Source organism: Desulfocicer niacini (assembly GCF_054657595.1).
This window is the reverse complement of record NZ_BAAHYK010000047.1, coordinates 1-42,158: the sequence shown is the minus strand read 5'-3', so window position 1 is coordinate 42,158 and position 42,158 is coordinate 1. Positions and strand designations below refer to the sequence as shown.

The 42,158-nt window shown below is 46.6% G+C and carries 37 protein-coding genes; 18 read left to right on the top strand and 19 right to left on the bottom strand.

Annotation, left to right across the window (positions count from 1 at the left end):
• Positions 1-134 precede the first annotated feature (134 nt).
• Both ACYQ2M_RS20415 and ACYQ2M_RS20410 read left to right on the top strand, forming a co-directional pair.
• The gene (locus ACYQ2M_RS20415; protein WP_459918231.1) at positions 135-1,460 is read left to right on the top strand and encodes an MFS transporter; all 1,326 of its coding nucleotides are present in this window, start codon (positions 135-137) and stop codon (positions 1,458-1,460) included.
• A gap of 183 nt (positions 1,461-1,643) precedes the next feature.
• Positions 1,644-2,108, top strand: coding sequence for a pyridoxamine 5'-phosphate oxidase family protein (locus ACYQ2M_RS20410; protein ID WP_459918230.1), 465 nt, complete (start codon positions 1,644-1,646; stop codon positions 2,106-2,108).
• A gap of 40 nt (positions 2,109-2,148) precedes the next feature.
• Here ACYQ2M_RS20410 and ACYQ2M_RS20405 read toward each other — a convergent pair whose 3' ends face one another.
• The 3 genes from ACYQ2M_RS20405 to ACYQ2M_RS20395 are packed head-to-tail and all read right to left on the bottom strand — an operon-like array spanning position 2,149 to position 5,325.
• A complete protein-coding gene (locus ACYQ2M_RS20405) occupies positions 2,149-3,393 on the bottom strand; it encodes an acyl-CoA dehydrogenase family protein (protein ID WP_459918229.1) in 1,245 nt (414 codons plus the stop codon).
• Entirely contained in the window at positions 3,386-4,897 is a 1,512-nt protein-coding gene (locus tag ACYQ2M_RS20400) for a class I adenylate-forming enzyme family protein (protein ID WP_459918228.1), read from the bottom strand. Before ACYQ2M_RS20400 ends, ACYQ2M_RS20405 begins: the two co-directional genes overlap by 8 nt.
• 2 nt (positions 4,898-4,899) lie before the next feature.
• A complete protein-coding gene (locus tag ACYQ2M_RS20395; RefSeq protein ID WP_459918227.1) occupies positions 4,900-5,325 on the bottom strand; it encodes a MerR family transcriptional regulator in 426 nt (141 codons plus the stop codon).
• Between the two features lie 542 nt (positions 5,326-5,867).
• Between ACYQ2M_RS20395 and ACYQ2M_RS20390 the strand changes: the two genes are divergently transcribed.
• Genes ACYQ2M_RS20390 through ACYQ2M_RS20380 form a run of 3 tightly spaced genes read left to right on the top strand, consistent with a single transcriptional unit; the run spans position 5,868 to position 6,740 of the window.
• Positions 5,868-6,059: an amidase family protein gene (locus ACYQ2M_RS20390; protein ID WP_459918232.1), complete on the top strand. Its 192-nt coding sequence runs from the start codon at positions 5,868-5,870 to the stop codon at positions 6,057-6,059.
• Positions 6,060-6,079: 20 nt separating this feature from the next.
• Positions 6,080-6,379 carry a hypothetical protein gene (locus ACYQ2M_RS20385; protein WP_459918226.1) on the top strand — a complete coding sequence of 100 codons (300 nt, stop codon included), beginning with the start codon at positions 6,080-6,082 and terminating at the stop codon, positions 6,377-6,379.
• Positions 6,351-6,740 carry an amidase family protein gene (locus ACYQ2M_RS20380; protein WP_459918225.1) on the top strand — a complete coding sequence of 130 codons (390 nt, stop codon included), beginning with the start codon at positions 6,351-6,353 and terminating at the stop codon, positions 6,738-6,740. Before ACYQ2M_RS20385 ends, ACYQ2M_RS20380 begins: the two co-directional genes overlap by 29 nt.
• Before the next feature lie 93 nt (positions 6,741-6,833).
• Here ACYQ2M_RS20380 and fabG read toward each other — a convergent pair whose 3' ends face one another.
• The 9 genes from fabG to ACYQ2M_RS20335 form a co-directional block, all read right to left on the bottom strand.
• On the bottom strand, positions 6,834-7,592 hold the full coding sequence (fabG, locus tag ACYQ2M_RS20375; RefSeq protein WP_459918224.1) for a 3-oxoacyl-ACP reductase FabG: 759 nt from the start codon (positions 7,590-7,592) through the stop codon (positions 6,834-6,836).
• 221 nt (positions 7,593-7,813) lie between these two features.
• Positions 7,814-8,458, bottom strand: coding sequence for a PAQR family membrane homeostasis protein TrhA (trhA, locus tag ACYQ2M_RS20370; RefSeq protein ID WP_459918223.1), 645 nt, complete (start codon positions 8,456-8,458; stop codon positions 7,814-7,816).
• Positions 8,459-8,740: 282 nt separating this feature from the next.
• A complete protein-coding gene (locus ACYQ2M_RS20365; protein ID WP_459918222.1) occupies positions 8,741-8,944 on the bottom strand; it encodes a hypothetical protein in 204 nt (67 codons plus the stop codon).
• A 35-nt stretch (positions 8,945-8,979) separates the two neighbouring features.
• Positions 8,980-9,432 carry a YaiI/YqxD family protein gene (locus tag ACYQ2M_RS20360; RefSeq protein ID WP_459918221.1) on the bottom strand — a complete coding sequence of 151 codons (453 nt, stop codon included), beginning with the start codon at positions 9,430-9,432 and terminating at the stop codon, positions 8,980-8,982.
• A 26-nt stretch (positions 9,433-9,458) separates the two neighbouring features.
• A complete protein-coding gene (locus ACYQ2M_RS20355; RefSeq protein WP_459918220.1) occupies positions 9,459-9,788 on the bottom strand; it encodes a hypothetical protein in 330 nt (109 codons plus the stop codon).
• A gap of 49 nt (positions 9,789-9,837) precedes the next feature.
• Positions 9,838-10,785 (bottom strand): 5-oxoprolinase subunit C family protein, encoded by a 948-nt coding sequence (locus tag ACYQ2M_RS20350; protein WP_459918219.1) that lies wholly within the window; start codon positions 10,783-10,785, stop codon positions 9,838-9,840.
• Positions 10,785-11,492, bottom strand: a complete 708-nt coding sequence (gene pxpB / locus ACYQ2M_RS20345) for a 5-oxoprolinase subunit PxpB (protein WP_459918218.1) — start codon at positions 11,490-11,492, stop codon at positions 10,785-10,787. Before pxpB ends, ACYQ2M_RS20350 begins: the two co-directional genes overlap by 1 nt.
• Positions 11,493-11,494: 2 nt before the next feature.
• Positions 11,495-12,268 (bottom strand): LamB/YcsF family protein, encoded by a 774-nt coding sequence (locus ACYQ2M_RS20340; RefSeq protein WP_459918217.1) that lies wholly within the window; start codon positions 12,266-12,268, stop codon positions 11,495-11,497.
• 100 nt (positions 12,269-12,368) lie between these two features.
• Positions 12,369-13,052, bottom strand: coding sequence for a GntR family transcriptional regulator (locus ACYQ2M_RS20335; RefSeq protein WP_459918216.1), 684 nt, complete (start codon positions 13,050-13,052; stop codon positions 12,369-12,371).
• A 122-nt stretch (positions 13,053-13,174) separates the two neighbouring features.
• Here ACYQ2M_RS20335 and ACYQ2M_RS20330 point away from each other — a divergent pair, with 122 nt between their 5' ends.
• Both ACYQ2M_RS20330 and accC read left to right on the top strand, forming a co-directional pair.
• Complete coding sequence (locus tag ACYQ2M_RS20330; RefSeq protein WP_459918215.1) at positions 13,175-13,429, top strand: acetyl-CoA carboxylase biotin carboxyl carrier protein; 255 nt, start codon at positions 13,175-13,177, stop codon at positions 13,427-13,429.
• A 32-nt stretch (positions 13,430-13,461) separates the two neighbouring features.
• Positions 13,462-14,814, top strand: coding sequence for an acetyl-CoA carboxylase biotin carboxylase subunit (gene accC / locus ACYQ2M_RS20325; RefSeq protein WP_459918214.1), 1,353 nt, complete (start codon positions 13,462-13,464; stop codon positions 14,812-14,814).
• 93 nt (positions 14,815-14,907) lie between these two features.
• On the opposite strand, the gene ACYQ2M_RS20320 is transcribed toward accC, so the two are convergent.
• Entirely contained in the window at positions 14,908-15,807 is a 900-nt protein-coding gene (locus ACYQ2M_RS20320; RefSeq protein ID WP_459918213.1) for a LuxR C-terminal-related transcriptional regulator, read from the bottom strand.
• A 220-nt stretch (positions 15,808-16,027) separates the two neighbouring features.
• On the opposite strand from ACYQ2M_RS20320, the gene ACYQ2M_RS20315 reads away from it, so the two are divergent.
• The 8 genes from ACYQ2M_RS20315 to ACYQ2M_RS20280 all read left to right on the top strand — a co-directional run bounded on the left by ACYQ2M_RS20315 (position 16,028) and on the right by ACYQ2M_RS20280 (position 28,633).
• Positions 16,028-16,831: a DUF3786 domain-containing protein gene (locus ACYQ2M_RS20315; RefSeq protein ID WP_459918212.1), complete on the top strand. Its 804-nt coding sequence runs from the start codon at positions 16,028-16,030 to the stop codon at positions 16,829-16,831.
• A gap of 391 nt (positions 16,832-17,222) precedes the next feature.
• Positions 17,223-17,396, top strand: coding sequence for an ATP-binding cassette domain-containing protein (locus ACYQ2M_RS20310; RefSeq protein ID WP_459918211.1), 174 nt, complete (start codon positions 17,223-17,225; stop codon positions 17,394-17,396).
• A gap of 131 nt (positions 17,397-17,527) precedes the next feature.
• Positions 17,528-17,731: a hypothetical protein gene (locus tag ACYQ2M_RS20305; protein WP_459918210.1), complete on the top strand. Its 204-nt coding sequence runs from the start codon at positions 17,528-17,530 to the stop codon at positions 17,729-17,731.
• A gap of 744 nt (positions 17,732-18,475) precedes the next feature.
• Positions 18,476-20,023 carry an acetolactate synthase large subunit gene (locus tag ACYQ2M_RS20300; RefSeq protein WP_459918209.1) on the top strand — a complete coding sequence of 516 codons (1,548 nt, stop codon included), beginning with the start codon at positions 18,476-18,478 and terminating at the stop codon, positions 20,021-20,023.
• Between the two features lie 78 nt (positions 20,024-20,101).
• Positions 20,102-20,671 (top strand): lipid-binding SYLF domain-containing protein, encoded by a 570-nt coding sequence (locus ACYQ2M_RS20295; RefSeq protein ID WP_459918208.1) that lies wholly within the window; start codon positions 20,102-20,104, stop codon positions 20,669-20,671.
• 528 nt (positions 20,672-21,199) lie between these two features.
• On the top strand, positions 21,200-21,877 hold the full coding sequence (locus ACYQ2M_RS20290) for a transposase (RefSeq protein WP_459918207.1): 678 nt from the start codon (positions 21,200-21,202) through the stop codon (positions 21,875-21,877).
• 767 nt (positions 21,878-22,644) lie between these two features.
• The gene (locus tag ACYQ2M_RS20285; RefSeq protein ID WP_459918206.1) at positions 22,645-27,435 is read left to right on the top strand and encodes a response regulator; all 4,791 of its coding nucleotides are present in this window, start codon (positions 22,645-22,647) and stop codon (positions 27,433-27,435) included.
• An 82-nt stretch (positions 27,436-27,517) separates the two neighbouring features.
• A complete protein-coding gene (locus ACYQ2M_RS20280) occupies positions 27,518-28,633 on the top strand; it encodes a response regulator (protein WP_459918205.1) in 1,116 nt (371 codons plus the stop codon).
• Between the two features lie 273 nt (positions 28,634-28,906).
• On the opposite strand, the gene ACYQ2M_RS20275 is transcribed toward ACYQ2M_RS20280, so the two are convergent.
• The 4 genes from ACYQ2M_RS20275 to ACYQ2M_RS20260 all read right to left on the bottom strand — a co-directional run bounded on the left by ACYQ2M_RS20275 (position 28,907) and on the right by ACYQ2M_RS20260 (position 34,946).
• Positions 28,907-29,485 (bottom strand): DJ-1 family glyoxalase III, encoded by a 579-nt coding sequence (locus tag ACYQ2M_RS20275; RefSeq protein ID WP_459918204.1) that lies wholly within the window; start codon positions 29,483-29,485, stop codon positions 28,907-28,909.
• Positions 29,486-29,535: 50 nt separating this feature from the next.
• Complete coding sequence (locus ACYQ2M_RS20270; RefSeq protein ID WP_459918203.1) at positions 29,536-30,363, bottom strand: outer membrane protein; 828 nt, start codon at positions 30,361-30,363, stop codon at positions 29,536-29,538.
• Between the two features lie 97 nt (positions 30,364-30,460).
• The gene (gene dsrP / locus ACYQ2M_RS20265) at positions 30,461-31,618 is read right to left on the bottom strand and encodes a sulfate reduction electron transfer complex DsrMKJOP subunit DsrP (RefSeq protein ID WP_459918202.1); all 1,158 of its coding nucleotides are present in this window, start codon (positions 31,616-31,618) and stop codon (positions 30,461-30,463) included.
• A gap of 112 nt (positions 31,619-31,730) precedes the next feature.
• Complete coding sequence (locus ACYQ2M_RS20260) at positions 31,731-34,946, bottom strand: AfsR/SARP family transcriptional regulator (RefSeq protein ID WP_459918201.1); 3,216 nt, start codon at positions 34,944-34,946, stop codon at positions 31,731-31,733.
• A gap of 542 nt (positions 34,947-35,488) precedes the next feature.
• Here ACYQ2M_RS20260 and ACYQ2M_RS20255 point away from each other — a divergent pair.
• Positions 35,489-36,334, top strand: coding sequence for an MBL fold metallo-hydrolase (locus tag ACYQ2M_RS20255; RefSeq protein WP_459918200.1), 846 nt, complete (start codon positions 35,489-35,491; stop codon positions 36,332-36,334).
• 214 nt (positions 36,335-36,548) lie between these two features.
• On the opposite strand, the gene ACYQ2M_RS20250 is transcribed toward ACYQ2M_RS20255, so the two are convergent.
• Entirely contained in the window at positions 36,549-36,941 is a 393-nt protein-coding gene (locus tag ACYQ2M_RS20250) for a hypothetical protein (protein ID WP_459918199.1), read from the bottom strand.
• 206 nt (positions 36,942-37,147) lie between these two features.
• The gene (locus tag ACYQ2M_RS20245; RefSeq protein ID WP_459918198.1) at positions 37,148-39,004 is read right to left on the bottom strand and encodes a sigma-54 interaction domain-containing protein; all 1,857 of its coding nucleotides are present in this window, start codon (positions 39,002-39,004) and stop codon (positions 37,148-37,150) included.
• Between the two features lie 310 nt (positions 39,005-39,314).
• Between ACYQ2M_RS20245 and ACYQ2M_RS20240 the strand changes: the two genes are divergently transcribed.
• Together ACYQ2M_RS20240 and ACYQ2M_RS20235 are read left to right on the top strand one after the other, a co-directional pair.
• Complete coding sequence (locus tag ACYQ2M_RS20240) at positions 39,315-40,550, top strand: serine hydroxymethyltransferase (protein ID WP_459918197.1); 1,236 nt, start codon at positions 39,315-39,317, stop codon at positions 40,548-40,550.
• Positions 40,551-40,621: 71 nt separating this feature from the next.
• Positions 40,622-41,641, top strand: coding sequence for an amino acid ABC transporter substrate-binding protein (locus tag ACYQ2M_RS20235; protein WP_459918196.1), 1,020 nt, complete (start codon positions 40,622-40,624; stop codon positions 41,639-41,641).
• Positions 41,642-42,158: the final 517 nt, after the last annotated feature.

The window sequence follows — 42,158 nt, the reverse complement described above, 5'->3', positions numbered from 1 at the left end:
ACCAGCCACAACGAAAAATGAAACTCTAATGATAATGTCTGGTCGGAGTTTCATATAAAAAAAATTAAAAATTCTGCTGCCTTTTCCAGAATGGTAGGAGTTAAGTTCAATCTTAGATATAAAGGACGATTTAGATGAAAAACGAAATGACGGCATCCCCGGCCCATGCCCATGTCTCCTATGAAGTGGCAAAATGGTCCATCTTTGCCATTCTTATTTTGACCTATATCCTGGTCTATTTTCACCGCATGGCTCCGGGGGTGGTGTCTGAATTTCTCATGGCCGAATTTCACACCACCGGCACCCGTCTGGGCTCCCTTTCCGCCATCTATTTTTTTGTGTATGCCGTTATGCAGATCCCTTCGGGGGTCATCGCCGACAAACTGGGTGCCCGTACCTCCATTGTTTTCGGTAACCTCATTGCCGGGGTGGGTTCCATCTGTTTTGGCATGGCAGGTTCCTTTGAGATGGCCTGTGTGGGCCGATTTTTTGTGGGGTTGGGAGTATCTGTGGTGTTTATCAGCATCATGAAAAATAACTCCGTATGGTTCCATGAAAGGGTATTCGGTCTCATGAGCGGGCTGACCCTTTTGTTTGGCAACCTGGGATCGGTGCTGGCAGCGGGGCCGCTTTCGGCACTGTTGACTTTGTTTGCGTGGCGCACGGTGTTCATGGGCATTGGTGGGTTCTCTTTGTGCCTTGCCGTGGCCGGATTTCTGGTGGTGCGCAATCGACCGGAAGATATGGGGTTTACGGCTCCCAACACCTATGCGGATTCGGGGGATATCAAAAATCCATCGGGGAACTGGCTCCATCAATTGGGCAGCGTGGTCCGGATGCTGCGCCTGTGGCCGGGGTTCTGGGTGCAGCTGGGGATGATCGGGGGGCTTTATTCTTTCATGGGGTTGTGGGGGGTTCCCTATTTAAAGGATGTCCATGGCCTGTCAAGGAGTGCGGCGGCGGATTACATGACCGTAATGTTGATCAGTTTTGCCGTGGGGTCACTTTTATTCGGCTGGTTTTCAGACAAAATCGGCAGGCGAAAAGCGCCTCTGGTGGGCAGCGTGCTTGCCTATACCCTGTCATGGGGATTGCTCATGTATGCCCCATGGTCCCCGGGCATGGGGGGCTTTTTTCTTTTTGGCTTCATGGGATTTGCCGGATCAGGCTTTGTGCTTACCTTTGGCGCGGCCAAGGAGATCATTCACCCGGAGCTGTCAGGCATGGCCGTGAGTGTGGTCAATACCGGCTGTTTCATTGGCACCGCCGTGATGCAGCCTTTGTTCGGCACCATTGCCGATGCCACCTGGTCCGGCACCATGGTCAATGGGGCCCGGATATATTCGGCGGCCGATTATCACAACGGATTTATGGCCATGTTTATTTTTGCCCTGGTGTCGCTGGTGGCTTCTTTTCGTATCCGGGAAACCCGGTGCCGGAATATTTACACGTCCCATTGATTCGTGGGGGGCAGGCTTGTATTCTTGTGCTTTTCTCCCTTTGAAATAAGTCAGATTTCAAAAAGAGATATCTTATCCACTTCACCAACACATAAGTTTGAGAGTTGAGTTAATATTATGATCAGCACATGCTGTGCAGAGAATGAGAATTTACGATTCATGAATTTTTAAGGAAAATTTATTATGTTAAGAGAGTTGAGAAGAAAAGAGAAACAGATGTCGGAAGGGGAGACCCTTGAACTGTTGAAAAATGGCACAGAAGGGGTGCTGGCAACCCTGGGTGCCGACGGCTACCCCTACGCTGTTCCCCTCAATTACGCCTGCCATGATGGAGATATCTATTTCCATTGCGCCAAAACAGGACACAAAATAGATAACCTTACCCACCATGAAAAGGTCTCCTTTTGTGTGGTGACGGATGCTGAAATCATTCCTGAAAAATTCAGCACCCGATTTAAAAGCGTCATCGTGTTCGGAACCGCATCAGAAGTCTTTGAGGATGAAAAAGCAGCAGGACTTCTGGCTCTGGTTAAGCGCTATTCTAGTGAATACCTTGGGGAAGGTAAAAAATATATTGCCAGTGATATGCACAAAACCAGGGTGTTTAAAATTAAAATTGAAAAATTAACCGGTAAGGCGACCCGATAAGGTGCCATTGGGATAAAGGTCTGTTTTGGAAATTGGGCAATCATTCAAAGATTTTTTCGTCCTTTGCATTTGCTTCAGCAGCATCTAGTTCCATATCTCGAATATTGCCATTTTTCTTGTTTTTCCAGTATTCCTTATACCATTCATTGGCAATGATCATGGACATGACTTCGTTGGTGCCTGTCCAGATTGAGGCTAACCGAAGATCTCTGAAAATTCGTTCTACTGGATATATGTTGGTGTACCCAATACCGCCCATGACCTGCATAGCGTTATGGACAGCTTTCTGGCAAGATTCGGTAACAAATTTTTTGCTTTGGGAAACCAAGCGCCGGATTTGTTTTTCCTGAATCTTTTCATCCACAGCCCGGGCAGTGGTATAAATCATGGCCCGGGAAGCATCCAGAAGAGTGACAGCCTCGGCCACCTGGAAAGAAACGCCTTGGAAATTGGCGACAACCTGCCCAAATGCCTTGCGTTTTGAGGTGTAGCCTGTGGCAACGTCAATGGCAGGAACAGCCGCACCAATTGTCATGGCGGCTGTTCCCAGGCGTTCTGGAATCATCATGGTATTAAAAATCTTAACTCCCTGGTTGAGTTGCCCTAAAAGGTTCTCTTTTGGGACAGCTACATCCTTGAACACCATCCGAGCAGCACCGCCGCCGCGGCACCCCATAAGTCCGTACAGGTATTCGGTTTCAACGCCTTTGGTTTTGTCTACAATAAAACAGGAAATGGACTTGTGGGGCTCGGCATCGGGATTTGTCCGGGCATAGACCAGGTAATAATCTGCGCCTTCACCACCGACAATGAATCGTTTCTGACCGTTGAGAACAAAATGGTCTCCCTTATCTTCGGCTATGGTTGTGGTGCCGAAAAAATCTGATCCGCCACGGGGTTCGGTCAGGCATTCTGCTGCAAAGATTTCTCCTTTAAGAAGAGGTTTGACATATTTTTCTTTCTGAAAATCTGAACCATGAAGAATGATGGCGTCACAGACCAGTTCAGCCCCTACACCAAATGTGCAGGCAAAAATATATCCCAGCATACCGATCTCTTCCATGACCATACAGGTGGACACCCAATCCATATCTCGACCACCCCATTTTTGGGGATAGCGACATCCCATGAGGTTGAGGCGGCCAGCTTCCTGCAAAAATTCTTTAGGAAACTGAATTTTATCAGCATCCATTTCCAGGATCATTTTTCTGGGGATCGATTTTACAAAATCGCGGGCTTCTTGTTTTAGTTTTATTTGTTCGTCGTTTAAAAGGTAATCAAACATGTGTAAATTCCTCTCTAAGTTTAAATTTCATAACCTTGCCGGTCGGAGTGTGGGGAAGCTGATCTATAAAATTAATTTTTTTTGGAATTTTAAATTTAGCCAGGCGATTTGAAAGGAAGTTTGTCAGGTCATCTTCAGTCAGTTCCTTGTCCTTGGCAGTTACAACCATAGCATGGACGGTTTCACCCCAGTCCGGGTGAGGGGTGCCTATAACTGCTGTCTCAACAACATCCGGATGTTCCATGATCCGGTCTTCTACTTCCTTGGAATAAACGTTTTCACCGCCGGTGACGATCATGTCCTTGATCCGGTCAACAATAAAGAGGAATCCATCCTCATCAATCCGTGCCACATCGCCGGTCCTGTACCATCCTTTATAAAAAGCGCTGCGGGTGGCTTCCGGGTTATTTAAATATTCTTTCATCATGGAACCGGCCTTAAGCCAGATTTCCCCTGTTTCGCCAGGAGCTGCCTCTGTGACATCATTTTTCATGATTTTTATTTGTGCACCGGGCAAGGCCTTTTTTCCAATGGAACCTGCATGATTTTCATGATCTTCCGGAATTAATACCGTTCCTGTGGGGCCGGATTCAGTCATGCCATAAACTTGGAAAAACTGATCGGATTGATAGGTTTGCTTTAGTTTTTTAACGGTTTCAGGGTCAATGGGGCCACCACCGTATACCCAAGCTTTCATGGATGATAGATTAAAGTCTTGAAAATTGGAAATCATCTGCAGGGGCATCAGGTATGAGATGGGCGCACCAAAATAAGCAGTGCACGATTTTTTTTCTATAGCTTCAAGAAAATGCAGCGGATGATATTCCCTTAACAGAACACTTTTACCGGCAACGGTTGTAATGCCCATGAACCAGTTATTCAAAGGCGAGGAATGCCAGATGGGCATGGCGATTAGCATGACGTCGGTGTGATTAAGTCCCAGAACTTTTGCACCGGTGATTCCGGCGGAAACAACACTTGAATGGGTATGGACACACCCTTTGGGCTTACCGGTCGTACCACTGGTGTATAGGATTTCAGCCCTGTCCTCACCCTGCATGTCAACCGGGGAAAAGGCAGGCGCCTTATCCATAGCATCTTTTAAAAAATTTATCTTATCTACCCGGGTATCCATGGTCATTTTAGCGACATCCGTTTTAAGCTTTTGTGCCACTTTACTCAGGCTACCATCGAACAGAAAAATACCGGAGCCACTGTTTTCAAGAATATAATCCACTTCTGGTGCAGTCAGTTTATGATTGATCGGAACGGTAACCCCCCCAGCCTTTAATATGCCGAAGAATGAGAAGACAAAATCAAAGGTATTCTGGCTCATCAGGGCTACAGAATCTCCTTTCTTAACTCCCAAGGCCTGGAAACAGGCAGCAGCCTTCTCACTTTTTTCTTTTAGCTGTCTAAAGGTGACTTCTGTTTCCATATCGCATAGGGCTATATTGTCCGGGTATTGATCAGCATTCTCATCTATGAGTTTGATAAGATTCATTATTAATCCTCATTATGGGTTGGGTCAGTTGACAGTTTGAGTTCTGTGATTCGTTTGATCAGTTTTTTTTTTGTGGCAAGAATATCCTGCTCCAGAAGCGAAAGTTCTTTTTTTCTGTCCTGAATCTCCTTTAGTTTAGCATTTCCGAATTTTAAGCTTTTTTCAATTTGCTCAATTTCATTGGTATCAGTATCGGCCATACCAATCATTTCTGAGATTTCATTTAAAGAAAATCCAAAGCGTTTCCCTCTGAGGATCAATTTGAGTCTTGCCTTGTTTCTGGGAGTGTAGACTCGCTGGTTTCCAGCAGTCCTTTTGGGCATGATCAGGCCTTTTCCCTCGTAAAACCGGATGGTCCGTGTGCTGATATCCAGTTCGTCTGCCATCTGTGATATGGTATACTTTATCTCTTCTTTTTCATCATCCATCCTCCCCTCCTTTAAAAAATATCCATGTCATCCTGACGACACAACGAAGTATGAAAATGGTCGCCCCAAAGGGCAGACCGTATTCTGATCCGGGTCTGCCCGCAATAAAACTTGAAATACTCATCGGCTCAGAGGAGTATTGTATATAAAAAAATAGTAGACTGAAGAGTAGATTAAATACTTAACGTTAACGTAAACTATAACTATTGTTCTGTCAAATAAAAATAGTGTCTCTATGTTTATCAAAATTATCTTCAGATAAGTCCTGTATGCAATGTTATGAACATTTTGCATGGCAGAACCTCCTGATCTGTGTGATTCTTCTGATCAGTCTTCCTGTTATCAACATGATGATGATTCCGGACGCTGATGAAATTGTCGAAATAGACCCGTCATTACTGGATTTACCAAAAACAGGCTTCATGGCACGACCCGGAATCCGTGGAATCTGGAACGGACTCCGGGGGGGGCAGCGGAGGATCTGCCGCTGCCGTTGCAGGTGGCCTTGTGCCTCTCTGTACGGGTAACGATGCGGGAGGGCCATACGAATTCCCGCTTCCTATTCGGGTTGTTTTGGGCTGAAACCATCCTTTGGCCGAATTCCCTTGGGTCCCCAGCCGTTTTTAAGTTACAGCAATATGACAGTTGCTGGACCATTGACACGAACGGTTATTGACGCAGCCCTTTATCTGGATTGCACGGCCGGGTATCACCCTGCCGACTTCCCTGCATGACCCCCTATGAAAAGTCTTATGTGAAGCAGATTGATCAATTACCGGAGAAATTGACCATCGCCTTCAGTCCGGACCTTGGATATGCAAAGGTCCAACGGGATGTCATGGCCTGTGTGGAAGAGGCTGTAAAAGCATTTGAACAGATCGGGCACACCGTTGATTTATGGACAGTAAGCTTGCCTTATACCGGCGACACCTGGACGTCTCTGATCTGTACAGACATATACGCTCAGCTATGCGATGTGCTCAAAACAGATCGTCAGCATATGGGCAGAACGTTGATGACTGTGGTTGAAAATACCCGGGATTTTACTATATAAGGAATTCATCCGAATCCAGGCATTAAGGTGGGAATTGAACCAGAAATTTCAGGGATTTTTTGAAAAATTTGATCTGCTGCTCACCCCCACCATGCCCTCAGAAGCCTTTGCTGCAGGTGGGCCTCCCCCTGATAGCATTGATAGCCATCCCATTCCGCTTTTAGGGGCGGTGGCGTTTACTTATCCCTTTAATCTTTCTGGTCATCCAGCGGCATCGGTGCCTGCCTGCCGGCTGTCTGAAAACGGGTTGCCTGTGGGCCTCCAGATCGTCGGCCCCCGCCATGCCGATGCGCTGGTGCTTCAGGCGGCAAGGGCCTATGAAAAAATACGTCCGTGGAAAGATCACTGGCCGGTTGTTTAAGGCGCTTGTCTGCCGTTCCGGGGATTTAGACCGGCAGGATAAATGGTCCCCGACGGTCCGGAACTGGGTCAGAATAAGGTCCGCCCGTGACGGTTATATGATTCCCCCGTTTACCCCGAGTACCTGTCCTGTGATGTAAGACGCTTGGCTGGAACAAAGGAAAGTGACAGCAGCGGCCACCTCCTCGGGAGTACCTGGACGTTGCATTGGAATCATTTTAACAATTTCTTCCATGGGAAGTTTTTCCACCATCTCCGTTTCAATAAAACCTGGAGCAACGGCATTGACGGTTATATTTCTTGATGAGACCTCCCGGGCCAGGGCTTTTGTAGCACCAATGAGACCTGCCTTGGATGCGGCGTAATTAATCTGACCTGCCTGGCCCATCTGGCCTGAGGTGGATGCGATGTTTACAATCCTGCCGAATTGGTTCCGGATCATGTTTTTCACCACAAGTCGGGTAACATTGTAAAAACCTGTGAGGTTCGTATCCAGGACACGCTGCCATTTTTCAAGTTTCATCCGTACCATGAGCATGTCATCGGTGATTCCTGCATTGTTTACCAGAACTTCAATTTTATTATGTTTTTCCAGGATGGCATTTACACCGGCTTTGGTCTGGTTCTGATCTGCCACATCAAAGCAGATAATTTCGCCGCTTCCCCCTGCATCTTTAATGATGGCAAGGGTTTTAAGTGCCTCAGCCTCGTTTTTGAGATAATTGATAAAGACATGTCGGCCGCTGGCGGCAAGGCCAACGGCAATGCTGCGGCCTATCCCCCGGCTGGCCCCCGTTACCAGGGCTGTTTGATTTAAGTCGGTGGGGTTTGGTGGTGTGCTCGATGAAGTCATGGTTTTAATTTATTCCTTTCATGGATTTTTGCGCGTGGTATTTTTTTAAATAAAATTTATTTATGGCGGTTTTTTATATGAAAAGGCAGCCTCAAAGGCAACCTCAGCAGAGCCGCCCCCGATGGGCAATAGGAACCGGACAATTGAGCTGTCTACAGTTCCGGTCCGGGCCCATTGCCCGTCGGCATGATAGCATTTGTCCACCAGGACATGAGGGTTGTTTAAAAAAACAGAAAAACCGCCCAGAAATGGCAGAAACTGCCCGACAGAACAAACAGATGCCAGATGCCGTGGAAACCGAAAGTGTCGGGCCAGGGGTCAGGACGTTTCAAAGCATAGATCACAGCCCCGGAGCTGTAAAAAAGGCCCCCAAGAGCAAGCCAGATAAGGGATGAAAGGTTCAGCGCCATGACAAGTGGATACACCGCCACCACAAAAATCCAGCCCATGATAAGATAAATGGCCGTGGAAATCCACCGGGGAACGTTGGAGCAGAAGAGCTTTAAAAATGCGCCTGCCAGGGCAATGCTCCAGGCAATGACTAAAAGGGACCACCCCCAGGGTCCCCGAAGGGGCACAAGACAAAAGGGCGTATAGGTGCCGGCAATGAGCATGAAGATGGTGATATGGTCTAATTTTCGCATACCGGCAATGCCTTTTTCAGACAATCTCAGACCGTGATACAGGGTGCTTGAGGTGTACATCAAGACCAGGGTGGCCCCGAAGATGGAAAAGGATACCACATGCCACACATCGGCCTTTAGGGCAGCAAACACCACCAACAGGGTAAGCCCGACAAGGGATGCGATAGCTCCGGCCATGTGAGAAAGGGCATTGAACGGCTCTCTGAACGTTGGAAAACTCATGGATGACACCTCCTGTGTAAACAGATTGTAGGGCTTGATCATAAGATGGGCCACCCGTTATATTCGACGGCTCAATGGGGGGGCAGGCTTGCCAAGTCTTGCGGTTGACCGATCTAATTACAAAGCCCATTTAACGCTTTATTCAGCATACGCTCATTTGCCGGGATAAGAAAGGTGTGTTGCCTGTTTTACACATATTTTACGCAATTTTTGAGTATCAATGAATAGCACGAAAATCAAAAATAAGAATTTAATGTTCTTTTTTCCATTGCTGTTACCTCCTTAAACATTCAGTGCCCCGATGGGACCTCCGTCCGGGCCGGAATTACAGCCAAAAAGAGCTGGTGGATTGGTTGAGGCGCAGTCTTCGTCGTCAAAGGTGGTATCCCGTGAAAAAGCTGTACCCACCCCGAGTCGGGCGTAAATACCCTGCTTGGCAGAGACCATGGTGGCGGTAAGCAACAGCACTGCCACCGAGATGGTCACGATCTCGATTTTTTTCCTTGGGAACTACTGTCGTATTAACTTTTTGCATGTTGTGTAAGGAATCGGTCAAGACTGTTTGCAAAGGCGTTTCGGTGTTTCTGATTCATCGTCGGCGGGCCACCGGTATCTATGCCACTGGCCCGGAGAGCATCCATGAAATCTCTCATATTCAGGCGTTCTCTGATATTTTCCTCGGTATAGAGTTCTCCACGGGGATTTAGAGCATACCCTCCTTTTTCAATCACCTGGGCTGCCAGGGGAATATCTGCTGTGATAACAAGATCACCAGACCTGAGCCGATGAACGATTTCCTGGTCAGCTATATCAGAACCGGCTGAGACTTGAATTGTTTTGATCCAGGGAGACGGAGGAACCCACACGGGTTGATTGGCCACCAATGTCATCAATATCCTGGTGCGCTCGGCAGCTCTGAACAGAATTTCTTTGACCCCCACGGGACATGCGTCTGCGTCCACCCATATTTTCATTTTTGACTCCCTGGAATCCTGAGGCTTCACGGTAAGAGCACCTGGCATTTCCCACAGACATCCGTGGTATCCTCAAGATCTTTAAATTCATTCATTTCAGTGTGGTTGGACCTGAGCCTGTTCCAGCATCGGTGACGGTCAATACCGGCTTCCGACACTGCTCCCACGGGACATCGATCCACGCACATCAGGCATTTTTTACCGTTTTTGTGCAGGCACAGCTCTTTTTCGCTGACCAGGGGACTGTCCCCGAGATCGGCATCGGTGACAAAGCTGCCCAGCCGACCGGCACACCCTGCCGGGGGGATAGCTTCAAGCTGCTGCCTGAAATCCTTCGGGGTCACTGCTTGCGTCATATTTTTCCTTGATGTGTTTGTTTTAATTATTTCATTCCTGAATTTTGGATTATTCAGATCGGAAATATGTTTGTATTCTCTTTAATTTCTCTTTCTCTTCATGAATTAGTGAATGAGCCGTCTCCAAATCGATTTTTTCAAATCGGATCATATCCCCGGGCGTGGTTTGGGCAACCCGGCCAAGATCGGAGGAGATGATGGTTGCAATTTTGGCATACCCCCCAACGGTCTGCTCCACCAAAAGGATGATGGGCTGTTCATCTGCGGGGACCTGGATGCTTCCCGGTATGGAGGGTTCTGAAATAATGGATTTGGGCATGCCGTCCCTTATGGGAATTGTTTCTCCCATGAGTCGGTACCCCATGCGATCCGCCTTGGCCGTGACCATGTATTCGGAGGTAAAAAGGGTATGAAGACCCGCATCAAAATAGTCGTCCTGGGGGCCTGGTACTGCCCTTAACGTTACATGGGTCGGATAAATGGGAACCGCTTTTCGGGGTAAAACCCGCTCGGTTTTCAACAACGAGACATTTCCTATTTTCAGCATATCCTTGGCCCGGATGGGTCGGCCTTTAAATCCCCCGATGTTGGCCCCGGCATATGTGGAAAAACTGCCCATGACCTGGGGCACGTCAAATCCCCCGGAAACGGCAAGATATGCACGGCAACCCGCCTGAACCTGACCCATGGATACCATATCCCCGGGGTTTACCCTTATGGAACGCCATTGGTCCACAGGGATTTTGTTGACGGTTATCCCCATTTTTGCCCCGGTTAAGGCAATGTCCATTGTTTTTAGAATTTCCATGGAAGGTCCCATAATGGTCAGTTCCATGACAGGTGTATTGTCCGAATTCCCAACCAGAATATTGGCGGCATCAAATGCAAAATGATCCAGGACCCCCGATAAAGGAACCCCCATGTCCTGAAATCCAAACCGGCCTCTGTCCTGTATGGTTGAATACCCGCCGGGTGCGATAATTTTTATGGCATCCATCACATGTTTTCCCCTTGTTTGATCTGTTCAAATTGATCTTCAGAAATCGGAATAAATTTTATTTTGTCCCCGGCTTTGTATAAAAAGGGTTTTTTCTTTTTGGGAGCAAAGAGGGTTAAAGGGGTCCGGCCGATAATCTGCCAGCCCCCCGGGCTGTCAATGGGATACATGCCGGTCTGGTTGTTAGCAATTCCCACCGACCCTGCAGGAACCACAAGTCGCGGCGTTGTCAGGCGCGGGGTAAACAAGCGTTCATCCAGTCCCCCCAGAAATGGAAACCCCGGCGTAAAGCCCACCATATAAATGGGGTATTCGGGTCGACTGTGCAGTCGGATGACTTCCTCTGTGCTGAGATTGGATGAGGCCTTCACATTCTCCATGTCCGGACCTAAATCCCCGCCGTAACAGACAGGTATTTCAATGACCTGCACAGATTGTTCACCCACCGTATCAATGGTGGATTCCAGGTCCTCAATCAAGGCCATCAGCTGCCTGGGCTGAGTCTGGACAGGATCATAAATAAATAAAAGGGAGCGATAGGTGGGGATGATTTCAATGATGCCGTCAGGTTTTCTGTTTTTCACGGCTGCTGCCATGGTCCTGACCTTTTTATTGATATCCGGGTCAATCCCCTCCCCGAATTCAACAATCAGCCCGGTATCACCGGCCAGTCGACAGACGGGTCTTTTTTTCAGCTGGCTGTTCATGGTTACCCTTCTTTTCCCATGGGTTGAACCTTAAATCCATGGGATTCAAGTGTTATTTTGATGGTTTTAACCAGATTAACGGCATCCAGGTTATCCCCGTGAACACACAGCGTTTCGGTCTGTAAATCAATACGGGTTCCGTCAACGGCCACGACAAACCCATTGGCCATGTCCATGGCCCGGCTGGCCACCAGATTCGGATCTGAAATCACGGCCCCCTTTTCCTTTCTTGAAACCAGGGTTCCTTCAGGGGTATATGCCCTGTCCGGGAAGGCTTCATACACCACATTCAACCCCAATTCCTCTCCCACCTGGCGCATGGTTTCTCCTTTCTTGCCGGCCAGAGCAACAAATTTCAGGGTCGGGTCCAGGGCCAGGATTCCCCTGGCAATGGCCGTTGCCGTCTCCCTGCTTTCAACGGCATCCAGATACAGGGCCCCATGGGGTTTGACATGCTGAAGTGTTGCATTGTGAACCCGGCAGAAGGCCTGAAGGGCACCCACCTGATAAATCAGGTACTGACTAATTTCATGGGCGGAGACAGCCATTTTCCTTCGCCCGAACCCCAGCAGATCCGGATACCCGGGGTGGGCACCGATGCCGACTTTATGTTGCACGGCCATTTGAATGGTCGCATCCATAACAACGGGGTCTCCCGCATGCCAGCCGCAGGCGATATTGGCAGAACTGATGTACTGCATGACCTGGTCATCCATACCAATTTTATAAGCTCCGAAACTTTCTCCCATATCGCAGTTTAAATCAATGGTTTTCATCTTCATACACAATCGGCAAGGAAATTCCTGAGTTTTCATCCCAGGAGAAAGAATTGCCGCCTCCTTTTGCTAATTATAGTTGTGATCTAACCTCTTTATTTCAGGAAGTCATAAATAGGATGATGCGCTGTCTGAAAGTATCAATATGCTCCTTTAACAATGATTTGAGACTTTCTCCGTCTTTTTTCGTCAGGGCCTTAATCATAAGCTCGTGTTCTTTCACTACGGATTCAAAATGAATTTCCAGCGGACGTTGGGGATCAATGGCATTATTATAGGAGAGGTATGAGAGTCTTTTGGCCTCTTTTCTGACATCTTCAACCCCCCGGATCAGGAATTCATTCTGGGAGCTTTGTGCAAAATTTCTGTGAAATTCGTGGTTGGCTTCCACCAGCCGAAAGATCGAGTTGGAATATACTGCTTTTTTTACTGATTCGTTTGATTTTTTCATTAGATGTATCGCCGTTGTACAATCTTTTTGCATGGCGATATCCACCACACCGAATTCAAAGATATGCATGCTCTCAAACATGGCTTTGGTGTTTTGAAGAGTGATGGGTCGGACAATCACCCCCCGGTTGGGATGGGATTCCACCATTTTTTCGCTCTGCAGCCTGACCAGTGCCTCCCGGATAGGTGTTCTGCCAATCCCAAGTTCTTCCACCAGCAGGGTTTCTTCCAGATGCTGACTGGGCTGATATTCCAGGCATATAATCTTTTTGACAATGGTTTGGTATGCAGTGACGGCCAGGGGTTGTTTTGAGGGTTTTGGACCGGGTTTCATTACTAATAACCATCCTTATTTTTAAGAGATTTGCCATGGTTTAAAATATACTTGACATAGATGTAAAATATATGTCAAGTATATTTTGATTTTTTCATTCCATTCATAAACAGGAGGAGCACATGTCTGATACAATATATGAAGTCAAATCGCCATTGATGGGAACCTTTTACCGTTCATCGGCACCAGAAGAGGCCCCTTTGGTGGAAATTGGTCAAAAAGTGAATGCATCTGATGTTGTCTGCATAATTGAATCCATGAAAATATTCACGGAAATCCGTTGTGAACACGGCGGGGTGGTTAAAGAAATTTTGATAGAAAATGAAGATATGGCAATGAAAAACCAGACATTGATTGTAATAGAAAAAGATATTTAGACGTTTTTTTATCTGGGGGAGTATTGGAACGTATGGCTATCAATCGTATTTTAATTGCAAACCGGGGAGAAATCGCACTCCGTATCATCCGTGCTTGTAAAGAAATGGGAATAGAATCGGTTGCCGTGTATTCAGATGCTGACAAAGACAGCCTTCATGCAAAATCTGCAGATCACGCCATTCATATCGGTCCTGCTTTGAGCCATAAAAGCTACCTGAATATGGAGAAAATCCTGTCAGCTGCAAAAAAATCCGGGGCAGATGCCGTGCACCCTGGATACGGCTTTTTATCGGAAAATGCAAATTTTGCCCAGGCCTGTCAGGATACCGGATTGGTGTTTATCGGTCCTTCTGCTCAGTCCATAGCCAAAGCAGGTGACAAATCCGCTGCCAGGCAAACATTGATGAACAGTGGTATTCCCGTGATTCCCGGCAGTGACGATATCATAAAATCCAGCGACATGGCATGCGATATTGCTCAAAGAGTTGGATTTCCGGTTATTTTGAAAGCATCCGGCGGTGGCGGTGGGCGGGGGATGAGAATCGCCCATTCCACAGAAGAATTGATCCGGGCATTTAAGATCGCATCTGGTGAAGCCAAAGCAGCCTTTGGCAACCCGGATATCTATCTGGAAAAATATATTGAAAAACCGCGTCATATTGAAATCCAGATCCTGGGAGATCAATTGGGCAATTATATTCACCTGGGAGAACGAGAATGTTCAATACAGATGCGGTACCAAAAACTCATTGAGGAAGCCCCCTCTTCGTTTTTGGATGAAGATTTGCGGCAACTCCTGGGCGAAACCGCCATAAAAATTGCCCGGTCCATCAACTATCACAATGCTGGCACCATGGAATTCCTGCTGGACAAAGATAAAAACTTTTATTTCATGGAAGTCAATGCCAGGATACAGGTTGAACACCCTGTCACCGAATTGATAACAGGTATTGATATTGTCAGGGAACAGATTCGCATCGCTGACGGACAAAAGCTTTCCGTCTGTCAGGAAGATATTCGCCTGACCGGATGGTCCATGGAGTGTCGGATAAATGCCTCTGACCCCGATGACAATTTCATGCCCTCTCCCGGGGAGATTGAATCTGTTTTGTTTCCGGGTGGCCCGGGTATTCGGCTGGACACCCACATTCATGATAAGTATATGGTGACCCCGTATTATGATTCACTTATCGGTAAACTTGTTGTGTGGGACGAGAATCGATTGGCTGCTATCCAACGGATGAGAAGAGCCCTGGATGAATTTGAAATTACAGGCATTCACTCCACCATTCCGTTTTTTAAAATCATCTTTGATCACAAAAAATTCCAGGCTGGTGATATCGACACTCATTTTTTAGAGGAAAGTCAACTAGGGCTCCGTTAAAAAATTAATCATCTATATGCAGGACCTATTGCTCCACCGGGGTGTCTCTGTCAGAGACTTTTGCATAGTTTGTTTTCTAACAGTTCCTAAAAGTTAAACAAAATGATGCTGCGTGGCCCAGACCGAGGCCTGGGTTCGGCTGTTCACCCCGAGTTTATTAAAAATATGGTTGATATGACTTTTTACGGTATGAGGGCTGATATTCAGCGATTGGGCTATTTCCACATTTGTGGTGCCGCAGGCAAGCATTTGAAGTATCTGGATTTCCCTTTGGCTTAAGGGGGACGGCAATCGCTTGTTGGCTTCATCCCGCAGATCGCCGTTCATGCGGGATAAATCCCGAATCTTTTTTTCCAGGTTTTCAATATATTGATTGGCTGAATTCAAAGCCGATACATTCTCTGCGTTATCAATATCCAGGGTAATGGTGGACAGAAGTTTGCCGGCGTTGTCATGGATGGGAAAAATGGCTTTTTCCTGCACTGGCTGGCTGATATGCGGGCAGCGTCCCGGAATGGTCTGTTGTTTACTGAGCATGGCGGCAAAGGCCATGCAGGTTTTAAACCCGCACTCATTGCAATTGGTTTGGGGCAGCAATTTTAATATCTGTGTGACGTCAGTATTATTAAAGAATTTATATCGGGGAGGAATCTGATCTTTTTGAAGATAAATATCATTTAAAAACTTCATTAACCGAACCATGAAAGCCCTTGCATCCTCACTATCATTAACCGGGGAGGCAACGCCTCTGTCAGGATGAAGCACACACAGAGTATGATCAAAATTCAACCGGATATGCGGTGGATTTTCGTGCATTTGTGCTTTTTTTGCCACGGCATTGATATAAGGAAATAAAAACTCAATATCCATGGAAAAATTAAAAGCCATCATCATACATGCCTTGAGTTTGTCTGGAGGTAGGGTTGCAGGGCCCCGGCCCATGGAGCATACCTGTAAACCGTGAAACCCGATATTGGAATGTTTTGAAGTCATAAATGTTTGCTCAATGGTTTTTTTAAATCCCCGGGGTACATCCATTCAGCTGTCCCCCCGGGAAAACAGATGAAAACCTTTGCTGGCTTATATGTTTATTTATAAATATTTTAAAAATCACCCAAATGGGGGATGTGTTTATATTAAACTTATAGTTAATTAAATGCAACAATAGGATAAAAGATGATTTCAGTATGATGAAAATAAGTGAGGTTAAACAATGGCTAAATTTAAAACCACCATGGATATTTTTAAATTATTGGAAAAAACCAATTGTCGTAAATGTAATAAACCTACATGTTTGGCTTTTGCAGCGGCTGTATTCCAAGGCCAGATCGCTTTAAGCGAATGCCCGTTTATTGGTGAAGATACTCTTAAAGAATACGGCCCGCAGAAGTTAGAATATAAATCAAAACCTGAGCAAAGCTTTATCAAGATGATGGGCCAGTTAAAAGAGCAGATAAAACAGATCGATCTTGAATCCAGGGCTGAAAAGCTGGGTGAAAAATTTTCAAATGGCCGGTTAATCTTAAAGATTTTTGGCAAAGACTTTGGCATTGATAAAAATGGTGAAATTTCAACAGATATTCATGTCAATCACTGGATCGCTCCGCCAGTGTTAAATTATGTATTATCCAGCAAAGGGATACCGTTGACCGGATCATGGGTGCCTTTCAGGGAACTTGAAACGTCCAAAGATTGGGCCCGTTTTTTTGAACATCAATGTGTGGGGGCTTTTAAAAAGGTGGCCGATACAAATCCATCCTTTTTCAAAGATATCATAGAGTTGTTTAACGGCCAGCCCGTTCAAGATCATTATGATGCCGATATTGCCCTGGTTATTTACCCGCTGCCATTGCTGCCCATGTTGATTTGCTACAATCATCCAGAAGAAGGACTGGAATCGGATCTAAATCTGTTTTTTGACAGTACAGCAGATAAAAACCTGCCCATAGAAAACATCTATACCTTGTCCACCGGCCTTGGCAACATGTTTAAAAAATTGGCCAAAACCCATGGTTAAACGAGTGCCGCAATGAATTGAATTTTTGTATTTTATGATTGATCATAAGATCGGCCATTTATACGGATGTTGAATTTATATCATCGCCAACGGCCTGTAATTAAATCGTTTGTTTTTTAGTTGCAAAAGGATTGATTCAATGGGAGCATAGAGAACTACCCATTGGTGTAACCCAGGAGATGAAAGGCAAGCAAGATTGGCGTAATTATTTGTTGCCGAGGCCCTGAGTCTGTACAACATGACAAAGCCCAGGATTCAGGAGAGAGTAAATTGTCTTTCTCAATCAAAGCAACACTCAGCATAAGGATTAGCTATTTGACATACTAAAAGGGGAATGTAGAACATGCCCTATGTTGATTCAGGCGAATAAATTACCGGACACGGTTGCACCATGATAATTGCCGCCAATATTCATAAATCCTTTGGAGACTTAAAGGTACTGAACGGTGTTGATCTGCATATCCCCAAAGGATGCATTTTCGGCCTGACCGGACGCAGCGGGGCAGGGAAATCAACCTTTTTGCGAGGCATAAACGGACTTGAGCCCTATGACCGGGGAAATTGACCGTAGACAATGTGGATGTCAAAGGTCTTTAAAATAAAGAATTCCGGGGATTTCGAAGAAAAATCGGGCTGATCACCCAGACCGCCTGCTCCATACGCGATGTCGATGCCATCATCTCAACCGCATATTTTGTGGGAGAGGCCTCTAAAAAAGACCTCAAAGCATTTCTTTTTGAGGATCCCCAGAACAAGGATTATGCCCTGGGGCTTATCGTGTGCAGTGAGGATCTTGAATCAGAGTGGGCAAAAACAGCCATGACCATCCTTCGCACTGATAAATACCGCGAAAAATTCCAGGATCATTTTCAGTCCCCCCTGATGTCGTTCTGGTGGTAGGTATCCCTTAAAAAAGTTTCCGGACAAAGGGGACAGTCTTCATATGACCCCAAAGTAAACCCATCTCTCCCTGTAATCCGGCCGGACATTATCCGGGTTACAGGATCTCCCTCTGTTTTTCCCTGAAAAAGTCGTGTACCACCTCAGTGCTGCTTAATGTGAGCGCGGTTTTGGAAAGGTCCCTGGCCCAATTACTGTCCACGGCTCGGATTACCTGTTCCAATGGCCTTCCTATGGGGGTTGTCCACGCTGACTTTTCTAAAAGTTGATTCAGATGCAAAGTTAACCATTATATCCTCTTAATTCCAACAAGTGTTTTTTTGGGGGGAGTTCATCGTAAGTAATCTACCCAATGTTAATGAATTCCATATCCACTAATTTTTTCAAAAGAGAGAAAGGCCCTGTAATGTTGTCATACTGAGCTTGATTGCAAGACCGGCCAATTGGGGGATGAGCTGTGATTCTTCTTGTGCTGCTATTTCAGGTCGCAAAGGCCTATGAAAAGGTTCGCCCCTGGAACGATCAGCAGCCAGTCATTTGAAAAACTTATCCCCCCGTACAACTCCCATCTGGACGATGATGTCCCTCCGGGATATCATCATGGGATAAATTCAACCTTTGAGGGCCTCGTAAAAAACAGCAGTGGACAAACGAGAAGCCAAACGGGTTTACGGAACTGCATCCATTGGGTAAGATAGGGCTTGATCATAAAAGGAGTCATTTATCCACGTGAAAGGAGTTGGTATGAAAGGTTCAGAAATACTTGTCCAAACCGCAATAAATGCAGGTATTGAAATCTGTTTCAGTAATCCTGGAACCACTGAAATTCCACTGGTTGAGGCATTTGATGCGGTGCCGGGTATCCGTTTGATTTTGGGGTTGTTTGAAGGTGTGTGCACGGGAGCTGCCGACGGGTACAGTCGCATGAGCCAAAAACCCTCAATGACCCTGCTGCATCTTGGCCCGGGATTTGCCAATGGAGTGGCCAATCTGCACAATGCCAGGCGGGCGGGCTCTGCCGTGGTAAATATTATTGGGGACCATGCCTCCTGGCACCTGCCGGCGGACCCGCCCCTGGCCATGGATATCAAGTCCCTTGCCGGCACCGTTTCCGGATGGGTGAGCCAGGTCCGCCAGAGTTCCCAGATTTCAAAAGAGGTGGCCGGAGCAATTTCAGCGGCATTCACCGGATGCGTGGCAACCGTGTCTGTTCCCCACGATTTTCAAATGGAAACGGTTCCGGATGACATTGCCAGGGTAACCCTTCCTCCGGTGCCGAAGCTGGATATGGATACCATTGCCATGGCGGCCACGGCCCTTGAAAAGTCCCATAATCCTGTCCTGATTCTGGGGGGAGAAGCACTCTGCGAAGAGGGGCTTATGGCGGCGGCACAAATTCGTGCCGCCACCAATGCGGAACTCTATATGGAAACCTTTCCCAGCCGTGCTGAACGGGGTGAGGGGCTTCCGGTGGTTCATCGAATTCCCTATATGCCAAGCACGGCCATGGAGGCATTAAAAGCCTTTGATATGGCGCTGCTCATTGGTGCCAAAGATCCTGTGGCTTTTTTTGGGTACCCGGACAGTTCCAGTCGATTACTCCCCCCGGATCAGTCCCAGGTGAACCTGGGTGTGCCCAATGCCAGGGCAATCATCAAAGCCCTTGCAGCTCTTTTGCATAGGGACCAACCGCTGACAAAAATTCTGGCCAAGCATGTGCCCCCGAAGCTTCCCACCGGTATTCTTACCGCAGAGAAAGTAGGACCTGTTCTTGCCGCACTTCAACCCGAGCAGGCCATTATAGTGGACGAGGGGATTACCAGCGGATTTTCCTATATCCCCCTGGCAGCCACAGCGCCCCGGCATACCTATTTAACCCTCACCGGTGGCGCCATTGGACAGGGGATCCCCTGTGCCACCGGAGCCGCTCTGGCCTGTCCCCATCGGCCGGTGATTGGTCTCCAGGCCGACGGCAGCGGATTATATACTTTACAGGCCCTGTGGACCCAGGCACGTCATAATCTGAATGTCACCACCCTGATTTGCGCCAATAACAGCTACGATATATTAAAAGTTGAACTTGCCAATGCTGGAAACCATAATCCTGGAAAGCAAACCCAGGCCATGACAACCCTTAGCTCGCCCAATATGGATTGGGTAAAACTTTCGGAAGGATTTGGTGTTCCCGCGGTTTCTGTGTATTCTGCAGAAGGGTTGGTCCGGGCGTTGGAAAATGCACTGGCCAATAACGGCCCCAATCTCATTGAGATGAGGCTGGCGCAATGGAGATAAGTTGCCTCCGCCGCCCTGTTTGACAGTCATCTAAATAGAAGAACAAAAATGCGTAAACTATTTTAAAAGAGGTGTTTTATGAAAATTTTTAAATCGTTTTTGGCAATACTGACTTTGGTAGCCTGTTTTTCAGGCCTTGCAGTTGCAGATAGTTATTCAAAAGCTATCTCGGTATTTAAACAATCCGAGGCTGTACAGCCGTTTTTTAAAAATTGTTATGGCTATGCAATTTTCCCGACCGTTGGAAAGGGCGGTATCGGGATTGGGGGTGCCTATGGCAAGGGGAGAGTTTATAAAGGCGGCAAGTTTACGGGAACGACCTCACTTGCCAAAGTGAGCATTGGTTTTCAATTGGGTGGTCAGGCATTCAGCCAGATAATTTTTTTCCAGGACAAGCGATCATATATGGAATTCATCAGCGGTGAATTTGAATTTGATGCATCGGCATCTGCCGTGGCCATTACGGCCGGGGTTCAGGCAAAGGCAGGGACAGAAGGAACAACGGGTAGTGCAACTGCCGGTCCTGCAACAGGTGTCCAGGCAGAAACAAGATATTATAAGGGAATGGCTGTTTTTGTTCATTCAAAGGGCGGTCTGATGTATGAAGCTGCCATTGGCGGACAAAAATTTCAATTTAAAGCCAAATAGTGTTATGGGCTCCGGCCCGCCGGAGCTCGTCAATAATGGTAATGGCTTCCATCTCTTCTATTCCCTGGGCCACGGGTACCAATACTTTTTGGCTCATGTTGCGTTTCAGGGTCTTATCCTACGAGTAACATCAGAGGCTCGATGGTCTTTTGACGAACATTGGGGAGCATCTGGATTACTATTTCTCCACATCGTTGGATCATCCCCAATATGGGAGGCTTGTCTGTTGCCAGCGTTCCCCGGCCACGAGCGCCTTTCAGCCTATTTCTGCGTCCTTCTCGGCCTTTTTCGGCAACGGCAGCTGGATTCCCTTTATGGCCTGCTACTACGTAAACCTCATCAAATTTAACTGTGTCCTGAAGGATTACATTCGGTTTTTTTTACTACCTCAACTTTCGGGGAAAGTATGAGAAACAACAATGTTGATTTAACTTTCTGATTTTATATGTAAAAATATTGAAGAGCCCTAACATTTGATGTATAGTGAATTAGCGAAAAACACAATAATATCAAACAGAAAGGGTTCAGATGGTTAATATCAATAATCGCACCCAAAAGCAACCCGACATTTGCATTCTTGGAAAAATTGATGACTTCTTTAAGCAATTCAACATTGCAACGAATTTACACCGATGTGGTATTCGGAAACGCCAGGGGCACAGCGTGCGCTCTTTAATAATGACCATTTTTATGTTGCTTTTTATGGGCAAAAATTTCTTTAAGGGGATTGTTATTAATGATGAAGTACCATTCGGAAAAGATGCTGCTTATGAAATCCTCAAAGGCTCCCGTTCCAACTGGCGTCGCCTATTGCTCCTTTTAGGCGTTCAGCTTCACAGTTTTTTCGACCGGTTGGCGGATGAAGAACGAGAATCGGTGCTGATAGTGGATGACAGTACATACGATCGTTCTCGGTCCAAGTCAGTTGAACTCCTTTCCAAGGTTTGGGATCACAGCAATGGCCGTTACCTCAAAGGTTTTCGAATGCTGACGTTCTGCTGGTTTGATGGATCAAGCTGCCTACCACTGGATTTTGCACTCCTTTCATCTGTTGATGCCAAAAAACGGTTATGCGGGGCTCATAAAAAGGTGGTCAAGCGCTGCTGTGCCTGGCAAAGACGTAAAGAAGCTACGATGAAGTCCACCGAGCAGCTGGAATCCAGGCCAAGTATCTGCTCATGGACAGTTGGTTTACAAAGCCAGTAACGGTTACCGCACTGAGCAAACATATTGACGTCATCGGTATGGTAAATAGAACCCCCAAAGTCTTGTATGACCACAATGGAAAACGCCTTGCAGTATGTCGGTTTTTCAAAGAGCAATAAATTATTACTTAAGCCCAACCCCGAAAGTTGAATTATACTATATTTATTGGTATATTTTAAGTTTCTATTGAAATTTTTATATGCAATATTGCACTTTTTAGGTTCAATTATTACAGATGTGATTGATAGTAGTACCGAGTATTCATATCAAGGGTTATTTGAAAATGCACTTCTAAATTTGAATATTAGTTTTAATAAGGGGTAATGCAACCGATCCGAGACTGTTAGACAGCCCAATTGACCGGTTCCATTATCTCTCCCCGGGGCTCTGCTGAGGGGCACTTGAACATCGCCTTGATTGAAAACCACATCCCCATTGCCGGCGTTATCTATGCCCCGACCCTGGACCTCATGTACCTGACAGAGGTGGAGACCGGATGCTGGGAGATTGCCCGGGGGAAGTGGATCTTTATCCACGGGGCCCTACCTGGGAGTGGGACACAGGCGCGTGACAGGCCGTGCTCACCGCCGCCGGAGGTATTGTCACGGATATCCATGGCGATCCCTTCAACTACAACAAGCCCAACCTGCTTAATGGGTCCTTTTTTGCGGGGCCAGATCTGGATTTTATGAAAAAACTCTCTTTTTTTTAGATTCAGCTGTAGTCGTCTACCCCCAACCACTCACTATTTTATCTGGAGTATAATAATGATCATCCAGAAAATTAAGACCTCCATTATTTTTTTTATCTTATTGTTTCAGTGGGCTACCATCAGCGTTGCGACTCCCAATAATATACATATTGATTTGACTCAATCCGAGCGCGAATGGCTTGCAGCGCATCCGCATATCCGGCTGGGAGTGGACCCGGATTATCCGCCATATGAGTTTATGGATGAACATGGGGTTTACCAGGGAATTGCCGCTGACTACACTGCATTGATCACCAAACGACTTGGCATTGAAATGAAACCCGAACCCGGTCTCACCTGGAACCAGGCCATGGAAGCAGGCAAACACCGGAAACTTGATGTGCTGCCAAGTGTTGTCATTAACAAAAATCGTAAAAAGCACTTCTCATTCACAACTCCTTACATAGAATTCCCCCGTGTCATTATCACCCGCCAGAACAGCAGCGTAAAGTCACTCAATGACCTGAATGATATCAATGTGGCTATGCAGGCCAACAGCTCCCATTACGATTTTATCAAAGAGCAAAGCAATGTCCGGCCGGATATCACTTTTTATAATTCTTTCAGAGAGGTCCTGCTGGCGTTGTCACAAGGCAGTCACGAGGCAGTTATTGGAAACCTTGGTACGGCAACCAATCTTATCCAGAAATTGAGTTTAACCAATCTTAAAATTGCGGATTATGTTTCCCAGGACCCGGAAAAGCTTGCCTTTGCCGTGCGAAAGGACTGGCCAATATTCACTGATATTTTAAATAAAACACTCACCTCGATCACTGAAAAAGAAAAAAATGAAATTTTAAATCGCTGGCTTCCGGTTCAATTCACCCAGAAAGTGTCGGAAAACCTCATGTTATCGGAAGCAGAAAAGAACTGGATTGAGACCCACCCCGTCATTCGGGTGCTTGTCAATACGGATATGGCCCCAGTGGAGTTTGTTGACCATAAAAACGAATTGTCCGGAATTTTCATTGATTTCCTTGATTATATTTCAAGAAAAATTGGTGTCACCTTTAAATATCAGCGCGAAATTTCAAAAAATATAACATTAAACATGCTCCAGACGCACAAAGTTGACATGATGTCCGATGTATCATTGACACAGCAAAACGGGACAGCCGCCTTTACCAGGCCCTATCTATCGGCGCCAATATTTATCTACACCCATTCCAATGGGCCATATTTATACTCCCTGAAAGCGTTATCCGGTCGAAAAGTGTCCGTTTACCGACACTGCCCCATCATTGAAAAAATCAAAAATGAATTCCCGGATATTGATGTTGTGGTGACGGACAATGTCGCCGATGCCCTCATGCAGACAAGAACCAGAAAGGTTTACGCATTTATTGGATGCCCCATGATCACCAACCACTATATTCGTCAAACCGGCTTTACAGACATTAAAGTGACAGGGGATACCGGGGTCAAGGTCAATATGGTAATGGCCGTTCGGGACGACTGGAAAATACTGGCGGGCATCCTCCAAAAAAACCTTGATTCCATGGATGAAAAACAGCGCGATACGATCATGAAAAAATGGATGGAGATTAAAATTGAAACGATGATAAATCACACCCTCATCTTGAAAATTCTGATCGGTTCCGGACTGCTGCTGTCGCTTTTTATTTTCTGGAATCGATCTTTAAAGGCGCAGATAAACCGGCGCATTAAGGCAGAAACTCACCTCATAGACTCTGAACGTCAGCTGACCCAGATCATTGACTTTCTGCCGGATGCCACCTTGGTTATCGATCTTCAAGGCAGAGTTCAGGCGTGGAACAAGGCCATGGAATCGCTGACGGGAATAGCGGCGGACACCATCCTGGGGAAAGGAATTGATGAATATGCGGTACCGATTTTAGGCAGGCGACAACCCATGCTGTCAAACCTGGCCATACAGTGGGATGAAAACAAGGCAGAGACCCATGGCGACATAAAAAAAACCGGCAGTAAACTCACAGTTCAGAAATTTCTTCCCCATTTAGGGGAGAATGGGATGCATGTTCTGGATGCCGCCAGCCTGATCAAGGATGAACAAAATATCATCACCGGGGCCATCGAAAGCATTCGTGACATTACCGAATTAAAACAAATGGGAATCATTCAGGAAAGATATGCCTTTATGATTAATACCATCAACCATCCCATGAGCTTTATCAATAAGGATTCAATGGTTGAGGCTGTCAACGATGCCTGGTGTTATTCTTTTGGGATCAAAACCGAAGATTCCGTGGGAAAACCTTTCAAGAAAATCTGCGGGACAATCAATTTCAAAAAAGAAATTTTGAACAATTTCAATCAATCCCTTCAGGGTGCCTCGGTGTTCAATGAAATTTGGGTGGATTTCCCATCCAGAGGCAGACGGTTCTGCCGCTTATCCATGCATCCGTACATCAACGAAAATCAGGAAACGACCCATACCGTTGTGATCATTGAGGACAATACCGTGCAAAAAAAAGCGGAAGAGGGCTTAAAACAGCGCTTGAAAGATCTGTCCCAGGCACGCCAGGAAATGTCGAACATGATGCACGGCCTGGAACTGGCCCGGGCAAAAGCGGAGCGTACCACTCATGCGAAAAGTGCATTCCTGGCAAACATGAGCCATGAAATCAGAACCCCCATGAATGCCATCATAGGATTGAGCTACCTGGCTCTCAAAACAGCGCTGACTCCCAAGCAGTATGATTATATAACCAAAATCGAATCATCTGCCAAATCGCTGCTGGATATCATCAATGATATTCTTGATTTCTCCAAGATCGAGGCGGGTAAACTGAGTATTGAATTCACCCCATTCTACCTCGATGATATCATGCAGAACCTTGCCACATTGATATCACCCAAAGCCCATGACAAAGAGCTGGAAGTCAATTTAATCGTTTCACCCGAGATTCCGCAACTCGAGGGAGATCCCCATCGTATTCATCAAATTTTACTGAACCTGCTGGGTAATGCTGTGAAATTTACTCCTAAAGGGGGGCGCATCGCCATCACTGTCACACCTGTTAAAAGTGATGAGAACCACATCGAACTGTGTTTTGCTGTTTCCGATACCGGCATCGGGATCTCTCCTGACAAGCTCCCGTTGTTATTTCAGCCCTTTTCACAGGCAGACACCTCTACCACACGGCATTATGGCGGTACCGGTCTGGGGCTGGCCATCAGCCGCCAGCTTGCCGAGCTGATGGGAGGCAAAATAACCGTTGAAAGCAATGTGGATCAGGGCAGCATTTTTTCTTTACACTTGTCTTTTACAAAACTGACAGGCACGCAATCCCCTCGTTTTTTAACTGCCGATTACGTCAGAAAAATCCATGTGCTGGTTGTGGATGACGATTCAGAATACCGGCAGGCCATTATTAATCAGCTCAACTCCTATGGATTCAACATCACTTCCAGTGCTTCGACTGCCATGGAAGCACTCACTCGATTGGATAAGACCTCCTTTCATCTTGTTTTAATCGACTTCAACCTGCCTGACATGGATGGATTTGACCTTCTCCACCGAATCAAAACCCATTCAAAATTCCCCAATACTAAGGTGCTCATGATCTCAGCCTACCACAAATCCACCAAAAACAGATCCGCACTGCAGAAGGCCAAACAGGGGGGAATTCTGGACGGATATCTTGTAAAACCATTCAGTAATTCAGACCTTTTTGATACCATTGCCAATTTACTTGATCTTAAACCTCCCTCACAAGAGAACAACGGTTTTCTCCTGGCGGACTTTGATAGCCAGATACTGCAAAACATCCGTGGCGCCCGAATTTTGCTGGTGGAAGACAATGTGATCAACCAGCAGGTGGCCAGGGAATTACTTGAAGGGGAAGGGTTCAAGGTGTCTGTGGCTGAAAATGGTCAACTGGCGGTAACCCGTATTCAGAATGCCGCCATTGAAAATAAGTTTGATGTGGTCCTCATGGATCTTCAGATGCCCGTCATGGACGGATATACCGCAACCAGGAAAATTCGCAAAGACAGGCGTTTTAACGATCTGCCCATCATTGCCATGACGGCTGATGCCGTAAGCGGAGTCCGGGAGCAGAGCCGGGAAGCAGGTATGAACGACTATGTCAGTAAACCCATTGATCCGCCGGAGCTGTTCAATGCCCTTGCCACATGGATCAAACCCGGAAATCGGGAAATTCCTGAATCGTGGCAACCGGCGCAACAGAACAACGACACACGGCGGGAACATCCGACATCACTGATTTTGCCCGGATTTGACACAAAGGGGGCGCTGGCCCGTGTGGGGGGAAAAACCGACATCTACCAAAAAATATTAAAAAAAGTACTGGAATCAGAAAAAGATGTGGTGCAACGACTCCAGGAGAGCTTATCCCGGGAAGACCACGACACCGCCATACGGACGGCCCATACCCTGAAAGGGGTTGCGGGCAATATCGGAGCCCTCTCTTTACAAACAGCTGCAAAAAGCGTTGAATCGGCAATCAAAAAAAATGAACCTTCAGCCATTGAAACGGCCATCACCGAACTGCAGTTATGTCTCTCTGACGCTTTTGGTATCATTCAAACCGTCCTCTTGCCAAACAATCAAAAAAAAGATACTATTGGAATGGATCTTAAAAGTATCGTACCCACCTTAAATTTGCTCAAAAACCAAATCGAAAATTTTGACTCGTCTGCCACTGAAACATGCGACATTTTATTAAAGATGCTTCAAGAGCCACCGTTCAATGAACAGGTCACCTGCTTAGCCAAGACATTGGACGTCTATGATTTCGAATCGGCACACCAGTTGGCCGATGAATTGTTAACATTAATACAGAACCACCTCAAAACATAATTTAAATTACCGGAGAATCACGACAACTCAATTAAATATTGGGCCGACACCTCAAAAACAAATCTCATAAGGAAAAATATTTATGTTTCAGACCCAGTCAAAGGAAACCATTTTAGCGGTTGACGATACACCGACCAATATTGATACGGTCAAAGCTGTATTATCCGAAAAATATCTGATTCAGGCTGCGGTGGATGGCAAAACCGCCTTGAAAATTATTCAAAAAAAAAAGCCGGATTTAATTCTGCTTGATATCATGATGCCTGGTATGGACGGATACGAAGTCTGCCAAAGAATCAAGGCGGATCCAGCCAATGAAAATATTCCCATCATTTTTTTAACCGCCAGAGACGAGGTTGAAGATGAAACCAAAGGCCTCTCACTGGGCGCTGTAGACTACATTACCAAACCCATCAGCCCCTCCATTTTACAGGTACGGATCAAAAATCACCTGCTGTTGAAAGCTTCCCGGGATTTTCTGAAACGGCAAAATGAAATCCTGGAGAAGAAAGTCATTGAGCGGACTCAGCAGATGGAAGAGCTCCAGGATGTATCCATGGTTGCCATGGGTGCTCTGGCTGAATCCCGGGACCCTGAGACCGGCAACCACATCCGCCGAACCCAGCACTATGTGAAACTATTGGCAACACTTCTTCAAAACCATCCCCGTTTTAAGGCATTTTTGACTCCCACTGTCATCACCTCCCTGTTTAAATCAGCCCCGCTTCACGATATTGGAAAGGTGGGTATTCCTGACCATATCCTGCTCAAACCCGGTAAGCTGACAGAAGATGAGTTTCATATAATGAAGCGGCACGCCACCTACGGTGCGAATGCCATTTCAGCTGCTGAAACAAAAATATCCCGGGCTGAGCCCTTCCTGATTTTTGCCAAGGAAATTGCCTCCAGTCATCATGAAAAATGGGATGGGTCAGGCTATCCATTAAAACTCAAAGGAGATGAAATCCCGACATCGGCCCGGCTGATGGCTGTTGCGGATGTATATGACGCGCTGATCAGCCGCCGGGTTTACAAGCCTCCCTTTTCCCATGAAACGTCAGTGGCCATCATCAAAGAGGGGGAAGGCTCCCATTTTGATCCGGATATGGTAGATATTTTTCTGGAAAATTCGGATCAGTTCAATACCATTGCCCAGCAATATGCAGATTCTGAAGAAGATTTAAAAGCCAAACGGTGATCTGACCGCCTGGCTCCAGACAGTTGACAATGCATGATTTATTCGGTCTTTATATGCTGTTTCTGTTCGTCGGCTCATAGTTTTTCATCAATACACCCGGTTTTAGCTCAGTACGTTGCAAATTCTCCATACAAATGCGAATAGGCTTTTCCCTCAAATATTACACCTGCGAGCAGCCCTGATAAATAACGTTATGACCAAACCCTTTTTACAGAACTCCTGGATATGAATCCTGTACCACCAAGTCCGTTGGAAAATCAGTCCGGTTCCGTCTCAAACAGACTGGATGCCCGGTGACACAGGAAGTGCCAGCCCAGCCCTGACATTTGCCAGGGTATCACCGTCGGGAAAGAGAAGTTCCACCAGTTTCAGGGCAAAGTCCAGCGCCGTACCCGCCCCTTTGGAGGTGATGCAGTTGTCCGCCACCACCACACGCTCATTTTTTACATTCCCATTGTCGATGAGATGGGAGAATCCGGGATGGCAGGTCACCTCACCCGGTGTCACCAATCCCTGGGAGTGGAGCACCACTGCCGGAGATGCACAGATGGCCCCGTAAAACTTGTTTTTTGCGGCCTGTTTTTTCAGCAATTGGGCAAGTTCCCGGCAATTATTTAGGTTTTCAGCCCCGGGGATCCCCCCGGGCAGGACAATGAGATCGAATTCATCCGCCACGCAGGATGAGATCAGGCAGTCCGCCTGAAAACAGATTCCTCTTGCCGCCTTGATTTCGGGCTTATCCACGGATGCCACCACCACATGGGCCCCGGCCCGCCGGAGCACGTCAATAATGGTTATGGCTTCCATCTCTTCTATTCCCTGGGCCACGGGTACCAATACTTTTTTATCCATGACTTCCCCTTATTGAGTTGAAAAGTTGATGTTTTGATTGTTATTTTTTTCTAAAAAGCGTACCGCACGCTTGCATAGACATCGTGGGCTCGCAAAGAGGCTTCAGTGGGGGCAATGGTCAATTCCAGTGGCTGGGACAGCGTAGGCCGGACAATGGTTGCGGTTCCGGTATCGGTGCGCACGGTCCCCAGATCTTGATACCGATACCCGATGTCCAGCGTCAGGCTTTGGGGCAGGGAAATGGAAATTCCGGCCGTCACTGCCCAGGTAAATCCCGTCCAGCTCCCGGAAGGCGTCCATGTCACTGCATCCTGGGAAATGGTGGGGAAGAGATATTGCATGCTGTCCACGGAATTGCGGGTGATGCCCATGGCCGCGCCCAGGAAGGGATGGAAACGAGCGTCGATTTTTCCCGCCAGGGATGCCAAGTCAAGGTAAGCTCCCACCATGGCTGTCTTGCTGTCCACATCCCCACTCACTGGCTGGCTGTCCAGCGGCACATTAAGAAAATTTGCCTGGCCCGAGAAAGCAAACCCGGGGCGCCATCCCAGCGTCGCCTCTAAACGCAGCAGACCCAGATCATATCCCAGTCCCGCATCGATCAGCATCGAAGATCCAAAATCGCCTCGTGCCCCGATGGACCGTCCGTCCGGGCCGCTATTACAACCGAAAAGGGCTGGCGGATTGGTTGAAGTGCAGTTTTCGTCCGCAAATTTGGTATCCCGTGAAAAAGCCGCGCCCAGGCCGAGCCGGGCATAAACACCCTGCTTGGCAGATACCATGGTGGCGGCGAGCAACACCACTGCCACCGCGATGGTCACAATCTCGATTGTTTTCATATTTTTCTCCTGACAAGTTTTTTTAAGGGATTGTCCCATGGAGGCATGGTATCATTACTTTAATTATTTCAAAAGAGCATAACAATCAAAAAGCAACCCTTATTGTGAAAAGGCTCTGACCATCTTCTTGTGCATTTTACTGGTTATTATACACCTTGACGCTGATGGCAATTTTAAACAGAAGTGTTAAAATTAAGAGTCCGATGGCCGTCACACCTGCTGAAATAATCAATTCATGGATGGTGGGGACATACGCTGTGATATGATGCAGAGCAGAGGGTACAAACCCACCCACAATCATGCCAAGGCCTTTATCAATCCAGGTTCCCACAAAAACAAGGATGCAGGAAAAAAACAACACCCGGCTGTTTTTCCTTGTGGTGGGTATCACCAAAAGAGTGATGGCAAGCACCATGCACACAATGGAGGTCCACATCCAGGGCACCAGAGGCCCATGACCATGCAGTCCCGTATAAAGATATTTGATGTGATCCATATGGGATGGAATCCCCGAATAAAAGACCACAAACACCTCGCACATGAGAAAAAAAACATTGGCCATCAGGCTGTAACCCACAATTATGGCAAGGGTTTGGATGGCTTCTTTGCCGGGATCAAATGCCGTCATTTTTTTAATGAACATGCATAACAAAATTAAAATGGCAGGACCTGCTGCAAAGGCAGATGCCAGAAATCGCGGGGCCAGAACAGCCGTCAGCCAGAACCCTCTTCCCGGTAGCCCGCAATAGATAAAGGCTGTCACCGTATGAATGGAAAAAGCCATGGGAATGGATAGGTAGATTAACGGTTTGATCCAGGGGGGAGGAGAGATGTCGTTTCGTTCGGCATCAAGGACGTTCCATCCAATAATAATGTTCAAAACAAGGTACCCAAATAGCACATTGCCATCCCAAAAGAGCATGGACCACGGTGTTGGATGCAAAAATACGTTTAAGGCCCGCATGGGCTGACCCAGATGGATCAGAAGGTACAAAAGACACATGACAAGGGATGCCACTGCCAGAAACTCTCCCAAAATCGTAATTTTACCAAAGGCTTTATAATTGTGCAGATAATAGGGCAGTACAAGCATCACCCCGCCTGCAGCCACGCCCACAAGATAGGTCATCTGTGCCGTATAAAATCCCCAGGAGACGTCCCGGCTCTGTCCTGTGAGCATTAATCCGTATTTTAACTGCTCCGAATAGTAAAAGGCACCCGTTGCAATTACAGCCAATAGTCCGGCAATCCAGATCCAATAGGTTTTGTTTCCTTTCAGCGCAAATTCGAGCATGGTTTCATCCTCCCCTGTTTCTATTATTTTGGATAATTGATCAAAGCTCTGGAAATCTGACATGAGCCTGAATAAATTGGGGGAAGATATACGCCATGGCACTAAATTTTGACTAAATTGAATCGTTTTTTTCAATCAGCTTGCGATATAGATCTGTTATGTCGGAACGGACAGGGCAATCCATCTGCTCTGCCATTTTTTTATAGTTGAGGTAGGTTTTTTTTGTTTTGGACAGATGGCCTGATGTGGCATAAAAGGTCATCAATTGTTTATATGCGTTTTCATCAAAGGGTTCTGCGTCTAAAATTTTTCTGGTAAAAAGAATGGCATTTTCAATCTGGTTCTCCCCTTGGTACAAGGCAACAATCTCCCAGAGTATTTTCAAATACCCGGCCGTGAACCATTCCCTTTTTGCAATGCACCACTCTTCATAACGATCTTCTTCAAGAAAGGCCCCCCGGTATGACGACTGGGCCAACAGAAGGGTTTCAAGCCTTTGGGGAGAGCTGTTTTTTGGCGTATTAACAGACATGATGGACAGAATCGTATTTGAAAATTCTTCGGCGTCAATGTGGATCCTTGACCCCTGGTAAAGTCGGTATTGATCTTTTTTGCGCTCTATGTAAGCAGATGGTGATTTGGGTGAAAGGTGTGGTTCCAATGTTTTTCTCAGTGCACTCATGGCCACATTGAAACGGCTGCCGGTTCTTTGTATGTCCTCCTCTGGCCAGAGTAGTTCAATGAGAACTTCCCGGGGGATAAACCCCTGGTTTCTGTTGGCGGCAAGATATTTAAAAATCATCAGGGCTTTTGAACTTTTCCATCTGGATAAAGAAATTTTTTTGTTGCCCATGGTCACATTGAATTTACCCAACAGGGTTATTTTGAGTTGCAGTGGGTCTTTTGACAGTTCATTATTAAAAAGCGTTTTTACATAGGTTCTGGCTTTTTCCTTGAAAGCTGTGTTTTGGGTCAAAACATCCTTTAAAAAGGGGATCAACCACCTTGCTTCCTTTTTGATAAATCGATCGTAGGTGTTGGCTTCAGATAATAACAAGGCACAAGATATTTGTGTAATCGCCTCACCGGTGTTGCCGATTTTAACGTGGACTTTCGCGGTTAACAGGTGGTTGTTGAACCGGTGAAACTTGGCTCCATCAAGTTTTTTCCCGGCATGTTCCAGGCAGGTCAGGGCTTTTGAAAATTGTTGCTCAATCATCAAAAGATTTGCATGGCTGTTTTCAAGGATGCCTTCTGTCAAACGAAGTCCGTAGCCCTCTATGATCTCCATGGCCCTGTTTAATATCTGCCGGGCAGATTCGATTTTTCCCTGGGCCAGGTAAATCTGGTGCAGACACTCCCAGGCATTGGCCATCCCCCAGCGGTTGCCCGGGTTTTCAAACAGTTCAATGCTGCTGTCAATCAACTCAATGGCCTGGTCCAGTTTCCCAAGCCCCATGCAGTTTTGTGCCCAGGCAAGGCAATTCCATCCCTTCCGGCTGTCTGAAAGGGATATTTTTTTACAGGTTTCAACGCCTTTTTGGGCAAAGGCAACGCCTTCTTGAAATGCTCCCAAAAAGAAACTGGTGGCGCTGAGCTGGTAATATACAAGGGGGAGGCACGGATCAATGGAAAGCTCCAGCACGGCTTTGAGCAGTTTTTTGTTCTCCTGTTGTGCCCGTTCAAACTCCCCGTTGATGTAAAGCGTATAGGTATAGGATGTGTTGATCAACGCCCGGGATACCCTTCGTTCAAGATCAGGCAACCCCTCAATCACCTCAAAATATATTTTGTAGTATTTTTTTGCTGTTTCAAATTCTCCCAGGACAGAGGATAAAAAGGTGAGGTAGGTCATGGCGATACTATACGTTGTGGAGGGCCTCTCCACTTGATCAATCACCTGTTCCATCAGCAGTTTTGCCTCTTTGACGTATCCTGTAAAATAGTACTGGGAACCCAGTTCCACCAGACATTTTACCATATCTTCTTTGGAGTCTCGCTTTTTAAACAGCTGATGGGCCTGGATGAGATTTTCAATGGCCTTTCCGGGGTTGCCGAAATAGGTAAGGAGTTTGGCCTGGGCCAGCAATAATTGCGGATTTTGTTCGATGACCGATGTGGGTATTTTCTTAAGGCACTTCTCCAGAAAAATTGTTTTACCTTCCAGTAAAAATTCCATTTCATGGCTTTCAATCAGGCGGATGGCTTCATGAAAGGCATGGCCTTCAATGAAATGGTCCAGGGCCTGGAAAATATCCTCATTTTCCATCACTTTGGCGATGGTGCAATGCAGGTGATGAATCTTTGATTCTGAAAACGTTTTTTCAAGCTGGGTTGTTAAGAACTCCTTGAATAAATGATGCAGGTAGAAAATTGTTTCGGATTCATCCACCGGAAAGATCATCAAATGATCTGCAATCATGTTTTTTATAATGGTTTTGGCATCATTCACATCAAATAGTTTACGGCAGGTGTGGATGTCAATTCTATCCAGAAGGGCGGCTTTCATCATGAATGTTTTTATACGGTCCGGCTGGGGGTCAAAAACATTTTCTTTCAGGTAAGAAAAAATATACCGGGGGGTTTGTTTAAATAATTCCAGGCTGTTGGCAATGGCTTCCGGTGTTTTATTATGAAAGGTATATCGTAAAAGAACCAGGCTGGCGGCCCATCCCCCGGTACTTGAACGAATCTCTTTTATATAGGTGTCTGTCTGCAAAAGGGTACCTGAAAAAAAAAGCTTGATCTCACTGCTTGTAAAAGAGAGATCCTTTTCGCCGATCTCCACGAGCTGTTCTTTTGCACGAAGCGATGATAATCGAAAACGTAAGTTCTTTCTGCCAATGATGACCATGTGAACATGGTTCGGCAATCGGTCAAGGATAAATTCAATGGCATGGCTGATCTGGGGAGAGTCCTGGACCAGATGATAATCATCCAGGACAAGAACCGTGGGTTGTGTTACCCTTTTTTCCAGAAAGGCCAGCCATTCAAGCAGAGTATCCGTCTGCCTTTGTAAGCCTGTCTTTGGAATGGGATTTTTCTTTTTATCTTCTTTAAAATCGGGGAAATGGTGTTGGACAGCAGCGTACAGATATGAAATAAACACAAGGAAATCACTGTCCTGCCTGTCCAGCAGATACCAGATGGGAACAATATTCAGGGATTTTAAGGCATCTGTCACAAGGGTGGTTTTGCCATATCCTGCCCCGGCAGTCACAGCAATTAGTTTGTATTGACTGATATCTTCAAACAGCCCAACCAAGCGTTTCCGATGAAGGGTATTATATCGCTTGGGTGTCTGAAGTTTTGACTGTAGTAAGACCATGATGTTTTTCCAGTTCTGTCACGATTATTTTTTTTATATAAAACGTTAGCCTCCAAGGCAACCTCAGCAGAGCCGCCCCCCCGATGGGCAATAGGAACCGGACAATTGAGCTGTCTACAGTTCCGGTCCGGGCCCATTGCCCATCGGGGGGGCGGCGGTATAATACCATTTGGCTCCGCGTCTACGACCCATTTTTCGTTGTGGGCAGGCCAGATCCCCCATACGGTCTGCCCGTGGCAGTTTTATATGAAACTCGGTCCAATATATTGTAATAACAGGGGGTTTGTTCTTTGTTCTGGCAGGCAAATCCGACATACAGGTTATAAAGCTGATTTTGCGAGAACGGCTCAGCCTTTTGTTGTTGTGCATAAAGCAGATGATCATACAGATAATTTTCAATGATTCTCTCATGGCAGTATGATATCATGACCCTCTTTGTTTCAAAAGAGAAGATGGATTTATATAACCAAGTTGCTGGGGAGAAGGTATCATTTTCAGAAATCAGTGTTGTGATCACCCCCCAGAAAACAACCAGAGGAAAAATGAGATTTTGTAAAACATACGATTTTGACCATGGTATTAAAGCCGTGAAGCTGGGATGGTCCCTTGTGGGACCTCCCATGATGAGCGTCTATTGTTATCTGTTTGACGAGATCATGGTGGATACGGGCCAGCCCCACATGGAAAAAGAGGTCCTGGCCATGGCCGGTTCCCATGGAGTCAAACAAGTTTTTCTGACCCATCACCACGAAGACCATTCCGGAAATGCCGCAGCCATTCACAAGGTTCTGGGGGCCAGGGTGTCTGGCCATGCCCTTACCCGGGATAAATTAACGGTTTCCTACCCCATTCTGCCCTACCAGAAATATATCTGGGGGAACCCCACACCGGTGGGGGTCAACACCTTGCCGGAGAAAATAAATACCCCCCTTGGCCGGATGGTGCCGGTACATACCCCGGGCCATTCAAAGGATCATACCCTCTATTTTTTGCCGGATCTGGGAATTGTATTTTCAGGGGATCTCTATCTGGGGGATAGAATTAAATTCTTCAGGTCAGACGAGGAGGTGGGTATCCAGATTGCCTCATTGAAAAAAGTGGCGGCCCTGGATTTTGATACGTTGCTCTGTGCCCATAATCCCCGACTGAAAAATGGCAAGGATCACATTTTGCTAAAGCTGGATTTTCTGGAAAATTTGTACGGAGATGTCGCTTTCTTGTGGGAAAAAGGCCTTTCCGAAAGGCAGATTTTCAGGCAGATGAAACTCAAAGAAGACCGGTTCACCAAATATTTTTGCTGGGGCAATGTCAGTATGATCAACGGCCTTCGATCCATCATCCGACATCATTCAAAGCGCCTGTTACCATTGTCTGGACAGGAGTTGTGACAACGCTGTTTCAAATTTATCGAAGAACAAAATCCGGGCTTGACTACAAGATCGGCCGCTTTTAACATGTCAATTTAAATTCGCAAGGTGCCGGAACATGCCACTTTTTCGAGCATCATCGTCGTCATCTGGAGAATCGAGATCTCATCCTCCACCAATAGAATTGTCTCATATCCTCTCTTTCCATTGACCTCAGGTAAATGATGGCAGACCTCTATTTTTCTTGTCTTCTCACAATGTCAATGTCATTTACATCCAGGGTGGCGGCGATTTTTTCAAGTTTTATCATCAAATGACCGGCATCGGGGTAAGATTTGGATAAAACAAGAAATATATCCAGTTGGCCTATGGTCGTGGCGTTGAGGCCTTTTACAGGATTGCGGGATAAAATATGACCTGCGGCAGAGGCGTAGTCCACCAGATAGTCCGCACGGCTGTCCACAAGCATTTCAAATGCCGCCTTATGGGTTTTGGCAGGCTCGCTGACAATGTTATTCGCAGGGTCCGATATGAATTTACGCAGGCCGCCGTAGCTGTATCCTCCTATGGTGATGATATGCTTTCCGATGAGATCTTCTTTGGACTTTGCCAGCGGTTTATTTTCCATGGAGTAGACATTGAGCGTGGTGGAGTAGATGGGGGCTCTGCTGAGGTTGCCCAGAAGTTTTATTTTCTAATAAAAGGACTTATAAAAAGTTTTTTCCATTGTCCACTCACCATGATTCTGAGCATTCAAAATGCAAAAACCATGAACCCTTCGGGAACCTTATTTGACCGGATCTGCGGCATTACCAGGCATTTGCGGTAGTCCATTTAAGATGACGTGTTCAATTTTCTGTATAGTGTGGGCAGGCTGATGCACAGTTCCCGGGCAACTCGTTTTTTGCCTTCAAGGGTCTGTCCATGGATTTCCAGGGCTTCTTTTATGATAAATTGCTCGTAGTCTCTTAGCTTGGCGGCCAGAGAATTTTTCCCGGTGTGAATACGACTTTTCATGGTAATCCTTGACGGCAGACTTTCTTTCTCAAGAAGGGGACCACTTTCCATATTCACGGCATATTCAATGGTATTTTCAAGCTCCCTTACGTTGCCTGGCCAGTAGTAGGAAGCGATGGCCTCCCGGGCGTCACCGGAAAAACCGTTAATGCGTTTGCCCAGTTTTCCACCGGACTTTTCCAGAAAATAATCGGCCAGGGCGATGACATCCTGTCCCCGGTTTCTCAGTGGAGGAATATGAAGCGGCAATACATTCAACCGGTAATATAAATCCTTGCGGAAGGTACCCATTTTCTGCATGGTTTCCAGGTCCTGGTTCGTCGCGGCAATAATCCTGATATCCACGGTAATGGTTTTGATCCCCCCCACCCGTTCAATGGTCTTTTCCTGGAGTACTCTGAGCAGTTTTGCCTGCATGTGGAGCGGCATATCTCCGATTTCATCAAGGAAAATGCTTCCGCCGCTGGCCATCTCGAATTTACCCGGTTTCCCGCCCTTTCTCGCACCGGAAAACGCGCCTTCATCATAACCGAACAGTTCGCTTTCAAGAAGGGTTTCCGGTATGGCTGCACAGTTGATGGAGATGAATGGCTCGGCAGTTCTGGCACTGTAACTGTGAATCGCACGGGCAAACAGCTCCTTGCCTGTACCACTTTCTCCTGATATCAGGATCGTGGAGTCTCCTGAAGCGATTTTTTTTGAATAGTGTTTCACCTCTTTCATGACCTGACTTTCGCCATGAATATCGTCAAAGGTGTGATCCATCTGTTTGGCTGAAAATTCATAAACCGTTGAGCGCACCGCCTTGATATCCTCAAGATAGATAACGGCTCCCACAACGCTGTCATTCACCTTGACTGGATTTCCCGACATGAAACAATGGATTTCAGGTTGTGAACCTGTTAAAATCTCCCTCCTGCTGATGATCTCTCCATTCTCAATCATTGATTGGAAACAGGCATAGGGCAGAAAGGACTGAAGCTTCATCCCCGGATGGATCTGGTTTTCAGATTTCAGCAGTTGGGTGGCCTTGGCGTTGATCTGGGTAATCATGCCTGCGCCATTGACGGTGATAATACCATTGCCAATGAGGTTGATGGTTGTTTCCAGGTGACTCTTTACCACTGTTTCCTGTTCCAGAGTCCGTTGGAGTCTGATTTCGCTGACGAGCAGGTTTGCCATCTCCCCTAAAAACTCCAGCAGTTCAGAGGTGTTGTTCAGCAGTTTTTCCTTCTGGGCCTGGGTGTAGGCCACCATGAGGATAACTCCCATCAGCTGGCCGTCATAACGTATGGTGCGAAGAACTTCGGCTGTTTCAGGGCAGCTCCCCTCATAATGACACCCTTTGCATAATTCATTATGCCCGGGATTGGGAAGCACCATGACATCTTTTTCAAACACCCCTTTTACAAAATTCTGGTTGATATTTTCTCCCCGCTTTTCAAGGAATGTTTTGCTGGTCGCGGCGAGCTTGAAATTTGTATCTATGATGGCGACATCGACGCCCATGGCTGCTGAAATGGCACCGACTACATGCTGGACGGTTTCCGTGATCTGTTGAATTGTGGTCATTTCCCTGTTCCAGTGATTCTCATTACTGAAAACATCCTTATCAATAATGAGAATTCCCGCTGTGATTGGTGATGGAAAGCGGTTCTGATGTGCGAGTCCCATGGATTCTACTTCTCACTTTTGATAATTATATTTAAGGGTCCATAAAGTCAACAACTATTATTAATCCCGGTGACAACGTTCAGCCAAACGCCTTGGCAGCGCCCGGTGCGCCCGTTTCAGCAATCGGGCAGTGCCGATCAACCCTGCTTTAGCCATTGACAGGCCACGCCATTTTCCCACCCATAATTTTCTGGCAATGTTTTTGCAAGTGAAGGGAAGAAGTTCCGTCGTTTTATCAACCGGAATGCGTCCGGCAAGGAGTTATTGATAACAACGGCAGGCAATTTTGCTCACCAAAGGAGGAGAGGCAATGCAATACCTATCCAAGGATGACCCGGAAATCGCAAGATTAATCCAGCAAGAGAAAACACGACTGGAAACGACACTGAACCTTATTGCCGCCGAGCATCACTGCCCACCGTCCATCATGGAGGTGCTGGGATCGGTTCTCAATACAAAAACCATTGAAGGGTATCCCGGCAAGCGTTTCCATGCCGGATGCGGATATGTGGATCAGGTGGAAAATCTGGCCATTTCAAGGGGCAGAAAGCTTTTTAACGCCGAGTACGTGAATGTTCAGCCCCACAGCGGGACTTCAGCCAATCTGGCCGTGTATTTTTCCGTTCTTAAGGTTGGTGATCGGATTCTATCAATGCGCCTTCCCCATGGCGGCCATCTTTCCCACGGGCACCGCGCTTCCATAACCAGCAAATGTTTTTCATTTGAGCATTACAGTGTCGATCTTGAAAGCGAACGCATCGACTATGACCAGGTGCATGAGATGGCCGTTAGGTTCAGACCCAGGATGATCGTTGCCGGGGCAAGCTCCTATGCAAGGCTCATTGATTATGAACGATTAGCTGAAATCGCCAGGGAAGTATCTGCTTATCTGCTTGTGGATATGGCTCATATCGCAGGACTGGTCGCGGCAGGGGCGATCCCCAGCCCGGTACCCTTTGCGGATTTTGTGACGTTTACCTGTTATAAAACGATGATGGGGGGCCGCGGCGGTGTCATTCTGTGTAAAAAAGAGTACGGAAAAAAAATCGACAGCAGCGTGTTTCCGGGATGCCAGGGAACCAGTCCGGTAAATGTCATTGCCGCAAAAGCATTGATCTTTAAACTGGCCATGGAACCCCGGTTTAAGGATATTCAGACGAAAACCATTGAAAATGCGGTCCTCCTTGCAACAGAGCTTAAAAACAGAGGTCACCGTATCGTTTCCGGCGGAACCGAAAATCATCAGGTGATCGTTGATGTTGCGTCAAAAGGACTGGCAGGACAGGCCGTTGAAAACAGACTCGAATCCATAGGGATTGTCGCAAACCGAAATGTCATTCCCAGGGACATGGATAATCCTTCTGCAGTAAGCGGTATACGGCTTGGGACAGCGGCTGTTACGGCAAGGGGAATGGCGGAGGTGGAGGTTGCCTGGATTGCCGAGATTTTGGATACCGCCATGTCGAATATGGACAATCAGAAAGTGCTGGATCAGGCAGCCAGGGATGTTCGGACGCTTTGTGAGCGCTTTCCCGTTGACAGATAGATCGGTCATTTTTAGCGGTTCAGGTTAGGACTCAAAAATAAATCATTAACCCAGAAAAGGAGAATTGGCAGATGAACGTATTCAAGACAAGTGTGATCGTTGCCGTTGTTTTTATCCTGATGACAGGTGTTTCCATTGCAGGACAAACCGTTGATGCCGTCAAGGCCAGAGGTATTGTTACTGTGGGGGTGAGCGGCAGTCTTTTTGGTTTCGGAATGCCGGACAAAGAAGGTATCTGGAAAGGGTTGGATGTGGATACGGGCCGCGCCGTGGCCGCAGCCGTTTTTGGTGATGCCGACAAGGTAAAGTTCGTACCCTTGTCAGACAAACAGCGCTTTACAGCCCTTCAATCCGGAGAGGTTGATATCCTTTGTCGCAACGCTACCCGTACCCTGCACCGGGAAACAGCACTGGGACTCAATTTTGTCCATGCGAATTATTATGACGGCCAGGCATTCATGGTGCCGAAAAAATTGAATGTAAAAAGTGCATTGGCGCTGGATGGAGCAACCGTATGTATCCTGCCAGGCACCACGACCGAAATGACAACGGCGGATTTTTTCAAATCCAACAACATGAAGTATAAAACCGTTGTCATTGAAAGTACATCAGAGCTGTACAAAGCTTTTTTCGCAGGACGATGCGATTGCACGACAACGGATTCCTCCCAGCTGGCAGCTGCCCGGGCGATGGCTCCCAACCCGGATGATTATATGGTTCTTCCCGAAGTGATCACCAAGGAACCGCTGTCCCCTGCAGTCCGTCATGGTGACGAACAGTGGCGGGACATATGCGATTTTTCGGTTCTTGCTCTGATCGCAGCTGAGGAGCTGGGTATAACATCAACCAATGTGGATGAAATGCTTAAAAGCGAAGACCCGGCCATCCAACGATTTCTGGGCGTCAGCGGAAGTCTCGGCAAGGGGTTGGGACTGAGCAACGATTGGGCATACAACATCATTAAGCAGGTGGGTAATTATGGTGAGATTTTTGAACGTAATATCGGCGCTGGCACACTGCTTGGATTACAGCGCGGAATCAATGCACTATGGACCAAAGGCGGTTTGATGTATGCTCCGCCGTTCCATTGATTCTGAGTAAATGAATTGTGTCGGCCAAACGACAAATAGATAAAGCATTTTCTTAAATCGGTTATATTAATATTTCAACTTTCGGACTTTGGCGTTGACGAACGGGGTCAGGCTTGTTTTACTGGCGCCTGAGTAACAGGCTCCATGTTATTTTCCAATAATTGTTTATTATATCAGGTCAAAACGCAATAATGCAGGCCTGTCCCCTCCTGAATCAGCTAACTCCGAAAGTTGAGTTAATACCTGTTAGCTGGCTTAAAATGTGTCTGATTGTACTGAATCCAGCTAATGATGCTTAAGCCCATTTGCAACGATGTCTGGCGGGTGTGTCCCACTTTTTGCACAACTATTTTCGTGTCAATTACCTGGAGCTGTATTTAAAAAAACGGTACGTCTTCAGATAAGTATTTCATTGTTTGATATATTTTTATGTAATTTTTCCGGGTTACTTCGGATCTCATTCCATCATGATTTTTTTCCAGACGTCTCAAGATTCTCATGCCAGATTCTGAGTTTA

Bases quoted from the DNA above. Each gene is read 5' to 3' on its own strand.
- ACYQ2M_RS20415 (WP_459918231.1), top strand. From the start codon at position 135: ATGAAAAACGAAATGACGGCATCCCCGGCCCATGCCCATGTCTCCTAT.
- ACYQ2M_RS20410 (WP_459918230.1), top strand. From the start codon at position 1,644: ATGTTAAGAGAGTTGAGAAGAAAAGAGAAACAGATGTCGGAAGGGGAG.
- ACYQ2M_RS20405 (WP_459918229.1), bottom strand. From the start codon at position 3,393: ATGTTTGATTACCTTTTAAACGACGAACAAATAAAACTAAAACAAGAA.
- ACYQ2M_RS20400 (WP_459918228.1), bottom strand. From the start codon at position 4,897: ATGAATCTTATCAAACTCATAGATGAGAATGCTGATCAATACCCGGAC.
- ACYQ2M_RS20395 (WP_459918227.1), bottom strand. From the start codon at position 5,325: ATGGATGATGAAAAAGAAGAGATAAAGTATACCATATCACAGATGGCA.
- fabG (WP_459918224.1), bottom strand. From the start codon at position 7,592: ATGACTTCATCGAGCACACCACCAAACCCCACCGACTTAAATCAAACA.
- trhA (WP_459918223.1), bottom strand. From the start codon at position 8,458: ATGAGTTTTCCAACGTTCAGAGAGCCGTTCAATGCCCTTTCTCACATG.
- ACYQ2M_RS20360 (WP_459918221.1), bottom strand. From the start codon at position 9,432: ATGAAAATATGGGTGGACGCAGACGCATGTCCCGTGGGGGTCAAAGAA.
- ACYQ2M_RS20355 (WP_459918220.1), bottom strand. From the start codon at position 9,788: ATGACGCAAGCAGTGACCCCGAAGGATTTCAGGCAGCAGCTTGAAGCT.
- ACYQ2M_RS20350 (WP_459918219.1), bottom strand. From the start codon at position 10,785: ATGGATGCCATAAAAATTATCGCACCCGGCGGGTATTCAACCATACAG.
- pxpB (WP_459918218.1), bottom strand. From the start codon at position 11,492: ATGAACAGCCAGCTGAAAAAAAGACCCGTCTGTCGACTGGCCGGTGAT.
- ACYQ2M_RS20340 (WP_459918217.1), bottom strand. From the start codon at position 12,268: ATGAAAACCATTGATTTAAACTGCGATATGGGAGAAAGTTTCGGAGCT.
- ACYQ2M_RS20335 (WP_459918216.1), bottom strand. From the start codon at position 13,052: ATGAAACCCGGTCCAAAACCCTCAAAACAACCCCTGGCCGTCACTGCA.
- ACYQ2M_RS20330 (WP_459918215.1), top strand. From the start codon at position 13,175: ATGTCTGATACAATATATGAAGTCAAATCGCCATTGATGGGAACCTTT.
- accC (WP_459918214.1), top strand. From the start codon at position 13,462: ATGGCTATCAATCGTATTTTAATTGCAAACCGGGGAGAAATCGCACTC.
- ACYQ2M_RS20320 (WP_459918213.1), bottom strand. From the start codon at position 15,807: ATGACTTCAAAACATTCCAATATCGGGTTTCACGGTTTACAGGTATGC.
- ACYQ2M_RS20315 (WP_459918212.1), top strand. From the start codon at position 16,028: ATGGCTAAATTTAAAACCACCATGGATATTTTTAAATTATTGGAAAAA.
- ACYQ2M_RS20310 (WP_459918211.1), top strand. From the start codon at position 17,223: ATGATAATTGCCGCCAATATTCATAAATCCTTTGGAGACTTAAAGGTA.
- ACYQ2M_RS20300 (WP_459918209.1), top strand. From the start codon at position 18,476: ATGAAAGGTTCAGAAATACTTGTCCAAACCGCAATAAATGCAGGTATT.
- ACYQ2M_RS20295 (WP_459918208.1), top strand. From the start codon at position 20,102: ATGAAAATTTTTAAATCGTTTTTGGCAATACTGACTTTGGTAGCCTGT.
- ACYQ2M_RS20290 (WP_459918207.1), top strand. From the start codon at position 21,200: ATGGTTAATATCAATAATCGCACCCAAAAGCAACCCGACATTTGCATT.
- ACYQ2M_RS20285 (WP_459918206.1), top strand. From the start codon at position 22,645: ATGATCATCCAGAAAATTAAGACCTCCATTATTTTTTTTATCTTATTG.
- ACYQ2M_RS20280 (WP_459918205.1), top strand. From the start codon at position 27,518: ATGTTTCAGACCCAGTCAAAGGAAACCATTTTAGCGGTTGACGATACA.
- ACYQ2M_RS20275 (WP_459918204.1), bottom strand. From the start codon at position 29,485: ATGGATAAAAAAGTATTGGTACCCGTGGCCCAGGGAATAGAAGAGATG.
- ACYQ2M_RS20270 (WP_459918203.1), bottom strand. From the start codon at position 30,363: ATGGGACAATCCCTTAAAAAAACTTGTCAGGAGAAAAATATGAAAACA.
- dsrP (WP_459918202.1), bottom strand. From the start codon at position 31,618: ATGCTCGAATTTGCGCTGAAAGGAAACAAAACCTATTGGATCTGGATT.
- ACYQ2M_RS20260 (WP_459918201.1), bottom strand. From the start codon at position 34,946: ATGGTCTTACTACAGTCAAAACTTCAGACACCCAAGCGATATAATACC.
- ACYQ2M_RS20255 (WP_459918200.1), top strand. From the start codon at position 35,489: ATGAGATTTTGTAAAACATACGATTTTGACCATGGTATTAAAGCCGTG.
- ACYQ2M_RS20250 (WP_459918199.1), bottom strand. From the start codon at position 36,941: ATGGAAAATAAACCGCTGGCAAAGTCCAAAGAAGATCTCATCGGAAAG.
- ACYQ2M_RS20245 (WP_459918198.1), bottom strand. From the start codon at position 39,004: ATGGGACTCGCACATCAGAACCGCTTTCCATCACCAATCACAGCGGGA.
- ACYQ2M_RS20240 (WP_459918197.1), top strand. From the start codon at position 39,315: ATGCAATACCTATCCAAGGATGACCCGGAAATCGCAAGATTAATCCAG.
- ACYQ2M_RS20235 (WP_459918196.1), top strand. From the start codon at position 40,622: ATGAACGTATTCAAGACAAGTGTGATCGTTGCCGTTGTTTTTATCCTG.